Consider the following 57671-nt stretch of genomic DNA (forward strand, 5'->3'; position numbering starts at 1 on the left):
CATGGCCCATCTGGGCCGCCCCAAGGGTGAAGTGAACGAAAAATATTCCCTCGCTCCTGTCGCAGAGGCCCTGTCTGAGGCCCTCGGACAGTACGTCGCTCTAGCAGCGGATGTCGTGGGGGAGGACGCCCACGAGCGCGCTAATGGCCTCAACGATGGAGATGTCCTGCTGCTTGAGAATGTACGCTTCGACCCTCGTGAAACTTCGAAAGACGAAGGCGAGCGTGGCAGCTTCGCCGACCAGCTCGTAGCCCTTGCTGCTGAGAAGGGGGCCTTTGTATCCGATGGATTCGGCGTTGTCCACCGTGCTCAAGCATCGGTTTATGATGTGGCCAAGCGGCTGCCCCACTATGCTGGTCATCTGGTGCAAAAGGAAATCGACGTGCTCCGCAAGATGGTGGACGCTCCCGAGCGCCCGTATACCGTCATCCTGGGGGGCGCCAAAGTCTCCGATAAACTCGGGGTAATCGAAGCACTTGCCAGCAAGGCAGATAAGATCATTATCGGCGGAGGCATGTGCTATACCTTCCTCGCAGCCAAGGGCATCAACGTTCAAGAATCCCTGCTTCAGGAGGAACAGATTGATAACTGCCGTTCTCTGATGGAAACTTTTGGAGACAAGCTCGTTCTTCCTGTTGATCTCGTTTCCGCCTCCCACTTCGCTCAAGACGCAGAAACCAAGATCGTTGAACGCGACAGCATTCCGGAGGGATGGATGTCCTTGGATGTTGGACCTGAAACTGTCAAGAAATACGCCGCTGTGATTAAGGAAGCTAAGACCATCTTCTGGAACGGACCCATGGGCGTCTTCGAATTTGAGGCTTTCTCGAAGGGCACTAAGGGAATCGCTGAAGCAATCATCGATGCTACCTCTGGCGGAGCCTTCTCCGTTGTTGGTGGCGGCGATTCCGCGGCCGCTGTCCGTAGCCTTGGCCTCAAGGAGGAGGGATTTAGCCATATCTCCACTGGTGGTGGCGCCTCCCTAGAATTCCTTGAAGGTAAAGAATTGCCTGGCGTGAAGGTACTGGAAGGCTAGAAGACTTCAACACTAGGCAAGGATACAACCTCCTTGCCTCAATGGATCGACTACCCGGCGAATCCCGTGAGGTTCGCACGGAAAGGAATGTGAAAAATATGGCACGTAAACCACTTATCGCTGGCAACTGGAAGATGAACCTCAATCACCTCGAGGCGACTGCCTGCGTTCAAAAGCTCGCTTTTGCTTTGCCCAAGGAGTACTACGAGAAGGTCGACGTCGCAGTGACTGTACCTTTTACTGATTTACGCTCGGTGCAAACCCTCGTAGAGGGTGACAAGCTACAGATCACCTACGGCGCTCAAGACGTATCCCGTCACGAATCTGGCGCCTATACTGGCGAAATTGCAGCTGGCATGCTCGAGAAACTCGGCTGCTCCTGGGTTGTTATCGGCCACTCTGAGCGTCGCGAATACCACGGGGAAAGTAATGAACTCGTCGCCGCCAAAGCTCAAGTTACGCTCAAGCATGGCATGCACCCCATAGTATGTGTCGGCGAAGAACTGCCCATCCGTGAGGCTGGACAGCACGTAGAGTATGTAGTCGAGCAAACTCGTGCATCGCTGGCCGGACTGAGCGCCGATGATCTCGCCAAGACCGTGATCGCATATGAGCCGGTCTGGGCAATCGGTACCGGCAAAGTTGCTTCCGCTGCGGATGCTCAAGAAGTATGCGCCGCAATCCGCGGTTTGCTCAAGGAACTGGCCGGCGAGGAGATCGCTCATCAGATGCGGATCCTCTATGGCGGTTCGGTAAAGGCTGAGACTGTGGCTGAGTTAGTGTCTCAGCCCGATGTAGATGGAGGCCTCGTGGGCGGTGCCTCCCTCGACGGTGAGGCATTCGCAAAACTGGCAGCTAATGCTGCTGGTGGCGCCCTATAAATAAGAGGTTAACGGTGAGGCTTCGGCGCTTGTGAAGGTCGAAGCCTCTCCTTTTTGTCCACCATCTCAGCGCTGCGTGCACTAACAACTAGGGTAGGTGGCGCATATTCAGCCGGTTGCGTTAACACAGGCGGTTTTAAAGTACTTTTCTATTGTGAGGCTGATCAGCAGTTATGACAATTTCAGTGAAAGAAGATATGCGGTATCTCGGTTCACTCCTCGGCAAGGTTATCGCAGAGCAAGAGGGTGAGGAGGTACTCGAGCGGGTCGAGGCGGCTCGGCAACTGTCCTTCAAGGTAGCCAGAAATGAGGCAGGTATCCAGGAGCTAGTTGCTATGTTCCGTGACCAAACTTCAGAAGCATTCCTGCCTGTGGTTCGCGGCTTCTACCACTTTGCTCTCCTGGCCAACGTTGTGGAGGACCTTCACGACCATTGCGAATTTGTTGCTTCGCGCGAGAAGGGGGAGCCAGCAAAAGACTCCACTTTGGAAGCAACCTGGAAAAAGCTCGTCGACTCCGAAGTAGCTGGGGAAGATATAGCGGATATGCTAGCCAATGCCGAAATCGCGCCGGTACTAACCGCGCACCCCACCGAAACTCGACGTCGCACAGTATTTGATGCCCAGAGTCATATCACTGAGCAGCTCAGACGCCGGCACCGAGTTATTCAAGCTGGAGAAAATGCCCTCACTCAATCCCGGTTGTCCCACATCGAGAATGAGATTAAGCGATGGATGAATACCCTCTGGCAGACTGCTTTGATGCGAGTAGCCCGGCCGACAATCGAAGACGAGATTGAGGTGGGTTTGCGGTACTATAAATTAGCCCTTCTGCAGGCCATCCCTGAGCTTAACCAAAGCGTGAAGCACCAACTTTTTGACCACTATGGCATCCGCGCCCGTGAAGGCGCTGCCATCAAGCCAGGCTCGTGGATCGGTGGTGATCACGACGGAAACCCCTATGTCACAGCAAAAACGCTTCATTATGCCACTACCCGTGCTGCCGAAACTGTCCTGAAATACTATATAGCGCAGCTGCATAAGCTCGAACATGAACTCAGTATCTCAGACCGGATTTCGAGCGTCACCGAAGAGCTACTAGAACTGGCCGCTCAGGGGCACAACGATATACCCGGCCGTGTGGATGAACCCTATCGACGTGCGATTCATGGAATTCGCGGTCGCATGATGGCCACTCTAGCCTCCCTCATCGAATCCGCCGCACCAGAGGACGATTGGTACCAGATCCATGAACCTTATGCCAGCGCCGAGGAAACTGCTCGTGACTTAGAGATCATTGACGCCTCGCTGCGTGCTTCAAATGATGACACAATCGCTGAAGACCGATTAGCGTTAGTGCGCACGGCCCTCATGACCTTCGGTTTCAATCTCTACTCGATGGATTTACGTCAAAATTCTGATAGCTACGAGGACGCTCTGACAGAGATCTTCGCCCACGCTCAGGTGACAGAAGATTATCGTAGCCTCGATGAGCAGTCTAAGAGAGAAATACTCTTGCGCGAATTGCGCTCGCGGCGACCACTCATTTCTAAGAGCGGAGGAGACTTCAGCGAGGCCACCCAACGCGAGCTTGATTTGCTCGAAGAAGCTAAGCGGGCGATAGATAAGTTCGGTCCTCGGATGATTCCTCACTCGATCATATCGATGGCACAATCCGTTTCCGATATCTTAGAGCCGATGGTACTACTCAAAGAGTTCGGCATTATCGAGGCCAACGGAGATCATCCCACAGGCGATATCGATATTATTCCGCTATTTGAGACTATCGATGATTTGGCCGCTGGTTCTACTATCCTCGAGGAGCTATGGGGCATCCCGCTTTACCGTTCCTACCTTCGCCAGCGCGGCGATATGCAGGAGGTCATGCTCGGATATTCAGATTCCAATAAGGACGGAGGATACTTTGCCGCGAATTGGGCGCTCTACGACGCCGAAGTGGATCTCGTTCAACTTAGCCAGCGCCATAATATCAGGCTGCGTTTATTCCATGGCCGCGGAGGTGTTGTGGGTCGAGGAGGCGGACCTTCTTACGACGCGATATTAGCCCAACCGCATGGTGCTGTTCAGGGCGCGGTGCGCATCACCGAACAGGGAGAGGTTATATCTGCCAAATATGGAACGCTGGAGACGGCCCGTCGTAATCTGGAAACACTGCTTGCTGCCACTATAGAGGCGACGCTACTGAAAAAGAAGAATCCCGCGCGAGAAGAAGCACACCAGATTATGCGAGATATCTCGGCCCTAAGCCAGGAAAAGTATGCAGCTTTAGCTCATGAGGACCCAGGTTTCATTGACTATTTCAAAGCATCGACGCCGCTGGCTGAGATTGGGTCACTGAATATAGGGTCACGCCCTGCCTCGCGCAAGCAGACTGAGGCTATCTCAGATCTACGGGCTATTCCATGGGTACTAAGCTGGACCCAATCACGCGTGATGCTGCCCGGATGGTTTGGCGTGGGAACCGCGCTGAAATGCTGGATTGAACAGGGTGAAGATCCTAACGCACGCCTAGAAAAGCTAAGGATGCTCTATAAGGAGTGGCCATTCTTCGATGCGCTGCTGTCCAATATGGCCCAGGTGATGTCGAAGACTGAAATGACTCTAGCCAAGTTGTATTCAGAATTAGTTGAAGATCAAGAAGCCGCTATTCGGATCTATGAAACGATCCAGGCAGAATACGAGCTCACTAAGGAAATGTTCCTCGCTATTTCGGGAGCCAGAGAACTGCTCTACGACAACCCGCAGCTCGCTCGATCAGTGCGTCGCCGGTATCCTTATCTGCTGCCACTCAATGTTATCCAAGCGGAATTGCTGAGACGGTATCGTGCAGATGGATCCGAGGGTGACCGAGAGGCCTCCGTCGGCTACGGGATTCGTTTAACGATGAACGGTTTAGCAACCGCACTGCGGAATTCAGGCTAGTGATAATGTGGTGTATCATGGTGAAGACGAAAAGCTGCTCCATAGGGTAGCTGTGAAAACGAATCAAAGAAGGTTTTATTAAATGGTTCTCGCCCTGCAGATTATTTTGGTGCTTTCCAGTGTTTTGATGACTCTGTTTGTTTTATTGCACCGCGGTAAAGGTGGCGGACTCTCCAGCCTTTTTGGTGGCGGCGTTCAGTCTAACCTTTCGGGATCTACCGTGGTAGAAAAGAACCTCGATCGCTTCACCATTGTTACAGGGCTCATCTGGATGACCTGTATCGTTGCTCTAAATCTCATCCAATCTTATGCAGTATAAGAAAAATCCCCTCTAACGAGGGGATTTTTCTTAACTGAGTACATCCTGAGTCGCGTAGAGAACTGTTTCCTTTCGCCCATACGCACCAGTAGCCGGCCACTGGGTAAAATCCTCGCACCCAACCAACGCAGATGCTGCCCGGGATTTCTCTGACCCAGAGACCAAGAACCACACATAATCTGAGCGGCGAATCGCCGGGTAGGTCAAAGATACGCGCTCCCGCGGTGGCTTAGGTGAATCGAAAACGGGGAGAACTAATCGTCGACTTTCCTTTTGGATAGGAGAGTGAGGGAATATGGAATTGATATGGCCCTCGCCGCCCATTCCCAAGAGGTGAAGATCGAAACCTTGGGGAGCAAAATCGCTCAGGACAGCTTCATAGGAGTGCGCCGCGTCCTCTAAGTCGACTCCACCTAATCCGTACCCATGGATATTCGCCTCAGGAATATCAATGTGGTCTAGGAGCGCCTCCCTCGCCTGTCCTTCGTTAGAATCGCTGTGATCGACGGACACATTACGTTCATCACCGAAGAAGAGATGAACGAGTTCCCAATTGATATCCATGGTCCTCAGTTCTCTGAGGATGCCAATCCCAGCCCCACCGCCTGTCAGCACGATCCGGGCCACACCGTCGGAGTGCGCTCCACCTGTGCTGTTAATCGAGAGTATAAGACGCCTAAGGTCTCTTGCAGCCTGTTCTAGAAGCGGCTCCACGGTGTTAAAGCTGTTTATTTTTACCATTTCTCTTAGTTCCTTCAGAAATTAAACCGATGGGTAATGAACGGCGGTTAGGCCACGCAGAGCCTTGTGGTATGCGGCATCGGGATCGAGATGACGAAGTTCCTCTGCTAAGCAGTCTGCCGTTGAGCGAACATTGACCGCCACCTTGGCCTTCATATCGCCCGATTCAACACAAATTGTCTGATTTTGAGGGTCTGATCGAAGCACCAATATTTCAGATTCTCTTTCGATCTCCACCAATGCCACTGGGATCTCGTCATCGGAGTCCACCTCCAAAATCTTTCTGGTCGTGGGTACCCTTAATCGATCGACCAGCCAACCAGCTGCCAAATCGACAGAAGGTGAGTTCGCAGGACCGAAGACTGTAATTGAGCGAATGTCCTCATGTGGAGGTTGATCCAATGCCGAAGCTAATACGCCGCGCCATGGGGTGAGACGAGCCCATGCGATATCGGTATCACCTGGCGCATAGGAGTTGCGGCGGTGGTACAAAGCATCGACAAGTTTATCAAAGCGTGCATCGGTGATACGACGTTGGGCTATCTTTCCCAGCGGATCCTCGCTAGGAAAAGCGGGGGAGCTAAATGGCCACCAGACTACAATTGGGGTATCTGGAAGCAGCAACGGAGTCACCACATGAACCAGGTGGTCATTGACCTCACCGTGGAGCTTCATGATAATGAGCTCGGAAGCACCCGCATCACCTCCGATCCGCACCTCAGCATCGAGGTGATGGTCAGCGTCGGTATCGCCTTTGACAAGAACGATGACACGAGAAGGATGTTCTCGCGAAGCCATCTTAGTTGCCTCGATGATGCTCTCAAGAGGATCAGTAGCTGCGACGACTACCAGCAAAGTAAGCACTCGGGACGTGGTGCCCTGCATGCCATTATCACGCATTTTTACCAGGGTATTAGCAATCTCGCTGGTACTGGAATTATCTAGGCAAAAAATCATCAGTTTGCTACCTTCATCTATGGACGCCGCCACACACGGTGCGAACCAGCGAGGATACGATCAGCAGAAGCGGGCCCCCACGTACCTGCAGCATATTCATCGGGACGCCCGCGCCTAGCCCAATAATCGAGGATTGGGTCGAGAATCTTCCAAGAGAGTTCAACCTCCTCGTTGGTGGGGAAGAGAGACGCCTCATCGAGGAGGGCATCAAGAATGAGACGTTCGTAGGCTTCAGGAGATTCTTCTGTAAAAGCTTCGCTGTAGGAGAAGTCCATATTCACATCGCGCACTTCCATTCCCGACCCTGGGACCTTAGAGCCAAAGCGCAGCAGCATCCCTTCATCGGGCTGAACCCTAATAACAACTACATTTGGGCCCTGGGCGTGGCGTGATCCCTCGGAGAAAGGTTGATGGGGGGCATCTTTGAATATGAGAGCTATTTCAGTGACGCGACGCCCCAGTCGTTTACCTGTTCGCAAAAAGAAGGGGACCCCGGCCCATCGACGAGAATTAATTTCTAAGGTACAGGCGGCGTATGTTTCGGTTGTGGAATCTGGATCAAATCCATCTTCCTCGCGCAAACCTCGGACAAATTCAGACCCTTGCCAGCCAGCCGTGTATTGGCCTCGAGCAGTAGTTTTACCGTAGGGCTCAACAGGGCGGGTTGCGCGCAGTACTTTAATCTTTTCTGCTTGGAGTTGTTCTGGAGTGAAGTCGATCGGTTCTTCCATGGCAACGAGAGCGAGAAGTTGGATCAAGTGATTTTGAATAACATCGCGGGCAGCCCCGATGCCGTCATAGTAGCCAGCGCGCCCTCCTAGACCGATATCTTCGGCCATAGTAATTTGCACGTGGTCAATATAGTGGGAATTCCAGAGCGGATCGAAAAGCTGATTGGCAAAGCGCAGCGCCATAATATTTTGCACAGTTTCTTTGCCTAGATAGTGATCGATGCGAAAGACCGCGTGCTCTGGGAAGACGGAATTAATGATATTGTTTAGCTCTCTCGCAGTTTTCTGGTCATGCCCGAAGGGCTTTTCCACGATGACCCGTCGCCATGAGCCCTTGGGGCCCTTAGCCATTCCGGAGCGCTCTAGCTGGTGGCAGACATCGGAGAAATAGTCCGGCGGCACCGAAAGGTAAAATGCCCAGTTACCTGCGGTTCCACGGTCGCGATCCAGTTCTTCAAGCTTGGCTGCGAGCGAATCAAATGCCTGGTCATCATCAAAATTGCCTCGAACAAAGTGCATGCCCTCGGCCAATCGGTGCCAAATATTCTCATTGAAGTCAGTGCGGGCTCCAGATTTAACCGCCTTGAGAACATATTCTTCAAAATCCGTTTTTGTCCAGTCGCGGCGACCGTAGCCCACGAGGGAGAATCCAGCTGGTAATAACCCGCGGGAGGCGAGATCGTAAATGGCTGGTAAGAGTTTTTTCCGAGCCAAGTCACCAGTCACTCCGAAGATCACCATGCCAGAGGGGCCAGCTATCTGAGGTAGCCTTTTGTCGCTGGTGCTTCTTAACGGATGAAGCCACTCTTGAGGATCACTATCTATTTTTTGCACGCTTTTACTCACGTCCTCGCATCTTACTCGGCACCAGAATTAACCTCACACTCTGCACATAACCGCGATAGCCCACTGCAATGAGGGCTTCGCTATTACTGCAGCCGAGCTCCCATTGATTCCAGCAGGTCCTCCCACGCTGCCACGAATTTCTCGACCCCTTCAGCTTCCAACTTTTCGAAAACATCTGGCAGATCAATACCTAGATCTTGTAAGGTGCTGAGCACCTTGGCCGCGTCGTTCTCGGCTTCACTGAGGGTATCACCCTTGATATCTTCCGCTTCAAGCGTGGCATCAATTGTGCTCTCAGGCATTGTATTAACGGTTAGTGGGCCCGCCAGCTCGGTTACATACAGGGTGGCGGGGTAGTTGGGATTTTTGACGCCGGTCGAAGCCCACAACGGCCGCTGAATATGCGCACCTGCTGGCATATCTGCACTCTTGAATTGATCAGCGAATAGCGCGTAGGCCACTCGAGCGTTAGCTATGCCCGCTTTACCCCGCATGGCCAGAGCTTCCGGTGTGCCGATATCTTCGAGTCGCGCGTCGATTTCGGTGTCGAGTCGGGAGACAAAAAACGAAGCCACAGAGTGGATTTTTGTCACATCCAGATTGTTTCGGTAGGCGGCATTGATTCCGTCGATATAGGCCTCGATCACCTGGCCGTAGCGTTCGACGGAGAAAATGAGCGTGACATTAACGCTGATTCCTTCAGCAAGTGCTGCTGATATTGCGGGGAGCGAGCCTTCGGTGGCCGGGATCTTGATCATGAGGTTTTCCCGATCAACACGCTCCCATAGGGTCCGCGCCTGAGCTAAAGTTGCGGCCGCATCATCTGAAATGCGCGGATCTACTTCAATCGAGACGCGGCCATCTTTCCCCTGAGTTTCGAGGTAGATATCCCGGAAAATATCGCACGCGTCGCGAACATCTTGGATACTCATTTCATAGACGGCCTCGTCTGCGGGCATTCCCTGCTCTTTAAGCGCTGCAATCTGATCATCATAGGCAGAGCCTTGCGACATTGCATGAGCAAAAATAGCGGGGTTGGTGGTCACTCCCACAACACTTTTGTCGGAGATAACTCGTCGAAGATTTCCAGAGTTAATGCGATCACGGCTGAGGTCATCTAACCAGGTGGACGTTCCAACGGCTTGGAGCTTATCTATTGCATTCATGGTTTCATCCTTGAGGTTTTTAACGAAAGTATTTAAATGCGGGCGAAACTTTCAGATCTCAGTTCCGCCCGCACTACTTCTTTACTGGTTCCTAGGCAGCCAGACTGTCTTTAGCGGCTTTCACGACGTTGTCGACCGTGAAACCAAATTCTTCAAACAGTTTGTCGGCTGGAGCCGAGGCGCCAAAATGTTCGAGCGATATAGCCCGCCCCTGCAATCCTAGGTGGCGATGCCACGGCATGGAGATTCCCGCCTCAACAGCAACGCGGGCGCGTACGTGAGGTGGCAGTACGGACTCTTGGTAGGCCTGGTCTTGCTCCTCGAACCAGTCGAGGCAGGGAACCGAAACAACGCGGGCGGCAATACCCTCCTTCTCCAATTGAGCAGCTGCCTTTACTACCAACTGAACCTCGGATCCGCTGGCCATGAGTAGGACCTCAGGCGTAGCGGCAGAGGCTTCTTTGAGTATATAAGCGCCACGACGAAGTCCCTCGCGAGCCTTCTCTTTAGTGCCGTCTAGGACCGGGAGATTCTGGCGCGAGAGCGCTAAACCCTTTGGGCCTTCCTTGTAGAGTAGCGCTGCGCGCCAAGCCGCTGCAGTCTCGTTAGCGTCGGCGGGGCGAATAAGTGATAGTCCGGGGATAGCACGAAGGCTGGCCAGTTGCTCTACTGGCTGGTGAGTGGGACCATCCTCGCCAAGTCCAATGGAATCGTGGGTCCAGACATAGTAAGCATCAGTTCCCATGAGGGCGGCTAGACGCACAGCGGGGCGCATATAGTCGGAGAAAATTAAGAAGGTTCCGCCGTACGGCCTCGTGCCCCCGTGCAGCGCGATTCCGTTCATAATCGCACTCATGGCGTGCTCGCGAATACCGAAATGGAGGTTACGGCCATCTGGTGCCGCAGTCCAGGTGGAGGTGCTAATAGACTCTGGTCCGAATGATTTTTCACTCTTCATCACGGTGTTATTGGAACCAGCTAGATCGGCGGAGCCGCCCCAAAGCTCAGGCAGGGTTTTCGCCAGTTCCTGAATGACCGACTCTGAGGCCTTGCGGGTAGCCACTGAGTCCCCGGCCTCCCACGTCGGTAGATCAGCATCGAAGTCAGCTGGTAGCTCACGCTTATTAAGACGCTCGAAGAGCTCCCGTTTTTCGGGGTGCTGTTGAGACCATTGCTCGAATTTCTGTGACCATTCGGCATGCTTATTTGCACCGCGCTCGACCAAATTGCGGGTGTGAGCTAATACCTCATCGCTGATAGGGAAGTGGATTTCAGGATCAAAGCCGAGTTCTCGCTTTGTGGCGGCGATTTCCTCTTCGCCCAGGGCAGCGCCATGGACAGCGCCGGTATTCATCATAGTTGGGGCGGGATAACCAATGATGGTACGAACCCGAATAAACGATGGACGCTGGCGGTCAGCCTGGGCCGCAGCAATAGCCTCTTCGATGGCGACGATATCCTCGCCGCTCTCAACTTCTAGTACTTGCCATCCATACGCCCGATAGCGTGCGCAAACATCCTCGTCAAAGGCAATATCGGTTTCCTCTTCGATGGAGATTTTATTATCATCCCAAAAGACGATGAGGTTACCTAGCTTCTGAGTACCCGCGAGCGAACAGGCCTCAGACGTTACCCCTTCCTGCATATCGCCGTCGGAGGCGATGGTGTAGATATAGTGATCGAATGGTGACTCACCTTGGGGCGTATCCGGATCGAATAGCATGCGCTCACGGCGTGCCGCCATAGCCATACCCACCGCGGAGGCTAACCCTTGACCGAGTGGTCCGGTGGTAATTTCCACGCCTTTAGTGTGGCGGTACTCGGGGTGACCTGGGGTCTTTGCGCCCCAGGTACGCAGGGCCTTGAGGTCATCGAGTTCCAGGCCAAAACCTCCGTAAAACAGCTGGATATATTGAGTGAGCGAACTGTGACCACACGAGAGTACAAAACGGTCACGGCCTACCCATTGATCGTCCTGGGGGTCAACATTCATCGTGTGCTGATACAGGGTGTAGGCAAGCGGCGCCAGTGACATTGCGGTGCCGGGGTGCCCTGAGCCGCATTTCTGCACGGCATCTGCAGCGAGGATGCGAGCGGTGTCAATGGCTTGTGTATCCAAATCACTCCAGTGATCTGGATAATTGCGAACCGTATGCTTTTTAAGCTCAGGAGATAAGGTCACAGTGATAGTCCGTCCTTTAATATTTTTTCGTGGTCGAGGCTCGCGCAAGCGAGTTTATGCGCGAACCACATCCCACAGTTTAGCGCCATTTGGCTTCAAGGATGGCAGCGAGCTGGCTGGAGCTGGTATACGGCGAACAAAATGAACGAAGCGAGGGAGTTTTGATAAGCCAAACTCTTCAATGAGGAGTACCTTGGACTAGGTACGATAACGTTTCCCCCGCTCGATGACTGTGGCTCAAATCTTTTCGTTGAGTTTTTCCAGTATGCTGAGAAACGTACTTTCACAGAAATTATGGAGGAGATAATCCTTGGAGACGATCAAGGCCTATATTGCGTTGACGAAGCCCCGGGTCATTGAACTCCTCTTGGTAGCAACCATTCCCGCCATGCTGCAGGCTGAGCGTGGGGAGAATAATATCGCGCTCATCCTGTTGACCGTCATAGGAGGCTGGATGGGGGCAGCAGCTGCTAATACCTTCAATATGGTGGCGGATTCCGATATCGATCAGAAAATGGGGAGGACTCGTTCGCGCCCCCTTGTCAGGCACACGGTTTCCAACCGAAATGCCACCATCTTCGCGTGGGCGCTTACTGTTTTGAGCTTTCTTTTTCTCTGGCTCCTCTGCAATTCGCTTTTAGCGGCCGTATGTGTGATGCTCACCATTGCTTTTTATATCTTTGTTTACACAAAGTTTTTAAAAAGGCGCACCCATATGAATATCGTTTGGGGTGGCGCGGCGGGCTGCATGCCTGTGATAGTGGGGTGGGCCGTAATTAAAGACAATATGCCTGGAACAGACCTGGCTCACTGGTGGCAGGCCATCGTACTCTTCCTGATCATTTTCTTTTGGACGCCCCCGCATACGTGGGCCTTGGCCATGAAGTATAAGGAAGATTACAAGGCCGCTGGAGTGCCCATGCTGCCGGTAGTCCGGGAGGAAGTTGAGGTGACTCGGCAGATTGTTGGCTATACCGTTGCCACGGTTATAACCACCTTCCTTCTTATTCCCGCGGCTGGATGGATTTATGCAGTGGGATCAATCATCTCAGGAGCAGGCTTTCTATTTATGGCGATTCGGCTCCATCAAGGAGTCAAGCGTGGCGTGCCGGTCAAACCACTCAAGCTCTTCATTTTGTCGAATAACTATTTAGCTGTGCTCTTTGTAGCGCTATCGGTCGACGCTATTTTAGGCTTGGAAACTTTCGGTGCGATGCTTGATCCCTTTTTTGTGGCCTAAGAATGAGCCTCGGTCCCCGGGCGCACACTTCCTCAGACTTTCGAGCTCAAGGAAACGTAGCAAAAGCCGAGCGTATCGCTTGAAACTATACGATAGTCACATAGCCTTTCTTAGCTCATCAGCCTCATGGTTGTGGCTGCACTCTCGCCAGTTAAATGCACATCGAGATATTTTGTACACCACAAGAGAACGATTGGAGAAATCGCCAGTGCGGTTTCCGTCATCCTCATGGGGGCATCTCAAGGGTTATTGTCTATCTGCTGCCAGGCTGGAGCAGTGACAGCTGACTAAAGGGGACGTGAAACAATGATCTTTTTCTCAACGCCGAAGCGACGGCTATACACGCGAGAATGCACACCTAATCCTTTAGCCGATGATTCTATGCCTAACCGGGGTTCTCCTAATACGCGTGTGCATATATCAATGAATCAAGGTGCCTCGGGGATAGAGCACGCAGCTCCTCATGACCTACATCAAACAGTACGATGAGTTAACGCAGGGCCCGCTAGGTCGGAACTATCCCAGAATTTGGCAGATACACGACGTATCTCGGCAAATTAGATGGTGTGAATTAGAACAATTTCCAGCTACTTAGCTGAAACTTTTGCCTCGAGAAAGCTCGTGTCCATCCGCTTGATTCTGCGAACCTTATGCCTCGAAGCTTGGTGATCGAGAAAACCTCGCCTGTATACTCCACACTTTCTGACACCACAGCATCTCCCTGCCGTTCTCGTTAGGGAGCAAAAGAGGGACAACCGAACCACAAGCCAAAGTGTGGCGAGTTGCTCAGAACAAAGAATGTCTGACTGCTCAGAAAGCTTAGACAGTTGCCTAAGGCGAGGCAGGGAAAAACCTAGATATATCAGTGGATAGAGACGGTTTGAGCTAGCAATTAGCCCGTTGAACTGGGAAGTATCGTGGTTGTTCGTAGCGGATTGCTGGCCACAGCACACGCGTTAGTATTGAGAAATTTGTCTGCTGCATGAAATCTCGATCCGTGACTGTGGGGTCATATAGGCTGTGCCGCTTTAGTTATCACCGCACACCAGGAAGCCGATGCCGCTGAATTTAATGAACACGCTATGCCCCAAGTTTTATACGACCTGGCGGCATGGTCATAAAAGCCGAACACAACGATATGACGTGTGCGCGATTAACATTTTCTTCTCGTCCCTGTGGTTTTAGGTTTCGGCTGATATTGCACTGCCTATCGTCTATTGAGTTAGCTTGACCCTGCAGGTCTTTTATGGGGGAATTATTCGTAACTGAATATAAACTCGTGGTCAACTAATAGACCGTCGACTGTAGTCACTGCCTTAATTCCTAGCGAAGCTGGCTATCTCTCTTAGCTCGAACACATCCTGATCAACCCCAAGCGGAGCGCAATTACTGCTCAGGGCTGATCTGAGGTCACGATCTATTAATATCTGCACGATATGCATCGATGAGATCTTTTCCTGGGTTAGTCATATGCATTTGATCAGTGAATTTCACCAGTGATCGCGAGGAATCGTCCCAATCGTGATACAACGAACCCCCTAGGATCTGCTAGGGGGTTAAAAATCAGAGTTGATGATATTCCTGTTCAGGCGAGGTGTCTTCTGGGTGACGGCTCCAGCCTTGGGCATAGAGGAAGCCGAGGAGCGCCACGACGACAGAGCTGAAGCCGATATGGACAGGCACCGTCCAGCGAGGCACCCCTAAGCGGTATTGTATGACTCCAATGAGTGCCTGGAGCACTATTGTAGCGATAAGCCACAGGGTCGTTGTCTTGGTTTTGGTTGGAACGCGTTGAAAAGCTAACGATGCGGCGATAAGTGTGACCACTGCGAGCAATAGATACATTGTCCACGCGTGAATATGGGCCATCCATGCAATGTCGACCTCAAGACGCCCCTGCATTCCTGCTTCGGAGTCACCAGCGTGAGGCCCGGCTCCTGTCACCATGGTTCCAGTAGCGAGCACGAGAACTAGCAACCCAGCTGCGAAGGATACGAGGTAGCGCAGTGATTGATCGTAGGTGCGGTGGGGGATACCAGCATCGGGTTCTCCCACTCGAATATAGAAGATGGCAGCTAACCAGACGAGGAGCATGGACGGCAGGAAGTGAATGGCGACGGACCACCACTGAAGATCTAGCAGAACCGAGATTCCGCCGAGAACAGCTTGAATGATGACACCGATTCCCTGGACAATTCCGTGTATCACGAGTTCTTTGCGTCGATGAGCAGCCACAATAGAAATAAAGGCAGCGATGACTATGCCGATGAGAACAAAAGTGAGGAGCCTATTGCCAAACTCGATTGCTTGGTGAATCCACGGTGCAGCCCCCGGAACTGGCACGAGGGAGCCCTCGTGGCATAAAGGCCATGTATTACACCCGAGGCCTGATCCTGTCACCCGGACAATGGAGCCAGTCACAGTAATACCTGCCTGGGCAAGCAGCACAAATAGTACTAATCGCCGCTGATATGGGATAAGGAATTTTGCTCGGCGCTGGATAGATTCTTGCATGCTAGACACGCGATTATTTTACCCCGCAACGCAAGGCGCTGAAAGTTATTAACACCTAACCGATGAATCTGTGAGAAATATCTTATGAATAGTACTCGACTAATCTGTGAAAGAGAAGAAACGGATCGATGCAGCGATGCCCAGGATTGTCCATACTATCAAGCTGAGCACAGCGAAACCTGGAAACTGACCGGCAAATGCTGAACCAATTCCATCAGCCAGAGCTACGGAAGGAATAATGTGGTACAGCGGGTGGATGGACTCGACGTTGAAGGTCAGGTAGCTAGCCGCCCCCACCAAAAGCACCCATATAAGGTTTGCTAAACCCAGCACCATTTCAGAGGAGAGAGTTCCACCAAGGAACATTCCCAAGGCAGTAAAACAGGCAACCCCGACAAAAAAGATGACCACACCAATGACCCCGAAGCCGAAGGTCGTCCTCCACCCGGTTATAAGTGCAACCAGGGTAAGGCACGCTACCTGCAAACTGGAGACTACAAGCAGTCCTACTACTTTTCCCAGAATAATTGTGGAGGCAGGTACACCCGAGGCGCCCGCCCTTTTCAACGCCCCATAGCGACGATCGAAAGCTAGAGAAATTGCTTGACCTGAAAAGCCCGAGCTCATCGCTGCGATAGCAAGAACCGTAGGGAAAATCGGGGAATGGGGGCTATACGTATCGAGCTGAGGGAGAAAATATGCTGCAATGATGATGCCAATCGGGATGACAAAGCTCAGCAGAAATTGCTCTCCATGACGCAAAAATAACAAGGCTTCAATTTTTCCCTGGGACTTCAGCATATGCATCACAGAGGCCCGCTGTGGTTGTGGGCTAAAGATACCTGGGGGGATATGATCAGGCTGCGGTTGAGAAATAGTCATAGAATAGCTCTTTCTAACTTCTTAAAGCGCGTCCAGTGATCTCAAGGAAAATATCCTCGAGACTTCGGGCCTCGGTCGACAATGAAATAATTAGGACGTTTTGTTCGGCAGCCAATCGGGCAAGCTGAGAAATCAAGGCTGGGGTGGGTTCAGTTGGTATCGAGTACACCAAGGGGCGAATCGCTTCAACGCCCAAGGCCGCCCACGGCGCAGCGGTTATGTCAAGGTCTCGATCCGTTTCGAATTTTAAGCCCGGAGAGGCTTCTTTACGCAGTTCGCTAGGACTACCGGCTGCGACCACGCTTCCCTGATCGATAATGACCACCTCGTCAGCTAAAGCCTGGGCTTCGTCCATTAAATGCGTGGTTAAGATGACCGTAACCCCGTCGGCGCGTAGTTGCCTTATTAATCTCCAGACTAGAACACGAGATTGTGCGTCCAATCCGGCTGTGGGTTCATCGAGAAAGACCACCTTCGGGCGCGAAATCAGGGCGAGAGCTAAAGCTAGTCTCTGCTTTTGCCCTCCGGAAAGTCGCCGATAGGTCGTTGACCTGACATTACCCAAGCCCAGCAATTCAATCAGCCAATCGGGATCAAGGGGATTAGCATTATAGGACGCCGACAACTTCAGCATTTCTTCGACCCTAATGCCCGAATAAGATCCAGATTCCTGCAACATAATGCCAATAATTGCGCGCACATCCTGAGGCCTGGTAACCGGATCGATACCGCAAACGCTGACAGCGCCGTGCGTCGGCTTCTGAAAACCTTCGCAGATATCAATCAGCGTCGTCTTACCAGCACCATTGGGGCCTAGGAGAGCCAGAACTTTTCCCTCGGGAACGCTGAAACTAACATCTTTAAGCGCCTGTATATCTCCGAAAACCTTGCTCAATCTTGAGACCCTGAGAGCAGGGGTTTTGGTGGGAGTCATCTTCACAACACCCTAGTCTATGCGACGTTTGAAATTTCTCCGGTAGGAAACGTACATGAGGCTGATAATTACTACCAATCCAACGACTGAGGCGGTATAAATCGAAAGTACCGTTTCTGGAGGCAGTGATAACCCCCGCGGAAGAACGAAAAAGCTCAGTAAGAGCGTATACGCAATGACTGCGGCTCTAAAAACCTCCCTATTAGCCCACGCGGCCAAGGGTAGAATCGCCCACAGCATATACCACGGGTGTACGACGGGAAAGAACGCCACCATTACTAGAGTTGATATCCCAAGCGCACCCACAGGGTGAATGGCGCCCTGATAGGTGCGCAGGAGTAACCGCACCATAGCAAAACCTGCAACCGCCAACCCCGACAGTCGGGTGATGATGAGGATAGCTTCGGTGTGATCACCTAAGTAGAGAAATTTCCCCACGAATCCGAAGATTACTCCGAGGGCAGTTGATATAGACATCCAGCTGCGTACGGCTATGGCCCCGCCTTGGCCAGTGATCCACCCTGAGCCGATCCCACTGACCCACGTGACGGTGAGGATAGCAGCGATCATGCAAAAGGTCTGCAGCGCAACAGCGATCAGCCAAGCTGAGGGTGTGCTGCGGCCGCGCAGGTGAATGACTCTAGCAATAGCCATTCCGATGAAACCGAGTCCGATAAAGCCGGTAACTTTAACCATTCCTGCGAGACTAATGAGAAGGCCACTGGTTGCTAGCAAAATGACTGCTCGCCTCGAGCCCGAGCGTTCCATGTAATCCACTCCGCGTAAGCCGACTTCAATGCCTGCCATGAGTAAACCGAGCAGGATCGACTCGTTATGGATGCCACCAATGAGGTGGAGGATAGTGAGCGGGTTGAGTATCCCTAGCCATAATGCGGCCTGCGGGAGAACACCGCAGCGTTTTGCTAGGTGAGTAAGAGCCCATCCGGCTAGAGCAACCCCAAGGAGAGAGATGATGCGGTGAGCAAGAACCCCAAGCACGATGGAGTCATTGGTGAGGAATGAGATCAAGGCAGCGATTCCTAATGCTACGGGCCCGTAAGGGGAGGGGGAATGGGCCCAGATGAACGGTACCGAACGGGCCAGATCGTTGTCAGTCCCGAGGAGATCTACAGGTCCCGCGCTATATGGATCGAGACCCATCACTACAATCGCACCGTTGGCTAAGTATGAGTAAATATCTTGAGTAAACATAGGTGCGCTTGCGATCAGCGGTAAGCTCCAAGCCACGAAAGTACGCCTGGTCATCGACATGCTAATAAGACCCATACGCGTATGAGCCTCTTTCAAGGCTACCCCGGCAAACGGCGCCATAAATAGCCACGCTAGGACTAAGAGAGCTATGCCAACAAAGCACAGCACTGTTGATGCTTGGAGCATTCTAGCCATGAGAGTGCCACCAGGAAAGACAGTATAAGGTGAGTTCACTACGGGCAGGGCTCCTGCTCCCAGGGCCCCTAGGCTAAGGAGTAGGGATCCTAGTGTGCCCATCCATCTGGTGAAGGCGAAACGTTCGAGATCAATGGCCGTGAGTGGGGTGTGGATACGATCCCTGACTGTGGGTTCCGTTTCCGCCTCGGTAGAATCGCCGATCAGGGTTACGCTGCCATCGCGGAGAGTCTTGATGAGATCGACGCCGCTGGTGGCCTTTACCAGCAGGGAGGTATCGTGATAGCGTTCACCGCTTTCCGTCTGTAGAGAGGGTGGAATTGATTGAATACGCAGCACGGTGCGGAGGGCTCGGTTCCACCACAAGGGTGCATTCTTGCTCACTCACTCAGCTTAACTCAATCTTTTGCAGTAACGGACTTAGGCTCAAGCTGAAACCTCGCATCGCAAGTGTTTCGCAACCGTGGAACGCACTGAGAGGAGTCTGAGAAAAAACGACCACCCTCACCCTGTTTGAGTAGCAAAACCGTTGATAGGGTGCCCTAAATACTAGAGGTGAGAGCGATAGGCACTTTTCGGGGTTGTAACAGTGCCGCCATTTAGGTAACACTAGTGTTGTCTAAAGAAATCTAGACGGTCAGCTCCATAACGATATTAGGGCGATATTAGGGCAGTACAAGGAGGTGAAGCGATGGGCCACATCAATCGCGGAGAATCGCGCTCAACTGATGGTGAAACGCGTCATGCCATCATGAGCGAAATTCTCAAGCATAATCGCATTACCGCCTCCGAATTAGCCGAACATTTGAACCTTTCTACTGCAGGAATTCGCCGCCATCTCGATATATTGGTCGGGGAAGGCCTCGCGGAAATAACATCGGTTTCCGCGCATCAACGATCCACTCGGGGGCGACCCGCCAGGGCATTTAGCCTAACCGACAGAGGTCGAGCACAGTTTGGCCACAATTATGACTCGCTAGCAGTGGCAGCTTTGAAAACATTAAGGCAACACGGCGGGGAGGAGGCTGTTAGGGCCTTCGCTCGCAAACGTGCGCTAGAACTTATCGGAGATTTTAATTGTGAAGGCGACACGATTGAGGAAGCTGTAAGCGAGCTCGTGGACGTCTTTACACAACACGGCTACGCGGCTTCTATGAACAATGCCGGACAAGGCGTTCAGATTTGTCAGCATCACTGCCCGATCTCGGAAGTGGCCGCCGATTTCCCTGAGTTATGCGAGGCCGAGCATGAGGTGATAGCGAAAGTGCTCGGCCGCCATGTTCAACTACTCGCCTCAATCGCTGATGGCCACGGTATCTGCACGACTAATATACCCATCCGCCCCGTTAATAGATCTACATCGGTCTCCTAGTAATTGCTTGAGAGGAACGTATTCAATGACCCAAGCACCCGTAAACCCCCACACTCTCCAACCCCCTACAGACGATGAGATCATCGAGTCCATTGGTCCTTATAACTACGGCTGGCATGATCGTGATGATGCAGGACAACAGGCGCGACGCGGCCTGAATGAGGATGTGGTCCGCGATATCTCTGACAAGAAACAGGAACCAGCGTGGATGCTGGAACAGCGACTCAAAGCTCTCGATCTTTTTGGCAAGAAGCCTATGCCCACCTGGGGTGCGGACCTAAGTGGAATCGATTTTGACAACATCAAATACTTCGTGCGCTCCACTGAGAGCCAAGCCACGAGCTGGGAAGAGCTTCCCGAAGATATCCGCAATACCTACGACCGTCTAGGTATCCCCGAGGCTGAAAAACAACGCCTCGTAGCAGGAGTAGCTGCACAGTATGAATCTGAAGTGGTGTATCACCAGATTCGAGAAGATTTAGAAAAACTCGGGGTCATATTCGTCGATACTGACACCGCACTTAAGGAGCACGAGGAGTTATTCCGCGAGTACTTTGGAACGGTCATTCCAGCTGGCGACAATAAGTTCTCAGCATTGAATACTGCCGTATGGTCAGGTGGTTCTTTTATCTATGTGCCTAAAGGAGTGCACGTTGATATTCCTCTGCAGGCCTATTTCCGCATCAACACTGAGAATATGGGCCAATTCGAGCGCACTCTAATTATCGTTGACGAGGATGCTTACGTGCACTATGTCGAAGGTTGTACCGCTCCGATCTACAAATCTGACTCCCTACACTCAGCTGTGGTGGAAATTATTGTGAAGAAGGGCGGGCGGTGCCGCTATACCACCATCCAAAACTGGTCTAATAACGTCTACAATCTTGTGACCAAACGCACCAAGTGTGAGGAAGGTGCGTCGATGGAGTGGGTCGATGGCAATATCGGCTCCAAGGTCACCATGAAATACCCAGCGGTGTGGATGACCGGTCCCTACGCTAAAGGAGAAGTCCTTTCCGTAGCTTTTGCCGGTGAAGGCCAATTCCAAGACACTGGCGCGAAAATGGTCCACATGGCACCTCATACATCGTCGAATATCGTCTCGAAATCGGTAGCTCGAGGAGGCGGCCGAGCAGCGTATCGTGGGCTTGTACGCATTAATGCTAATGCCAACCATTCAACATCGAATGTTGAATGCGACGCCCTGCTCGTCGACAATATCTCACGTTCGGATACCTATCCTTATAACGATATTCGCAATGACCATGTCTCGCTAGGTCATGAAGCGACTGTCTCTCAGGTATCCCAGGAACAGCTCTTCTACCTTATGTCTCGAGGTATTGCTGAGGACGAGGCTATGGCTATGATTGTGCGCGGATTCGTCGAGCCTATTGCCAAGGAATTGCCCATGGAATACGCCCTCGAACTCAACCGTCTCATCGAATTGCAAATGGAAGGATCGGTGGGCTAACCCACATGGCTAGTACTACAGAAAAAAATTCAACCGTCCATGGTAACAAGGGCGACATATTCTCTTCCACGGATGTTAACGAATTCGAAATCCCACGGGGAAAGGACGAGGTGTGGCGGTTCGTTCCGCTGCGTCGCCTCAAAGGGCTTCACGACGGGAGCTTCGCACCCGTAACGGACACCCTCATCGACATTGCGGTTCCTGAAACGGCAACCCACGTGGAGGTCGAGAAGGTCACCATGGATTCGCCCTTGATTGGACGCGCGGGTAAACCTATCGATCGAATAAGCGCCCAAGCTTTTACCTCGACCTCTCATGCCACCGTGGTTCAGATTGCAGACGCGGCGATAAATCCAGAACCCATCTCCATCACTATTACCGGTGCTGGCCATGACGTGACCACGTTTAGTCATGTGGTCATCGAGGTAGGCGAAGCGGCAGAAGCCACCATTAATCTTCGCTATAAAGGGTCCGGAGTACACGCTGACAATATCGAGTTCATTGTAGGCGACAATGCGAAATTGAATGTTATCGTCGACGACTCATGGGATGACGATGCTGTCCACTGCGGTTCGCAGATGGCTGTAGTTGGTCGCGATGCCACCCTACGCCATTATGCTGCCCTGTTCGGTGGAGATCTCGTGCGCATTGTACCTCGCGTCCGATTCACCGCTCCTGGCGGGGACGCCGAGTTATTGGGCGTCTACTTTGCGGACTCTGGACAATTTTTTGAGCAGCGACTTCTCGTCGATCACGCGCAGCCGAACTGCACGTCAAATGTGTTGTACAAAGGGGCCTTGCAATCCCATTCAGCAGAGAAGAGGGCTGAGGCCCACACCGCATGGGTAGGCGACGTCCTCATCCGCCCGAACGCACAAGGAACCAGCACGTACGAAGCGAACCGGAATCTTGTTCTTACGGAAGGTGGACGAGCCGACTCTGTGCCAAACCTGGAAATCGAAACTGGTGAAATTCAAGGCGCAGGTCACGCAGCTACAGTCGGACGATTTGATGATGAGCAGGAGTTTTACCTACGATCCCGGGGAATACCGGCGGATGAAGCTCGACGGCTCATCGTGCGAGGCTTCTTCTCTGAAGTGATCGGAAAAATTCCGTTTGATCCCATTCGTGAGGACCTCGAAAACAGAATTCTGCAAGAGCTAGAAACCCTGCGCACGCTTAAAAAAGCCACATCTTAAACCCCTCTTAACTCATAAGGAATATTAATGAGCACCCTTGAAATCCGAGATCTCCATGCCCAAGTCATCCCCACAGATGAAAACGCTGGGCCGAAAGAGATCCTCAAAGGAGTAAATCTCACCATCAAATCTGGTGAAACGCACGCTATTATGGGCCCCAACGGCTCCGGTAAATCCACACTTTCCTATACCATAGCGGGGCATCCGCGCTACCACGTCACCCAGGGGGAGGTTCTCCTCGATGGCGTCAATATCTTGGATATGGACGTCGATGAGCGTGCTCGCGCCGGAATGTTTGTGGCGATGCAGTACCCAACCGAAATTCCCGGGGTTTCCATGGCAAATTTCCTGCGAACCGCCGCCACAGCTGTTCGCGGTGAAGCGCCAAAGCTACGGACATGGATCAAAGAGGTAAAAACTGAGCAAGAGAATTTGCTCATCGATAAAAGCTTTAGCGAACGCAGTGTCAATGACGGATTCTCTGGAGGTGAAAAAAAGCGCCATGAGGTTCTTCAGTTAGGTTTGCTCAAGCCCAAATTCGCCATTATGGACGAGACAGACTCAGGCCTCGATGTTGACGCATTGCGAGTTGTTTCCGATGGTATTAACCGCTACCAGCAGGACAACGATGGCGGTATCCTCATGATCACGCACTATAAGCGCATCCTCACCTACGTTAACCCGCAGTTCGTGCACGTTTTTGCCGACGGCAAAATTGTAAAGTCTGGTGGTGCTGAATTAGCAGATGAGCTGGAAGCTAATGGATACGATCAGTTCCTCAACTAACCTTTCCCCAATATTGAAAAAGTAGCGAGGAACTTATGTTTCATACACCGTCGGGCACCCTTGATATCGAGCGTATCCGCCAGGAATTCCCCGTATTTTCCCGATCTGTTCGAGGCGGACACCGCCTGGTTTACCTCGATTCTGGGGCAACCTCGCAGCGCCCGTTGCCGGTGTGGCGCGCGGAGGAGGAGTTTGTCCTCTACACGAACGCCCCAGTACACCGCGGAGCCTATCAGCTTGCTGAAGAAGCTACCGACGCCTATGAGGGTGCACGCGGGCGTATCGCGCAATTTATAGGGGCGCAGCCAAACGAATTGGTATTTACCAAAAACGCGACCGAAGCACTCAACCTCCTTGCCTATACCCTTGGGGATCCCCGCGCAGGGGAGTGGGCCGTTGGTGCCGGCGACACCGTAGTAGTCACCGAGCTGGAGCATCATGCCAACCTCGTGCCATGGCAAGAACTCTGTCGCCGTACGGGGGCCACGCTCGCCTGGCTCGACATGGATGAAACGGGTCGTATCGATCTCGACTCCTTGCGATTCGATGACTCAGTAAAGGTCGTTGCCTGTACCCATCAGTCAAATGTGACAGGCGCTATTTCTGATATTCCCGCCCTGGTCAGCAAGGCTAGAGCGGTAGGTGCACTCATCGTTCTCGATGCGTGTCAATCAGTTCCGCATATGCCAGTTGACGTGGTGGAGCTCGACGTTGATTTTGCGGCCTTTTCCGGCCATAAGATGCTTGGTCCTACGGGAGTCGGAGCACTATATGGTAAAAGTGAGCTGCTCAACCAGTTGCCGCCATTTCTAACTGGGGGTTCCATGATCGAGGTCGTGCACATGGATCATTCCACCTATGCGCCGGCCCCGCAGCGCTTTGAAGCAGGTACGCAAATGGCCTCACAGGTAGTGGGACTAGGTGCGGCGTGTGACTTTCTCAACGCTATTGGGATGGAAGCGATTCATCACCATGAGCAAGAGCTCACCCGCTATGGTTTGGAGCAATTATCCTCCATCCCAGGGTTAGAAATCGCCGGCCCCACTAAGGCTGACAACCGTGGCTCGGTCATTAGTTTCGATGTCGAGGGAATTCATCCCCATGACTTAGGGCAAATTCTCGATGATCAGGGTGTGTGCATCAGAGTTGGACACCACTGCGCATGGCCAGCACATCGAAAGCTGCAGATGCAGTCCACGGCACGCGCCTCCTTCTACCTTTATAATGACAAGGCAGATATAGACGCGTTAGTTGGGGCTATCGCTACAGCTCAGAACTTTTTCGGGACGCGCTAAGAAAAAAAGGAAGCCACAATGAATATGGAATCCATGTATCAAGAAGTTATCCTTGATCATTACAAGAACCCAAAGTTCTCTGGGTTGCGCGAAGGCCACGATGCCGAGGTTCACCATGTAAATCCCTCGTGCGGGGACGAACTGACTCTTCGGCTTGCTCTTGGATCCAACGGCGAAGTAAAAGATATTTCGTACCAAGCGGAAGGATGTTCAATTTCCCAAGCTTCCACCTCAGTAATGGCGGAGGAATTGATGGGATTAACAGTCGAGCAAGCGCGCGCGAAAATAGCCGAATTTGAGAAAATGATTACCTCGCGAGGCACCTATGAGGGCGACGACGACATGATCGGTGACGGTGTGGCCTTCGCAGGAGTCTCCCAATACCCCGCTCGGGTAAAATGCGCACTTCTGGGATGGAAAGCCTTCGAAGCGGCCTTGAGCGAATCTCTCGATCGTAATAATTAACGGAAAGTGACTAATAATGACCGATAACCACGATGTAGAACCACCGCACGCCGACCCACATACCGGAATCATTGACCGCACTCATATCATCCCCGAACAAAGCGAGGCGGATGAAGCCAAAGCATTCGACATCGAAGAGTATATGCGCGACGTTATCGATCCCGAGTTAGGCATCAACGTGGTGGATTTAGGTTTGGTTTATGATATCTGGATCGAAAATGAGAATGAAGCCCATATCAATATGACGCTCACGTCACCAGCCTGCCCGCTGACCGATGTTCTCGAAGACCAAGCGCAGAGTGCGGTAGTCGGTAACGGCGGAATTGAAAAACTGCAGCTCAATTGGGTGTGGAATCCTCCATGGGGTCCGCATATGATCACTGAGGAAGGCCGGGAGCAACTGCGTGCGCTAGGATTCTCGGTGTAGTCCAGGCTTTCCCCAAGGGAGGAATTTCTCCCTTTGCTCTCGGGTGCTAGGATGGCGCTTTGTGATTGTGACCAATGACTTTGAAGTCCGAGTGGGTGCGCGCACCCTGCTTGACGCCACGCGGCAGCATTTACGAGTCCAGCCAGGCGATAGAATTGGCCTAGTAGGCCGTAACGGGGCGGGTAAAACCACCACTATGCGAATCCTAGCGGGAGAAACCGAACCCTATGGAGGATCCGTAGTCAGGTCAGGCACTATTGGTTATCTACCTCAAGACTCACGTGAGGGAAATATTGAGCAGACCGCACGTGAGCGGGTGCTCAGCGCTCGTGGCCTCGATGCTATTAATCGCAATATGGCCAAGCAACAGTCGATTATGGAAACCGCTGGCAGTGATGCTAAACGCGACAAAGCAATTAGGCAGTATACAAAATTAGAGGAACGTTACCATGCCCTCGGAGGCTACGAAGCCAACGCAGAGTGCGCACGCATCTGCGATAATCTGGGCCTAGAGGCGCGGATTCTCGATCAATCCCTTAAAACCCTATCCGGAGGGCAACGCAGACGTGTAGAGCTTGCCCAGATACTGTTCGCAGCTTCGGCTGGAAGCGGTAAATCCGAGACCACCCTTCTTCTCGATGAGCCGACAAACCACCTTGATGCTGATTCGATCCTATGGTTGCGTGGCTTTCTCTCAAAGCACGAGGGTGGTTTGATTATGATTAGCCACGATGTGGAACTCCTCGAGGCCGTATGTAATAAGATCTGGTTTCTCGACGCCGTTCGAGCAGAAGCTGATATTTATAATATGGGCTATAAGAAGTATATCGACGCTCGTGCTACTGATGAAGCTAGGCGCCGCCGCGAGCGCGCAAATGCTGAGAAAAAAGCGTCCGCACTCAAGGACCAGGCAGCTCGCCTGGGTGCCAAAGCCACTAAAGCAGCCGCTGCAAAGCAGATGTTGGCAAGGGCGGAGAAGATGGTCGCACAAACCGATGAGATTAGAGCAGGCGACCGCGTGGCCCATATCAAATTTCCGGCTCCAGCTCCCTGTGGAAAAACTCCTCTCAATGGTCGTGGTCTGACCAAGATGTACGGCTCGCTCGAAGTATTCTCTGGAGTCGATCTCGCAGTTGACAAAGGGAGCCGGGTGGTCGTTCTGGGTTTCAACGGCGCTGGCAAGACCACGCTGTTGAAGTTACTTGCGGGGGTAGAACGTACCGATGGTGAGGGGGGAGTAGTCACTGGCCACGGCCTGAAAATTGGCTACTTTGCCCAAGAACACGACACCATCGATCCGGATCAAACGGTGTGGGAAAACACCATCGCCGCTTGCCCCGAAGCAGGGGAGCAGGATTTGCGTGGACTACTAGGAGCATTCATGTTCTCCGGGGAGCAACTAGACCAGCCAGCCGGGACCCTTTCGGGCGGTGAAAAAACCCGTCTTGCGCTAGCTAGCCTCGTTTCCTCTCGGGCTAATGTACTTCTACTCGATGAACCGACGAATAACTTAGATCCGATCTCCCGCGAACAGGTTCTCGACGCCCTGGCCACCTACGAGGGTGCTGTGGTGTTGGTGACTCACGATCCAGGCGCTGTGCGAGCACTCAATCCAGAGCGCGTTATCGTCCTCCCTGATGGCGATGAAGATCTGTGGAGCGACGAATATATGGAGATCGTGGAGCTATCTTAACCAACCATCACGTACTATGGTGAGATGTCGAAGAAACTCTTGGCGCTCCTTGGAATAGATCTATGTGCTGCCCTCACAGCATGGCACTTTCTCTATTACACTCCGCATGACAGAATCCGCGGATCAAAAAGACGCTGGTTTTTTATTACGCTCATCGACATCATCGGACCCATGCTTTTTCTCAGCCGTGGCCTAAAAAAATGAACCTCCCATGATAAGAAGGAGGTTCATTGCGAGACGGTGAGAACGATCGGTTAGTTTCTTAGTCCGTGCAGCGGGGCAGGAATAAAACCGCCACGTGAAATAAACTGAGAGTTATCTACTTGAGACACTGGAATAACGGGCGCATAGCCTAGCAGCCCGCCGAAATTAACTTCGTCGCCAGGCTTGGTCCCAGGGACCGGTATAACGCGCACAGCGGTGGTTTTGTGGTTCATCACGCCGATAGCTGATTCATCTGCAATCATCCCAGAAATGAGAGATGCTGAAGTTTCGCCCGGGATCGCCACCATATCGAGACCTACCGAACAGATTGAGGTCATCGCCTCTAATTTATCGATACTGATATTCCCGGCCCGAACTGCGTCAATCATGCCCTTATCTTCAGATACTGGGATAAAGGAGCCGGACAGCCCTCCAACGCGTGAGCACGCCATCATACCGCCTTTTTTTACAGCGTCATTGAGTAGAGCAAGCGCAGCTGTTGTGCCGTGAGTCCCCACCTGATCCAGCCCCATATTTTCCATGATGAGAGCCACAGAATCGCCGATCTCAGCGGTAGGGGCTAAGGACAGATCGACAATTCCGAACGGGATACCAAGCCGCTGCGCTGCCATGGTACCTACTAGCTGACCCGTACGAGTAATCTTGAATGCAGCCTTTTTAATGGCTTCAGCCACGTCGTTAAGGCTAGCGCCCTTGAGATCTCCCAGAGCCCGATTAACCACGCCAGGGCCGGATACACCTACGGAGACCACGCAATCTGGTTCTTCGACACCATGGAAAGCGCCAGCCATAAAGGGGTTATCCCCCACAGCATTGGCAAAGACTACGAGCTTGGCGCAGGCGATAGCGGAGCGCTCTTTGGTCAGCTCCGCTGCCTCTTTGATAACTCTGCCCATCAAGGCCACCGCATCCATATTGATCCCGGCACGCGATGAGGCGATATTTACACTCGAACACACCAGATCGGTTTCTGTGAGCGCTTGTGGGATGGACTCGATTAGGCGCCGATCCCCAGCGGTCATGCCTTTTTCTACAAGGGCTGAATAACCACCTACAAAATCCACACCTACCGTCTTGGCTGAGCGATCGAGTGCATGGGCCAGTGGCAGGGGAGATTCTTTGTGGGCTTGAGCAATCAGAGCAATGGGGGTGACAGAGATACGTTTGTTAACTATCGGGATACCAAGTTCGCGCTCGATACCTACGCAGGTCTCTACCAAGTGTGCTGCTTGGGTTGTTATTTTTTCATAAACAGCATCGCAGGTTTCTTGCATGGATCCGCGCACGCAGTCGAGCAGTGAAATTCCCATGGTTACCGTGCGGATATCGAGCCGGTACTGCTCGATCATGGCGATTGTTTCTAGTACAGCATCGGAAGAATGTTGAATAGTCATCTCGATCTTTCTTTAAATGAGATTCATAGCATCGAAGATGGCCTGCGATTGGATTCTGATAACCAGCTTTTCCCGCTTTTCAATCGCTTCCATGCGTTCTTGAATCATTTTGAGATCAATGGAGTCTTCATCGAAGGCAACATGAAGAATCATGGTGAAGTAGTCTTCCATGAGTGTCTGCGACACATTGTGAATATTTACATTGAGTTCAGCTAGGGCTGTCGATACTGCGGCAATAATCCCCGTATGATCTATACCGGTAACGGTCATAATGGCAAACATAGGGAGTATGTTACAGGGTTTTGAGAATATTCATCGACCCCAGAAGAACCCGGCGTTGGGTAGCACAATTAACGGGGGCCTGTAGCGGTGAGGCTGCGCGAGTGGGCGATAAAATTGCACAGGACGTGTCTCGCCCAGCGTGGGTCAAAGTTTTCGACAGACTGGAGAATCTTGTCAAAATCCTGTGGATCAAAATACCCACTGTGCATATAGAAGCTCATGCGAGCCCTGACCCCTTCGTAGTCCATCTCTCCGTGAAACTGGGAGGCCCAAACGTGGTCGCGGAAACGGATCAGCTGGTACGGGCAACTAGGTCCAGAAGCTAGCACCTCAACCTCTGGGCCGACAGTCTCGATGGCTTCCGTATGGCCGGTAAGCGCCTGGAATCTCGCTGGCAGGCCTTGCATGATGGGGTCGGTTTGAGAGGCGGGGACAACAACGGTAATACCGGTTTCTTCGGGGTGCTTACGGGCGACAGTTCCACCAGTGGCGTGCGCCAAGTAGCCAGCGCCAAAGCATATTAAAAAGACAGGTTTATCGCCATAGATCAGCATATCGAGCTGACGGTGCACGTGTTGTTGGTATACAGAATACGGTTCAGGATAGACGTGGAGAGGACTTCCCCCGACTATTATGCCTGCGTACTGCGAGGTGTCCCCAATTGTGTCGCGCTCGGATTCTAAAATTATATGGTCGATGTCAGAGGCTCCCAGGTTGCTCGCCCGCCGAAAGTCAGCAAACTCGGATAAGGCGACTGGGTGTCCACTTTTACCTTGGCGCAAGGATACAAAAAGAAAATCAGCCATAAGAAGTCTTATTGTAGGTTATGAAGAACTACTTCGTACACTACCTTCTACAATTTGTAGGATAGCTTGCAGGTCGGTGGTGTCGGCTCCTGACGATAGCCTCGTTATGAGCCCATCGAATACCGTTTCCAAATATGTATGTAAAACCTCCAAGCTCACGTCAGTACGCAAGCCGCCCTTTTCCAGGTTGAGGCGCAGCCGCTCGCGCAGGGCATCGTCTAGAGTGCGTTGGTGTTCAATCCACCGTTGCCGAAAACTAGAGTCAGTGCGTAGCATAGTTGAAATTTCGAGCCGCGTGGATAACCACGAATAGTCTTTGGGATTCTCCAAAATACTGCGCATCACCTCGACTAATCCGTCTTTGCTTACAACCTCCGCCATCCGTTCGGCATCTTCGCGAGCAAGAGCGAGGAAGAGGTTTTCCTTATCCTTAAAATGATGGAAGATCGCTCCACGTGATTTGCCAATTGATCGCTCCAATCGACGCACGGTGGCCCCTTCGTAGCCGTATTCGGCAAAGCAGCGCCTGGCGCCATCGAGGATATCTTGGCGTCGCGAGATGAGTTCGCTATCGGACACAATAGGCATCGCGAAGTCCTTTATTTTTCAGTGCGTTAAAGCTCGAAATTTATGGGAGGCTGAGGGAAGCCATCTGGCTTCCCTCAGGATTGGGATCGTCCTCAATCCCACAGCGAACTGACTCCTATGACTTAGCCATATTGCGAAGCACGTACTGCAAGATGCCGCCGTTGAGGTAGTATGCGAGCTCCCCTGGAGTGTCGATGCGTACGATCGCGTCGAATTCTGCGACAACCTTGCCATCTAAGCGGGCTGTGACCTTGACGGTATCAGGGGTAACCCCCGAATTCATGGCTGCGATTCCCTCAATGTCAAAAATTTCGTGACCAGTCAGACCGAGACTCTCGTGCGACTCACCCTCCGGGAACTGCAGGGGGATCACGCCCATTCCGATCAAATTGGAGCGATGAATCCTTTCGAAAGATTCTGTGATCACGGCTTTTACGCCAAGAAGACTAGTACCTTTAGCAGCCCAGTCTCGCGACGACCCGGTTCCGTATTCTTTGCCTCCGAGCACAACCAGAGGAATATCTTGAGCCTTATAATTTTGGCAAGCATCGAAGATATACGCTTGAGGGTTACCGTCCTGTGTGAAGTCGAGGGTGTAGCCACCCGCGATGTCGACGAGCTGATTCTGGAGGCGGATATTGGCAAAGGTTCCGCGCATCATGACCTCATGGTTTCCACGGCGTGATCCGAGGGAATTATAGTCCTCTCGGGCGACACCGTGCTCGTCCAAGTACTGGGCTGCGGGAGTGCCTGGCTTGATTGAAGAAGCAGGGGAGATGTGATCTGTGGTCACTGAGTCGCCAAGTTTAGCTAGGACGCGGGCGCCTGCAATATCAGTAACAGGTTCAGGCTCTACAGTCATATTGTCGAAATATGGAGCCTTGCGAATATAGGTGGAGTCGTCGTCCCACTCGAAGGTGGTCCCAGTGGGGATATCGAGTGCTTGCCACTGCTTGTCCCCCTTGAAGACGTCTGCATAATCTGCTTCGTAAAGTTCGCGGCTGATCGATTGCGCGATCGTCTCCTCGATCTCTTCGGTAGAGGGCCAGATATCTTTGAGGAATACCTCGGCTCCGTCCTGATCGACTCCAAGAGGTTGGGTCTCGAAATCAAAGTCCATCGTGCCAGCGATAGCATAGGCAATAACCATGATCGGGGACGTCAGATAGTTCATCTTCACGTCAGGAGAGATGCGGCCCTCGAAGTTGCGGTTTCCAGACAAGACAGCTGTGGCAGCCAAATCGTATTCGTTAATTGCAGCTGAAATCTCTTCCGGTAGGGGGCCCGAATTTCCAATGCAGGTGGTACACCCAAAACCGGATAGATAAAATCCTAAGGCCTCGAGGTCCTTCCAGAGATCTGCTAGCTGGTAATAACCGTCTACAACCTGGGATCCAGGAGCGCAGATGGTCTTTACCCATGGTTTTGCTTTGAGCCCCTTGGCTGCCGCTTTACGGGCGATGAGGCCGGCCCCGATCATCACTGATGGGTTTGAGGTATTGGTGCACGACGTGATGGAGGCGATAGCGACCATGCCGTGGTCAACAGTGAACTCGCCGCCATTTGGTGAGGTAACAACCACGGGTCGAGATGGGCGACCTGTATTCGCTAAAGCGGCGCTCTCTCCGTTGCCGGAACGAGAGGAATTAGCAGTGCGCTCGAACGCGCCCTCAAGGCGGACCGGCTCGAGGGTGTCGGTATCGGCAGTATAGGTCGGTAGGTCTGCGCGGAACTGTTGCTTTGAGTCAGATAGCAGAATTCGGTCCTGAGGGCGTTTCGGACCGGCGAGTGAAGGTACAACGGTACTCAAATCTAGCTCGAGGTACTCGGAATAGAGGGCTTCCGGGGCGTCTTTTTCAAGCCACATCCCTTGAGCTTTTGCATAGGCTTCGACGAGGGCTACCTGCTCTTCGGAGCGGCCTGTTAGATGCAGGTATTTGGTGGTCTCTTCGTCGATAGGAAAAATTGCGCACGTGGAGCCAAACTCTGGCGACATATTGCCAATAGTTGCGCGGTTAGCCAGCGGGATAGATTTGACCCCGTTCCCATAAAATTCTACGAATTTCTGCACAACTCCGTGCTCGCGCAACATCTCGGTGATGGTGAGAACTACGTCGGTAGCGGTTACTCCTGCTGGGATCTCTCCGGTGAGTTTGAAGCCTACAACCTTTGGAATGAGCATGGAGACTGGTTGTCCGAGCATAGCGGCTTCGGCTTCAATACCGCCGACGCCCCAGCCAAGAATGCCCAGACCATTTTCCATGGTGGTATGCGAATCTGTGCCGATACAGGTATCGGGATAGGCGACGTTATTATTGTCAAAAACGACGCGGGCAAGGTATTCAATATTAACTTGGTGCACAATCCCTGTTCCTGGTGGAACAACACGGAAATTGGAGAAATTCTCGGCACCCCAGCGTAGGAACTGGTAGCGCTCCTCATTGCGCTCGTATTCAATGTCAACATTTTTTTGCAACGCGTCGTTGGAACCGAAAGCTTCGACAATAACCGAGTGGTCGATGACCATTTCGGCGGGATTGAGCGGATTTACCTTATCGGGATCGCCCCCGAGAGTCTTGACCGCCTCGCGCATGGTGGCAAGGTCGACCACACAGGGAACGCCCGTGAAATCCTGCATGAGTACACGAGCGGGAGTGAATTGAATCTCTACGCTAGGTTCCGCCTGAGGGTCCCAGTTGGCGAGAGCCTGAATATGTTCAGCCTTAATATTGGCGCCGTCCTCGTGCCGGAGCAAGTTTTCCGCAAGCACTTTGAGTGAGTAGGGCAGCTTGTCCAAACCAGGCACGGAGTCGAGAGAGTAAAAATCATAGGTTTTTTCACCTACTGCGAGAGCCTTGCGGGCATGAAAAGAGTCTTTGCTAACGGTCACTATATAGCTCCAGGGTTGATAGGGATTGGGTTTCGAATATCTTAGTATCAGGTGCGACACTTGAGGCTTTTTCGGCTGGAAAATCTTTGGTCGCGTCGCGTGACGCTCATTATAACAGTACAAGCGTTCTGTTGGCCGGAGTTAGAATGAAATCGAGCAAATAAATTCAGCTCCTCCAAGATAATCGCTACATATACCAATAAAAACCCAGCTCGTGACGCATTCTAGGAGTACCTATACCCCTCCAATTTGTGCACCAGCCAACGCTGTCGATTCTGTTTAATGCGTGGATCTGCTATCGCGTGGATTGTGCTACCCTGTGGCATAAGTTGAGGTACTCACCATGCTCTATGCTGTCTAAGGCACTGGCTTAATCGGAAGGAAAGTTTAGCTCTATGATCCCTTCTACTATTGATATGAATGATCTCGCTCGGCAGCTTGCTGAGGATGATGTGGCCTTAGAAACTCAAGATGACAACCTCCACGGCACTCTTGAAAGTGCCAAGCTCTATCTCGAAGAGCAGACGATGGTCTCGCCGGTTGGAGTCGTGGTAGTAGATCAGACCCCACCACAGCCCGCTGATTTACGGGATATAGGCCAGGTCCTTCTGGATGCGGGAGGATATGAGTTGGTGATTGTCAGAAGCCCCGATAGTAGCGGAGTTGTGAGTACAACGTTGAGCCGCGCGGAAATCGAGTCGGCCAAGTTTAGCTTGGTTCAAAGCACCGACTACGCCGGTGATATTACGGCCTTTGCCGATACTCTCGCTGGGGGTAATCCTATGTTGTCTGCCCCCCTTGTACCCGTCCTAGTTTTTAGCTTAGTTGCTGCTGGAATTATAGGAAGTATCCGTAAAATCAAGGTTTGGGACTAGACAACTGTCAACGTGTGCTTGACAGTTTCTTCTTTATTTTGTGGGGTAGGCGCGCCGATAAACGTCCAAAATGTAATCAATATCACTTTGACCTCAAATTTACATCGTTTTCGCAGCTCAATCATGCATTGTTTCAGAAGAGGTGTGCTGTTGCGTTTGTGACTGGATCGAAGCATGGTGCATGTGGTGAAGGAATTGCCTTATTGTTTGTGTATTGACTCTTGAGTCGATTCCAGAAGCTTGACTATCATTGGTCGTTTTTTTGCACATGTGGGGAAGCACGTCGCAAACAGCCATATTGTCGGGCTTGACAATTTTGAACGAGGAGTTTTCGTGCGCAAATTTGGGCGTATCCTAACCGCGGCCTCGGTAGCTGCCCTACTTATGCCATCACAGTTGATGGCCGTTGCGGTGCCTACCAATCCCTCCGACTCGGCGATAGCAACTGCGCACAGCGAGGTTGGCGATGCCGAGTCAAGCGTGACAGCTTTAGTGGCAGCAATTTCAGATAGTGAAGCCAATCTGTCTCGAGTTGAGTTGGAGATGGGTAAGCTGCGTGAGGGCGTTAATAAGGCCATCGTTGACTATCACCGAGCTAAAGACGAAGCTGACCAAGCACGTGCTAAAGTCGCCCAAGCACGCAGTAACTTAGAGTCGACCCAATCTGATCTCACTCGCGCGCAGCAATCGCTCGATGAGATTTCTCGATCAACCTATCGCAAAGGCGCCACGGGAGTTGTCGGGGGACTCGCGGGAACCACAACGTCTGAGGACGCACTGGCTCGCCAGACTTTCCTTCGCACCCGCGCTGAAAAGCAGAGAACAGTCGTTAATGAACTGGATCGACTTCGCACTCAACAGGCTAATGAGGAATCTCTCCTTCGCGAGGCGCGTAATATCGCTGAGGCCAAGGAGCGGGCCGCTCTCGACGCCAAGGAAAATGCGGAGCGAGCAATACGCGAAAACTCTCAAGAACTCGAGCGTCGACATATGGAACGTCAGAGCCTCGAGGCCGACCGCTCAGCCGCCCAGGTACGTTTGAGTCAGGCGCGCAGCACGGCCGATGCTCTCTACGCCCAACGTGAGGAATACCGAGCATTTGAAAAAGCCGAAACCGAACGCAAGGCCAAAGAGGCTGAGGCAGCGCGGGCCGAGGCTGCGCGAGTAGCTGCACAACAAGAACTGGAGAGAAAAGAAAGGGAACGCCAAGAAGCCGAGGCACAGGCCCAGGCAGCCCGAGAGGCACAAGCACAAGCACAGGAACGCGCCGCACAAAAGGAGGCAGCGGAGCGGCGTGCTGCCGCTGAAGCTGAAGCTGAGGCAGCGCGCAGGGCCCAAGAAACTGCGGCCGAGGTAGCCGCCGAGCAAGCGCGGGAGGCAGCTGCAGCCCAAGCCGCCGAAAAGCAGGCACTCGAGCTGGTTAATCTCGCAGCCGATGAACTCCTAAAAGCCTCCGATACCCCAGACCAGGGAGCCGCACCCCAAGACATCCCTCAAGAGTCGGTTGCGCCAAGCGCTGAGGATATAGCAGAGGATTCTAGTAATTCAAGCCCTAGTTCCCCAGAAGCCTCGGCGGTCGCTGACGACGAATTAGATTCCGCTATCCAGGATCTCCTCGTTAAACTCGATGAGATTGCGGACGAAACTCCAACCGGTAATGACATCATCACCGACGGTTCAAGGAGCGAACGCATCGAAGCCGTGATTGCCAGGGCACAGAGCGTGATCGGGACCCCTTACGCTTGGGGTGGTGGCAACGTGAATGGCCCTACGAAAGGAATCCGTGATGGCGGAACCGCCGATAGCTACGGCGACTTTAATAAGGTTGGTTTCGACTGCTCGGGCCTGGTCATCTACGCCTTCGCCGCCGCCGGCTTCGATCTGCCACACTATACTGGCTACCAATACAAGCACGGCACCAAGATCGACCCCAAAAATATGCAGCGTGGTGACCTCATTTTCTACGGACCCAACGCTGAATACCACGTAGCTATCTATCTCGGTGATGGCACAATGATCGAAGCTCCCCAATCTGGTTCAACCGTCCGTATCTCCGATGTACGCTGGGGTGGTATGAGTCCGTACGCTGTGCGTCTAATTTAACTCGCGCATTTTAAATATTCTCAGCCCGCCACCTCAACGGTAAAGGTGGCGGGCTGAGAATATGGGATGCCGCGGTGGGGCAGAAATGTCGCTTCAGGGTATTAGGATGGGTTAGAGTCATCCCTATGCACCTTTCTATTGATGCTCTTTTGCTGTTAAGTTTTGGTGGCCCAGAGAAGTCCGAAGATGTGATGCCTTTTCTGCGCAATGTTACGCGCGGCCGCGGAATCCCCGACGAGCGTTTGGAAGTTGTGGCAACCCACTACCACCATTTTGACGGATACAGTCCCCTCAACGATTGCAACCGAGAAATAGTAGCAAATATCCAATCGGAATTATCACACAGAGGGCGCAAACTTCCCGTCTACTTCGGAAACCGGAACTGGCACCCCTTTGCCGTTGACACCTCAGAAGAGATCGCTCGCGATGGGCACAAGACTGTAGCAGTTTTCGCGACGAGTGCATGGGGTGGGTACTCGGGATGCCGGCAGTATAACGAGGATATCTCCGCGCTACGCGAGCATCTCGCGGAACGCTCACTACCATCAGTCGACTTTATCAAGCTGCGGCAATTTTATGATCATCCAGAATTTATAGCCGCGAATGCTCATGCGGTGCGCGATACTCTCGCAAAATTTCAAGCCCTAAACATCCCACCATCGGATCTTCGCCTGGTTTTTACGGCCCATTCCATTCCCATGGTGGCCGACGAAAATTCTGGCACATTTGCGGATGGGAATCTGTATTCTCGGCAAATTCACGAAGCGGCCCGCCTTGTCGCTCACGCGGTAGACTTCAAGGACTACGACGTCGTGTGGCAATCAGCCTCCGGTGATGGTCGGATACCGTGGCTTGAACCCGATATACGAGATCACGTTGAGCAGCTTAACGATCAAGGCGTCAACAATATTCTGGTGTGCCCAATCGGCTTCATTTCAGACCATATGGAAGTTGTGTGGGATCTAGATAACGAAGTCCGCGACGATGCGCAGCGGCTGAATATGACGATCTTACGGGCGCCAACCGTCGGGCACACTCAGAAATTTGCGTCAATGGTGGTCGATCTCATCGACGAAAGTCTGGGTAAATGTCCTGCACAGCATTCAGGTACCGTGATATCGAAAGGAGTTACCTTAAATGGAGCTGCCTGTGAGTATCAATGTTGTCCGCCGGCACGGCGCCCCCACTCGACCAAGGAATAACTTATAGCAGCCATCCGAGCGTGTCGGATATATTTTGCCAAGCTAAGGAGTTGAGGATCGAAAGCGTGGTGGTCGTAGCGAATGTGGACTGCCTCCACAATGGCACTTACACGGTCGGCGCGCGCGATTAGTTGACCGGCCCGCGGCGGCAGATCTGCGGGCAGGCCAGGATTTTCATAGAAGTCACTGAGAGTCCCCACTAGAAGGCGGGGCTGGCTCGATTGATGCTGTAGCAGCGAATCTCGGCCTTCGATATAGTCCGCAGACCGGGCGGTGGCTTCCCGCAACAGGGTATCAGCTTCCCCCAGACTAATAGTAGAAAGCGGGCGACCTTGGTATGGGGCGGCCTCCCATTCCACTCCCGTAGCACGCTGATGGGGGATGAGCAGTGTGTGATGCCCGATCAATAAGGCTTCATTGACTCCTAAAGGTGCGGGAATAGGATCACCAGGACCACCAAGGAGGGCCATAAGTACTGGTGGTTTTGCCGAGGTGAGCATCTTTTGTCTAAGGAATTTCAGCAGTTCAAGCAGATTTTCCTCGCCGTCGTACAGCGAGTGTGCGCCTCCGAGGTCGCCTAAGGCATCTTTAAGGCTGTCAAAGGATTCGAATCCATAAAACCAGGCGCCGAGCCACAGGGTTATATTTTGAAGAGGCGAGTAGAAATCTTTCATTCTCCATGAGTTTAGTAGGCTAAGTGATCGTGAGAAATTACGGGGATATTTTTCAGCAAAAAAAGGGACCTCGTTACCCTGAGGTAGAGGTAACCATCGGATCGGTCGTCGAGGTGCTTGCTGATGGCTTTGTGGGCGCAATCATAGGTTTCGAGAAGACCTATGATGGTGATTTCATCCGCCTGGAAGATCGGCGTGGGGTTGAGAAACTCTTCAAACTACGACCGGGCGCCTTTCTCATCGAAGGCCAACGGGCGACCTTGAAACGAAAAATCGCAGCGCAGCAGCCACGTCGCTCAAATTCGGGATCTACGATGGTGGAAAACTTCAGTGCGAAAGTCGCCGCCCCTTCTCGTATTTGGGTCGAAGGTATCCATGACGCTGCAATCGTGGAAAAGATTTGGGGTCATGATCTCCGGGTCGAAGGCGTAGTGGTGGAATATCTCGAGGGGCTGGATAACTTATCCGCCAGGTTGCAAGAATTCCGCCCAGGACCAGGACGACGCATCGGGGTACTAGCCGATCACCTTATAAAAGGATCAAAGGAGATGCGCTTGACCCAGTCCGTGGGCGAGGATGTGCTGGTGACAGGACACCCATATATTGACATCTGGGCAGCGGTCAAACCTGAACGCCTAGGGTTGAGAAACTGGCCCGATATTCCCTTCGGAGAAGACTGGAAGATGGGCGTGTGTGAGCGTCTGCACTGGTCCGATCCGAAAGAAGGGTGGAATAGAGTATACCGAGCGGTGCACAGCTACCGAGATATTGATTCTCATCTCATCGGGGCAGTCGAACGGCTCGTCGATTTTGTCACTAACCCTGAATTGAAAAAGTCGGATCTTCTTTAGAGATATCGCAGTGCCCTTACGGACTCCTGCTATTTTTCAGTTCAACCGAGTAGACTGACCGTGTGGGCTCTTTAATCTGGGTTATTGCAGGGTTAGTTCTCCTCGTCGCCGAATTGGCGGTCGGGGAGCTGACGTTAATGATGCTGGGAAGTGCGGCGCTGTTAACCGGTGTGGTCGCCTTGCTAGGTATTCCAGTAGGCGTAGAGATCATAAGTTTTGGAGTCTTCTCTCTTATGCTTTTGATATTTCTCAAGCCAGCATTAAAGACCCGCTTCCTCAACCAGAATGTCTACCTCGATACCAGTCCCAAAGCGTTAGAGGGCAGTCACGCTCTCGTTGTCGAAGCTATAACAGCGCACAGTGGTCAAATCAAGGTAGATGGATCAATATGGACCGCACGTAGTCTCGACCCTAGTGTCACTTTCTCAGAAGGAGATACCGTGGCAGTGATTTCCATTGAGTCTACGACTGCCGTGGTCTGGAAAGTGTAGAACATAATGGTTACTCTCATACTCTTCGGGGTCCTGATTGTCTTGATCATCGTGACCGTTGCTAAGGCAGTGGTTCTGATACCTCAGGGCGAAGCGGCAGTAATTGAAAGACTGGGACGTTATACGCGTACGGTCTCAGGCGGTATCACTTTACTAATACCGTTTATCGACCGTGTCCGCCAACGCGTGGACACTCGTGAACGAGTGGTGAGCTTCCCTCCGCAAGCTGTTATTACTCAAGACAACTTGACGGTAGCTATTGATACCGTCGTTACCTTTCAAATCAATGATGCCGCCAAGGCTATCTACGGTGTAGATAATTATATTGTTGGTGTTGAGCAAATCTCTGTTGCCACTCTTAGAGATGTCGTAGGCGGTATGACCCTGGAGGAGACTCTCACTAGCCGCGAAGTCATCAACCGTCGGCTGCGAGGCGAGCTTGATGCGGCCACCACCAAGTGGGGCCTGAGAATTTCCCGCGTCGAGCTCAAGGCGATCGATCCCCCTCCATCTATTCAACAGTCTATGGAGATGCAGATGAAGGCAGATCGAGAGAAGCGGGCCATGATCTTAACTGCTGAGGGCCGTCGTGAATCCGATATCCGCACCGCTGAAGGTGAAAAGCAAGCGCGAATCCTCGGCGCTGAGGGTGAGAAGCATGCCGCTATCTTGCGCGCCGAGGCCGAACGCCAGGCAGCCATCCTGAGAGCTGAAGGTACTCGGGCAGCCAAGTTCTTGGAAGCTCAAGGTGAAGCGCGAGCCATCACTCAAATCAATGCCGCAATTAAGCGCTCCGAGCTCACTCCGGAAGTGTTGGCTTATCAGTACTTGGATAAGCTACCGAAGATGGCCAGCAATGAAGGCTCGACGATGTGGATGATCCCAAGTCAGTTCTCTGACGCTCTTGAGCACTTCGCCAAGAGCTTTGGCGATAAAGATCAGGATGGAGTATTCCGCTACGAAGCGCAGAAATCCGAGCCGGTCCAAGAAGAAGACGTGCCTGAGGAATGGTTATCGGCAAGCTCTAATCCCGAGATCGAGGCAGCGTTAGCGGCGGCAAATGCGGTGGCGCAGAAACCTGTGGATGAGGTCAACCCCATCCCGGGTCTTCCCACTCAGACGAGTCAGCTGCCCGAAACTTCCTAGAACTAGAGTTTTAGTTATATAGGCTGCACTGGTGTGCAGCCTATATTTTTTTCTCATCAGCTGCTTGGAGAAAGCGGACTGCCAGACGCCAACCAGCCAATTCCGCTTGCCATCCAGCAGCTTGCAAGCGCTGACTCATCGCCTGCTTTGAAATCCCCAGCTCCATGGCTGCTTCATTCTGAGTATATCCACGTCGCATGAGGCTAGTTGCTTCGCGCCCTTCAGGGGTGCGCTTGTGAAGAAGATAGGCTAAAAGTATAAAGGCTCCCGCAATATCCTCGGCTTTTTCTTTTTGCCGCCTTATCCCAACCTTCACTACACCGGCACGGGCATGGGAGCCAAGAGTGGTACGTGCTAGTCGCCGCGCCTGCTCAGCTTGAGGGGCGATGGCGATAGCTATCGCCCAGTCTCCATGAGACAGAAGTGCAAGCGCAAGATCGCAGCATACTTCGGCAGAGGTTATGCACGTCACGATGTCTTCGACGCTGACTACTTCGAATTCACCAGCCCCCGGAAGGGTTGAAAGTCGTGCTGCCGAGGTGCGTACCAATTCCGCACGACGTCGTTCGCGACCGCGGTAGCGAGCATAGAGAACAAACATAGAAAATCCTTTGACTCTACAAAGACATGGATAGATAACTCTTATTCTAGTCCGAAGACTTGACTTGTGACGCATCCCCAAGTGGCAAGGTGTGATCTAGCCATAACCCAATCAATCCGACGAAGCCGAAAGCGACAGTGATAAGCAATGTAGTGGTATCAAAACTGCGAATAAGAGCGTCGCCAAGAAAAACCACCGCAGCTGTTCCAGGGGCAGAACCGATGAAGGTGGCAATGAGAAAGCCACCTAAGGGAATCCTTGTCATTGCCACCGTATAATTGAGCAGCGAAAAAGGAATCCCCGCGATCATTCTCAAGCTCATCACAGCTAGCCACCCACGTTGCTCGAGGTGAGAGTTAATACGGGAGGCCGCTGGATGATCGAGGCGATCTAAGACAGACTGACCCACAACGTAGCGAACCAACAACAAAGAGAGGCCCGCTGAGCAGGTGGTGGCGCTGAGTGCTATGGCCACTCCTAGCCACGGTGGAAAGAGCAACCCGGAGCTGAGCGTCAATAATGTCCGTGGAATCGGGAATTGCGTGATAGTGACATAGAGCAGGAAGAAAATTGGAATAAAAAAATACCCACTGCGGTGAGAGAGATCCTCCAGGGTTTCAAGCGATGGAATATCGATAAAGAGCACCGCGACCATGCCTATAATCAGCAGGCTCGAGAACGCGATACGGCGTGCGAGGGATAAATCCCGCCACGTTAGTTGGAGGAAGGATGTGAATTTCACAACGATTTTTAATGCTTGCTTCACTTTTTCCACTATATTTCTTCATTTGCGCGCTATATCTAGGCAAAGCAGGGCGCAATTGCTGCCTGCATTAGCTAGACTAATCGTAGTGCTCTGAATTTGCTTATCTCAGCAGCATGCCCAAATTACTAACATCACCTTCAAAGGTCGCGAGTGGGACACTCACGGCCTTTAAGCGTGGAAAAAGAGGGGAGTAGGTCCTTATCGTGACTGACACACGAAGTTCCTTAACTCAAGAGTTTGAAAACCGCCAGCAAGCTTGGTATCGAGCCGTTGCTGGAGTTTTTGCTCGGGTACAGAAAAAGGACGCCGCCGATATTCCTGACGATATCTGGCGAAAATTAATTAAAACTACCGGTGAGGGTATCCACATCAACCCGCTCTATACGCGAGCTGATGAAATTGACGAAGTGGCCCCTCCCGGACAATTTCCATTCCTCCGCGGACCCAAAGGCGCCGGTGAAGGAAATGAAGGGTGGGGAGTAACCGAAACCTTCGATTCCTCCCACAACCAGAGCGACGTGTTGCATGCTTTGGAAAACGGCACCACCAACCTAGTACTCAAAGGATCGGCCGATCTAGCCACCCTGCTCAACGGCGTGTACCTCAGCCTAGCGCCGGTGCGACTAGATTCCGGAACAGACCTAGACAAGCAAGCACAGGCGCTCTTTGAGATTGTCGACTCCCAAGAGGACGATCCCACTGCTATCGAATTAGGCGCAGCCCCTTTGACCAGCCAGATTGATGGTCGTGAAACCTGCACCCTCGACGAAGCTATTTCCTGGGCTAAGAAGAGCTCCCAGCGAGCACATACCCGTGCACTGTTGGTAGACGCGGTGTCTTTCTCTAACCAAGGAGCCACCGATGCTGAAGAAATTGGCCTAGCGCTCGCTGCCGGAGTGGAATATCTTCGCGCCTTAACCGATGCAGGTCTCTCTGTACCGGATGCTCTCGAGCAAATCTCCTTCCGCTACGCAATCACCGACGATCAGTTCTCCCAAATTTCTAAATTGCGTGCTGGCCGCGCTTTGTGGGCTCGAGTTGCGGAGATTTTGGGGGCACCAGAGCACGGTTCGGCTCCGCTTCACGCGGTCACTGCTCCCGTAATGTTCTCCCAGCGCGATCCTTGGGTTAATATGCTGCGTTCCACAGTTGCTGCTTTTGCAGCTGGTGTAGGCGGCGCACAGGATGTTGAGGTTCTGCACTTCGACTGGGCTATTCCAGGTGGTCTACCGAAAACCTCACGCACTTTTGCCAGCCGTATCGCCCGCAATACCAACCTGTTACTGCTCGAAGAATCGCATCTTGGGCATGTCATCGATCCTGCCGGTGGATCCTACTACGTAGAATCCTTCACTAAGCAGCTGTCCGACAAGGCGTGGGATGTATTTACCACCATCGAAAAGGCTGGTGGTTTGCAGCAGGCGGTAGATGCTGGCATCGTTGCGACAATGCTTGCAGAGTCGCATGAGGCAACGCGCAAAGAAATTGCGCTGCGCCGCAAGAAGGTCACTGCAATTAACGAGTTCCCAAATCTGCTTGAGGCGCCCCTGCCCGCACAACTGCGTCAAGAACCCGCAGGTGTTAAGCGGTGGGCGGCTGAATTCGAAGCCTTGCGTAACCGCTCGGACGCCTATCTTGAGGAACATGGGGCACGCCCCGCTATCGCTCTTATCCCGTTGGGGCCGCTAGCGAAGCATAATATTCGTACCGGTTTCATTACGAACTTGTTGGCCGCAGGAGGCATTGAATCCCACAACCCTGGTGAAGTCAAGCCAGGCACTGAGGAATTCACCCAAGCAGCTTCACAGAGCTCGATCGTGGTTATCTGCGGTACCGATCAGGAATACGAAGCCACCGGCGCTGCTGCCTTCGATGCGCTGCGCGAAGCAGGATGCGAAACTATTATGTTAGCCGGCACCAGCGGTCACGGCGTCGATGCCGATGACTATTTAAATCTTAAGATCGATGCGGCTGCAACTCTTGCCACGCTGCTAGATAAGTTGGGAGCATAAGCAATGAGCACGATCCCTAATTTCTCCGATTTTTCAGCACAGCCTGAAAATCCGACCTCCACTCAGGCCGATATGAGCGCCTTGAAAGACCAGCTTTGGGAAACCCCTGAGGGCATTGGGGTACCTCGCGTCTTCAACCGCGACGATCGCAACGATGCAGTCGCCGACGAGCAGCTCGATTCTTTCCCTGGGATGCCGCCATTTATGCGTGGACCCTATCCCACCATGTACACCAACCAGCCGTGGACGATTCGTCAGTATGCGGGATTTTCCACGGCAGCTGAATCAAATGCTTTCTACCGACGCAACCTAGCCGCCGGTCAGAAAGGCCTGTCGGTTGCATTCGACCTTGCTACCCACCGCGGTTATGATTCTGATAACGAACGAGTGCTTGGTGACGTCGGTATGGCGGGCGTGGCCATCGACTCGATTCTGGATATGCGCGAGCTCTTCCAAGGCATCGATCTGTCAAGCGTGTCCGTTTCGATGACCATGAATGGTGCTGTGCTGCCAGTTTTGGCCCTCTATATCGTTGCCGCTGAAGAGCAGGGAGTAGCTCCCGAGCAACTGGCGGGCACCATCCAAAACGATATTCTCAAAGAGTTCATGGTGCGTAATACCTATATTTACCCACCGAAGCCCTCAATGCGAATCATCTCCAATATCTTCGAGTACACCTCGATGAAGATGCCACGCTTCAACTCCATTTCGATCTCTGGTTACCATATCCAGGAAGCGGGAGCGACGGCCGACCTCGAGCTCGCTTATACACTTGCCGACGGTGTGGAGTACATCCGCGCTGGTAAAGAGGTGGGCCTTGATGTCGATAAATTTGCCCCTCGTTTATCCTTCTTCTGGGGCATTTCGATGTACACCTTCATGGAAATCGCTAAGCTTCGCGCCGGACGTTTGCTGTGGAGCGAACTGGTTGCGAAATTCGAAAATAAGAATCCGAAATCGCAATCTCTGCGTACCCACTCCCAGACCTCGGGCTGGTCGCTGACCGCTCAGGACGTGTTCAATAACGTCTCACGCACGTGCATCGAGGCAATGGCAGCAACTCAGGGACACACTCAGTCCCTCCATACCAACGCCCTCGATGAGGCACTCGCTTTGCCCACCGACTTCTCTGCACGTATTGCCCGCAATACGCAGCTCTTGCTGCAGCAGGAATCCGGCACGGTTAGGCCGGTAGACCCATGGGCCGGCTCCTACTATATCGAATGGCTCACTGAGCAACTCGTAGAGCGTGCTCGCAAGCATATCGAAGAGGTTGAGGCAGCTGGCGGTATGGCACAAGCGACGATCGAAGGCATCCCGAAGCTTCGCATTGAAGAATCTGCAGCTCGGACGCAGGCCCGCATTGACTCTGGCCGTCAAGCACTCATTGGTGTGAACAAGTATGTGGTCACCGAGGACGAGCAGATTGAAGTGCTCAAGGTGGATAATACGAGGGTACGCGAAGAGCAGCTGGCTAAGCTGGAGAAGTTGCGCGCCGAGCGCGACGAAGATGCCTGCCAGCGAGCACTGCAGGCGCTCACTGAGGCAGCCGCAAAGACCGATAAGGAACCCGGCGATCTTGAGCACAATCTGCTCAAGCTCTCGGTGGACTGTGCGCGCGCCAAGGCCACCGTGGGCGAGATCTCGGATGCGCTCGAGAAGGTCTTTGGCCGCCACGAGGCTGAGATCCGCACACTCTCAGGCGTATACAAGGATGAGGTTGGAAAGGAGGGCCAGGTGAATAATGTCGCCCGCGCCATCGCTATGGCCGATGCTTTCGAGGCCGAGGAAGGCCGCCGTCCACGTATCTACCTCGCCAAGATGGGCCAGGATGGTCATGATCGCGGTCAGAAGGTTGTAGCTTCCGCCTACGCCGACCTTGGCATGGATGTTGATGTCGGACCCCTTTTCCAGACCCCAGCCGAGGCAGCCCGAGCTGCTGTTGATGCCGACGTGCATGTGGTGGGCGTATCCTCGCTCGCCGCAGGTCACTTGACATTGGTGCCGGCACTTCGCGATGAGCTGGCTAAGCTGGGCCGCGACGACATCATGATCGTCGTTGGTGGTGTGATTCCGCCAGGGGATTTCCAAGAGCTCTACGATGATGGCGCCGTGGCGATCTATCCTCCAGGAACAGTGATTGCAGAGTCGGCTATCGATATGCTCACCAAGCTATCGGCACAACTGGGTTTTGAGCTGGACATACCCGAAGATCTGAAGTAGCAAGTTAGTAACCCTAGGTTCTCCTTGCTGAGAAAGAAAACGCGTGGCCACTCGATGAACGTCTATTGGGTGGCCACGACGTTTACCTAGGAATAGCCTCCATACCTTGTCCTCGGGGTTCTTACAGCCCTGAGGGACCTCAAGAAGGGTGATGACATGCCCCACGATAATGAATATTTAGAGCACCATCTGGGCTCTCTCCTAACCACCGCCGGCACAGATTTGGGGGAGATCACCGCGGTACCCCCTCAAATCGTAGTGCGGGCTCGGCGTCGCATCGACGTCGATGAGCTTTTCCAGGGAGTCAGAGAAAATAACCGAACAATGGTTTCACGCGCGATAACGTTACTTGAATCGACAGCGCCTGCGCACCGCGTTCTTGCCCAAGAGTTGTTAGTCAAACTCCTGCCTTTTTCCGGTAATGCGCTCAGAGTCGGTATCACGGGCGTGCCCGGCGTCGGTAAGTCGACCTTTATCGAATCGCTAGGGCAGAAACTAATTCGCGAAGGTCATAAGGTGGCAGTGCTCGCCATTGATCCTTCATCCACACGTACGCGCGGATCTATTTTGGGTGATAAGACTCGTATGTCGAAGCTCACTCGCGAGGACAATGCGTTTATTAGGCCCTCTCCATCTGCCGGAACTCTTGGTGGAGTTGCCAAAGCCACCAGAGAATCCATGGTAGTTTTTGAAGCTGCTGGATTTGACGTCATACTCGTGGAAACTGTGGGAGTTGGACAGTCCGAAGTAGCTGTCTCTCAGATGGTTGATTGCTTCACTTTCCTTGCTTTAGCGGGTGCAGGAGATCAACTGCAGGGCATCAAAAAAGGTGTTCTAGAGATGGCGGATCTCGTGGCAATTAACAAGGCCGATGGATCCAATCTTAAAAATGCCAAGCGAGCTGCTAGGGAACTGGCAGCCGCACTACATATGGTGCGTCCTGAGAACGCCGAGTGGCATCCGCCCACCTTAACAATGTCGGCTATTGAGCATGAAGGTACAGATAAGTTCTGGGACTATGTTATGGAGCATCACGAGCAGATGCTCGAGTCGGGCCTCTTCGAGAAAAACCGTCGAAATCAACAGGTTCAGTGGATGTGGTCGATGGTGCATGAGACTCTGTTACAGCGCCTTAATTCACATCCGTCGGTCAAACAGGTTAGTGCCCTCGTAGAATCCCAACTGCGTGAGGCACAGATTACGCCTACCCTAGCGGCAGAGAAGATCCTGAACGCCTTCGATACTCAGGTTCCCTGAGAGTTTATGGCCTAAAGGCTATAATGGTAACCGTTCGCGATAATTAAGAGAAAGGTGAGAAATAATGGCTGATTACGGCCCACATCCCTATATCCTCAATATCGAAGAGAAAACTCTCAGCAATCCTCATTTTCGGGACACAGTCTGGACTGGCCAATTCCTTCAAATGACGGTCATGACCATACCCGCTGGGGGAGAGATCGGCGCCGAAGTGCACGACGACCACGATCAATTCTTAAGGATCGAGGCTGGCAAGGGTCGCGTGATGATTGGTGAGAGCGCCGAAGCTTTAGAAATTGACGAAATTATTGAAGACGATTGGGCTATTTTTGTTCCTGCCGGTAAGTACCACAATGTGGTCAATGCGGGTGAAGAACCTTTGAAGGTCTATTCAATCTACGCTGCCCCTGAGCATAAGAAGGGTACCGTGCATCCTACCAAGGATGATGCGGATAACGATCCTCACGAACATTAATTGTCGAAATATCAAAGTGCTCGGGATTTTAAGCCGAGCACTTTTTGCGCACTGTCTCATAGTGCGAGAGTGGGTGAGGGGTAAAGAAATATAAAAAGTCCCAGAAATAATTCTGGGACTCTTTTACTGTCTCAACACAGTGTGCCCGAGGGGGGACTTGAACCCCCACGTCCGTTAGTAGGACACTAGCACCTCAAGCTAGCGCGTCTGCCATTCCGCCACCCGGGCAATGGGTATCGTTTTCAGCCTCGCGGCTGGGCACTCACTAAACTATATTAGAGAGCTCAATCATTAACAAATCCGCTGGCTATGGGCTAAAAAGTGGAATCTATGGCTCATCTTTACCACGTCTTAGTTGAGCCAGCTCTGCGCTCAGGCGTTGGATCTCAGAGTTCATAACCTGCAGAGTTTCCATAAGTTCATCGTGACGCTGAGCTTCACTTATTTCCCCTTCTCTCACCGCATCGTTTTGCACCTGTTCGACCAGCCACGCCGACACCATTGCTGTGACGACACCAGCAACAGCAATTCCGGTGAGCATGAGGAGGGCGGCCACAATACGACCCTGGCTACTGATCGGTGAGATATCCCCGTATCCTACAGTGGTCACGGTGGTCAAGGCCCACCACAGGGCATCGCCGAAGCTGTGCACTGCCGTGCCGGGAGTCGTTACTTCCGCCTCGTAGAGGGAAATAGCTGCAACAATAATGATAAGTAAGGACGCTACTGACGTATAGAGAGCCACGGTCACCCGCGCGTTTGCAGCCGAGTAGCGTTGCAACAAAACCAGGGTGGGCAATACCCTAAGAGCACGTAACGGGCGGAACATAGGCAACACGATCATTGCGGTCTCCCACCAGTGACCAACCATCCACGCTGCCCTATTCTCAGCGAGGTATAGACGCACGAGATAATCAATGAGAAACGCCCCCCAAATGGCCCACATTCCCACCGCAGCCGCCTGGTTAAGGAAGGCCTCGTTATCGCCTAGGGCATTCCATGCATAGAGGAGTAAAAATGCCAGCGAGGCCACGAACATAGGCCCCTCCACCCGCCGTTCCCATTTCATTTGTGCAGAAGCATGATCTGGAATATCCGGAGCAAATAATTCGCGCACGAGCAGCATAACTTTGGCGCGCAGTGAAAGCGATGCGATTGCCTTGGCATGAGAATTCATGGTTTTATTCTTGCACTTTCACGCTATCTTTGATGCAACACTGATATTCCTCGGCGCTCGAGAGCGAGCGTAGTTAGGATGAAGGTATGACTTCATATGCACACGATCCACGTTTTCCAGGACCTGACCCTTATGCGCCGCTCAAGAATCTCCCCAGTTTTCCACTCGTGTCCGAGGATTTTGCGAACGGAGACCGGCTCCCCTCTCACGTGGTGGCTCCCGGCAGCGTAAGCCCACATCTGCGCTGGTCTCAGCTCCCAGAGGGCACCAAGTCACTAGCGATTACATGCTTTGATCCCGATGCCCCTACTGCATCTGGCTACTGGCACTGGGCTGTCTTTAATATTCCAGCGAGCGTAACCGAGATACCAGCTGGTGCCGGGTCCGCAGGTGGGGTTCTCACCACTCATCCTGGCGTGGTCACACTCGCTGGAGATTCTGGCTTGCGATCTCACTATGGCGCTAATCCTCCGTCAGGTCACGGGCCCCACCGCTATCTCTATGCGGTGCACGCTCTCGACGTTGATTCCTTGGAGATTGAACCCACCGCCACCGCGGCTGTGCTGGGATTCCACGTCTACTTCCATTCCCTCGGGCGTGCCATTTATTGGGGTTGGTACGAGAATGAGTAAGGGGGCACCGCCAGTCTCCGCGGCTCTTCGCGTGGGTGGTGCCTTTATTGCAATTGCGGTGGTGTTGCTGATCTTCACAGTGATGGAGATCAGCCAGCATGGGTGGATGGCGCCTTTTGCCGTCACTTTCAGATTTATCAACACTGTTGTAGCCGCTGGATTAGTAGGGGGCTATGCGACCACCCACATCAAGCAACGCCCGCACTTTACACAGCTCATTGCTCTGGTTGGGGCGCTACTACTTATTATCTCGGGCCGCTTATTTCCATCCACTCCGCTCATAGTGTGGGAGCAGTTCTGGATTCCCTCCTATGCAGTACTTGCCCTCATATGCGGCCTGTATATTAGGCGAAAGGCTTAGCATGAGGACGTATTGAGCATAACTCCCTGCATCGATATATCATCGATGCAGGGAGTTATTTCTTTCGTTCTAGTCAAGTGTCCAAGGAAGACCCGAACCCACCGCTTCGGATAATGAAGCGAGGTTATGGGCTCGCAGCTGTTCGGCCAATCCGCGGTGGATTTCACGAATCCAATCGGGGCCCCCATAAATGAGACCGGTGTAGCCCTGAATGAGGGTTGCGCCTGCGGCAATCCGTTCCCACGCCTGCTGAGCACTTTCAATGCCGCCAACACCAATCAATACCATCTCATCGCCTACCTTTTGATGCAGGTGTCGCAGGACGTCGAGAGATCGGGCGGCTACCGGGGGGCCGGATATTCCTCCAGCGCCCATATCCTCGACTATCGACGCATCAGTCGATAAGCCCTCCCTCGAGATCGTGGTATTGGTAGCTACGATGCCATCAAGATCAAGCTCAGAGGCAAGATCCGCAATGGCATCAATATCCGCATCGTTAAGATCGGGTGCGATTTTTACCAGAACTGGAGTCGAAGTTGCAGCCTTAACCGCACTAAGGATAGGTCGCAGCGAATCTACCGCTTGCAAATCGCGTAGTCCTGGGGTGTTAGGGGATGATACATTGACCACGACATAGTCCGCGAGATCCCCGAGCAGGGATGCGGAACGCCGATAATCATCCGCTGCTTCTTCGGGTTCGACAACCTTGGTCTTACCAATATTGATTCCAATAATACTTGCAGCGGAGCGCCTGCGGAGATTTTTGGCCACTTCCGTGGCGCCCGTATTATTGAAGCCCATTCGATTCAATATCGCGTGATCTTTAGGAAGTCTAAAGAGTCGCGGTTGCGGATTTCCTGGCTGCGGTGAGGCTGTCACGGTGCCCAGTTCCGAGAACCCAAAACCCAAGGCCTCCCAGGCATCGGGTGCGAGCCCATCCTTATCGAAGCCGGCAGCTAAACCGAGGGGCAGGGGAAAGACAGTTCCGAAAACCTCTTGCGCCAAAATGGGATCGTTCACTCGCACCATCTTGGCTAAGATCCAGCGTAGGGGAGGGATATTCTGCACGAGGCTAACACCTCGTGAGATAATGCCGTGGATGAGCTCCGGAGAGAGCTTAAACATCAGCGTGAGTGTTTTTTGATAGAGGGCAATCCTCTGGGGCGGAGTTCTATAGCTCATGACCTCATCCTAACCGTAGATACTTATTGTCACTGTTGTGCACGGGAAATAATCTGCAGGCCAGCACCTGATGCGGAGGCCGCTACAATATCGCCGTTGTCGAGGATCTCGATATTGTGAATATCGGAGACTCCTGAATACTGGACAATCTCTTGTCCAACTCCGCTTGAGATTGTATACCCACTAATGCTGGAATCAGCCGTCGTTGCCACCCACACGCTCTCGGTATTCTTATCCCATGCCAGGTCCCAAGGAGATTGCCCATGCGTGGGTGTGGTTTGATGCAGCCGGATCACATCATCGGCCAGATAGACGCCGAACTGATGTCCTATAGCATCTGCTGCCAAAGCCATACCATTGCTACCGGCAGAAATTTCACCCACACCTAGGCCCACCCGCAGAACGGCTCCAGCCTTGAGGGAGTCGGGGTAAATATTTTGAATGGTCGTATTGACCCTATTGGTGCGGTAAACGGAGTCGGGGCCGGCGTCGCGAGCTACGGCTATGAGCTGGTCAACTGGGCCCTCCATGGTAATAGAGTGCTCGTTACCCTCTTTATAGGCTAGAATTTCCTCGCTATCAGCATTACCCACAAAAAGGGTCCCGTCGCTAGTGCGTGCTACTGCTGTCACAGGCTTCGGCGTTGTTTGAATCACCAGCAGTTTCGGGTTCTTCGCGTCAATAGCATTGACCCCATCAGGACAAGCGATCAGAAAATCCGGAGCTGCAGCGGTCATATCGCCACATTTGGGATCCACCTCAAGGACAGCCGCTTGACCGGATCGGAAATCAGCAACCGTACCCACCGCTAGCTTGTCTTTCGAACGCAGCGCCAGGATATCGCCCACCCGTTCCATATCTTCAACATTGTGATATTTGGGGTCAAGATCAATAACGTCTCCATGGGGCACCGTGCCCGACACCCTCGGTTCGGGGAAAGCACTTCCCATACGTACCGGGAGTTTTTCTTCAACCGAAGGGGGATTACAGGCGGTAAGAGTTAGGGCAAGAATTGTCCCGAGAGCTTTATATTTCACAAGGAGAATGTTAGCACCGATCAGTGTCTGTCCACCCCGAAGGTTGGGTTGCTGTGTACTTTCTGGCCTGATGCATGAACGTTCGCCGAGAAACGAGTACGGTATACATCTGTGACTGATACTGCTGCAATTACCGAAGGTGCCCACATTCTGGCATCCGCCACGGATCCGACGGCTATGTCGTGGGTTCAGGTCGTGGTCCTCTCCCTCGTGCAAGGGCTGACAGAATTTTTACCTGTCAGTTCCTCTGGTCATTTAAGGATCGTCAGTTCGCTCTTCTTTGGTGAAGATGCGGGGGCCTCGTTTACTGCCGTTGTGCAGCTGGGTACTGAAGCGGCTGTATTAGTCTATTTTGCCCGAGATATCTACACGATTATAAGGCACTGGATCGTAGGACTGGTTCGACCCTCCCAGCGTGGTTTCCATTACACGATGGGCTGGATGGTCATTGCGGGCACCATACCGGTGGGCGTCATCGGATTCCTAGCTAAGGACTATATACGGGGCAATCTCCGCAATCTGTGGATCACCGCCACCGTCTTGATCCTTTTCTCCTTTGTCTTTATCGCAGCAGAACGGTGGGGGAGGAAAAAGCGCCGCTACGAAGATCTCACTATGACTGACGCTATTGTTATGGGTCTCGCTCAATGTCTTGCGCTTATCCCTGGGGTCTCTCGATCAGGAGGGACGATCTCTGCTGGTCTTTTTCTTGGACTGGAGCGCGAAGTCGCAGCCCGGTTTAGCTTTCTGCTCGCTATACCTGCGGTCTTAGCTTCGGGCTTATTCTCGCTACCCGATGCTTTCGCCCCACAGACGGGCCAGGCTGCCTCTGGCGTTCAGCTCATTGTCGGCTCCCTTATCGCCTTTGGAGTCGGTTACGCTACTATCGCGTGGCTTTTACGCTTTGTTTCCCAGCACTCCTTTAGTTGGTTCGCGGCTTACCGCATCCCGGTGGGGCTGGCCACGATAGCGCTGCTCGCAGCCGGACTCCTAATCCCGTAGCAGCGGCTCGGTAGGGGCCGGTGTTAGCGAATCGGCGCAACGGTGATTTTTCGGTAAACTAGCGCCTATGTTTTCTTGGTCACGGCCCGACATTCCCCACCTCCCTGGCGAACCCATCGCGTTAAGCTTGTACGACACCGCCGATAGGGTAGTCAAACCAGTTGAAGTTCATCAAGGCAAGGCTGGGATTTATGTGTGTGGAATTACTCCGTACGATTCCACGCACTTGGGTCACGCCGCGACATATCTGACTTTTGACCTCATCCACAGAGTTCTCATCGATCAAGGTGCGCAGGTCCATTACGTGCAAAATATCACCGACGTCGACGATCCCCTCTTTGAACGCGCCCAACGAGACGGCCTCGACTGGCAGGCGTTGGGTACCAGCCAGATTGATCTCTTCCGTTCTGATATGACTAACCTGAGGGTTATACCGCCACAGGATTATATCGGGGCTATGGAATCGGTCGATGAGGTTATCACGCTCGTATCGCGACTGCTCGAGACTGGTGCTGCCTATATTGTCGACGATCCCGACTATCCCGATATATATGCCTCTGTTACGGCAACAAAGAACTTTGGCTACGAGTCAAATTATTCTCGGGCACTTATGGAAGAACTCTTCGCTGAGCGCGGGGGAGACCCACAGCGGGAATTTAAGAAAGATCCTCTCGATGCCCTAATTTGGCGAGCTCACCGCGAGGGGGAACCCTCATGGGATTCTCCGTTTGGGCCGGGTCGCCCGGGGTGGCATATCGAGTGCGCGGCTATTGCTGCTCATCGTTTGGGTAACCATTTCGCTATCCAAGGAGGTGGATCAGACCTCATCTTCCCCCACCATGAGTTCTCAGCGGCTCACGTGGAAGCGGCCTGCGATAGCCCGCGTATGGCCGGACATTATGTCCACACCGGCATGATCTCCCTCGATGGAGTCAAGATGTCCAAATCACTTGGCAATCTAGTATTCGTATCCCATCTCACTCGAGCGGGACACGATCCAGCCGCCATCCGTCTCAGTGTCTTTTCGGCGTCGTATCGCGCGTCGCGGGATTTCTCTCAAGATTTACTCGCTGCAGCCGAAGATCGACTCGCGCTATGGCGCAGCGCTATTAGCCGCGAGAGCAACCGTGCTCACGCCGAAGATCTTATCCAGTTTGTGCGTACGAGACTGGCAGATGATCTCGATACCCCTGGTGCTTTGTCAGCGATCGATCGTTGGGCTCATTCGGTAGTGGGGCAACCCCCCAGCCGTCAAACGCTGAGCGAGGCGGGCCAGCTCGTTCAGGTGGGGGTTGATGCACTATTGGGAATAAAGCTATGACGGGTACGTTTATCGAATATTTTGATAAAAAGGTGGAGAATTTTATCGCTGATCTGCGCACATTTTCGACTGGCTCTTATCTTCGAGCATCGGAAAAAGAATTCTGGGATCCACCATATGATAGCGAGCAGTTAGCTGAGCTGGAAAACCTCCTGTACGCCCTGGTCCGAGAGTGCGCCCGGATTGACGATCCCTCCTTGGTGGAATCGGACGAGTTTATTGTAGATACGACTTCCAACTGGCATCGGCGAATTTTAGAGTTCAACTACCGTAACGCTGATGCCATTATCGAGCCCGAAGAAGCAGCGGAACTCGAGGACCTTATCGCCGAGTTGTGGGCTCTCAAAGGAGTAGCTGAAGCACGGGTAACGGAGCTGCCGAGATTAACGGAAGCGGAGTACTGTTCCCACACTGATACCGTTTCCTACCGCGACGCCTCACTGCTTGGCTAGACCATGATCGCGATTTTCCGGCGATCCGAGGATTATTCGCTGACCGAGGGGCTCGAGTGTAGAAGATGGACGGAATAATAGTCGGTGACCACACAGCTCGCGGCGAGTGTATAGGCATCGTGGCTACTGGACTTGCACGATCGTTTCAGCATCGTGCACACGCTTTTTAACTCCTATCCGCCCTGACTGGCTCGCGCACGAGCATAGGGGAGGACTATCAAGAGTAAATATCAGCCACGAACACCCGCTTATGACCGAGGGCTTTTCTGTCTTAGAATCCTAGGAGTGCCGGAAGCTATATAAGCACCCATGAGAAAGAAGTGATAGATATGTCCCTCGATTATCTCCTCAGCCCAGAAGTGGCCTTTCCACTCATTATTGGAGTAGTGGTGCTAGTTGCAATAATTAGTATTGTACGAAGCCTTATCCGGAGGTTCTTCTCTATCATCTTTGCGCTGGTATTCTTCGGCGGCGGTCATCAAGTAGGGTTATTCGAGAATATTGCGCAATTTTTCCGTTAGGAAGGACACTCAAATAGATGGCTGCAAAACTTCGTGCCGTCCTGTGGGATATGGACGGAACTTTAGTGAACTCAGAACCTCTGTGGGAGATTGCTACCTACGAACTCAGTGAAGAGATGGGGCGACGACTCACCCCTGAATTACGGGCTCAGACGGTGGGGGGATCATTTGCTAATACCCTTCAAATTGCCGCGGAACACGCCGGTATTTCCTTAGATAAGCCTGCTTACGAGCATTTTGAACGTTTTATGGTGAAGCGGATGCAAGAATTGCTACCGCAGACTGAAATCTTTGCTGGTGTTATCGAGCTTTTGGGCGATATTCAGCAGCGAGGAATCCCTAATTTTATAGTCACTAATACCTCCAGAGAATTAGCTGAGCCCGTCATCGACACTCTCGGAGCTCACTATTTTGCAGGCTCCTTGTGCGGAGACGAGGTTCACACAGGAAAACCACATCCCCTTATCTACCGTTCATCGTCGGAAAGACTCCGGGTATCCACTCGAGAATGTCTCGTCTTTGAAGATTCCTACACTGGCATGACCGCTGCAACTCGTGCCGGGTGCGTGGTCGTCGCCGCTCCTGGCTCACAAGCTCAGCGCCCACCTGAGGTTCATGAGATCGGCATTAATTCCTATGCTGATATCACCTTTAATCGGCTCGAAGAATGGTTTAATTCCATAAGTCAGTAGCGTACCTGGGTACAGAGCGCTCACCTACCCCCATTGAGCGGTCACTACACAGAGCCGATCTGTACTTTTAGGCTCACAAACCCCCTGTATCGGTGTATGGTGAGTGGTGGTGCCGTCGAGGTAACGTAGCCTTGGTGCGAAACCTTTCAGAGCTAGGTTTCGCCTAGGTTAAAAGTGGCGCGCCCAGCGAAATCCTAGGATTTCGCGCTCCACCGTCTCAGCACCTTCTTACTGTGTAATAATACAATTTTAAGGAGACTTCCACCGACTATGGCTCGCCACAACCCAACTCAGCCCCATAACTCCGATATGCGCACTGAGGTAGACCTCCTCGGTGAAATGCACATTGATAATTCCAAATACTACGGAATCCATACACAGCGAGCCATCGAAAATTTCCAGATTTCGGGAACAACCATCAACCAGATCCCAGACTTTATTCGGGGCATGGTGCAGGTAAAGAAAGCGACAGCACTAGCCAATCGACGCCTACACACACTACCCGCCAACAAAGCAGAGGCAATCGTGTGGGCATGTGATCAGATTTTGGAGCATGGCCGCTGCATGGACCAATTCCCCATCGACGTATTCCAAGGTGGAGCGGGAACGTCGCTGAATATGAATACCAACGAGGTTGTCGCCAATCTAGCCCTCGAGCACTTAGGTGAGCCCAAGGGAGCCTATGATGTCATCAATCCCAACGATGATGTAAATATGTCGCAATCAACAAACGATGCGTACCCCACAGGTTTCCGTTTGGGCCTTTATGCCTCCATGATGCGTTTGATCAAGGAATTTGACCACCTACAGGCAGCATTTGACGTCAAATCGCACGAATTTGTCGATATCTTAAAAATGGGGCGCACCCAGCTGCAAGACGCGGTACCGATGACCCTCGGCGATGAATTTAAAGCCTTCTCCCAGAACCTGAGTGAAGAACGCGCCAT

The 57671-nt window shown here is 52.7% G+C and carries 51 protein-coding genes and 1 tRNA gene (2 of these 52 cut by a window edge); 31 read left to right on the forward strand and 21 right to left on the reverse strand.

What is annotated here, in order from left to right; all coding sequences use genetic code 11:
• From NXT00_RS01595 to secG, 4 genes are all read left to right on the forward strand, one after another.
• Positions 1 to 1036: the 3' portion of a phosphoglycerate kinase gene (locus NXT00_RS01595; RefSeq protein ID WP_259076801.1), read on the forward strand. 179 nt of this gene lie to the left of the window's left edge; only the last 1036 of its 1215 coding nucleotides appear in the window; its start codon lies beyond the left edge, outside the window; its stop codon occupies positions 1034 to 1036.
• 98 nt (positions 1037 to 1134) lie between these two features.
• Positions 1135 to 1917 carry a triose-phosphate isomerase gene (gene tpiA / locus NXT00_RS01600; RefSeq protein ID WP_259076803.1) on the forward strand — a complete coding sequence of 261 codons (783 nt, stop codon included), beginning with the start codon at positions 1135 to 1137 and terminating at the stop codon, positions 1915 to 1917.
• 173 nt (positions 1918 to 2090) lie between these two features.
• Positions 2091 to 4859: a phosphoenolpyruvate carboxylase gene (gene ppc / locus NXT00_RS01605; RefSeq protein WP_259076806.1), complete on the forward strand. Its 2769-nt coding sequence runs from the start codon at positions 2091 to 2093 to the stop codon at positions 4857 to 4859.
• Between the two features lie 82 nt (positions 4860 to 4941).
• A complete protein-coding gene (gene secG, locus NXT00_RS01610; RefSeq protein ID WP_259076808.1) occupies positions 4942 to 5178 on the forward strand; it encodes a preprotein translocase subunit SecG in 237 nt (78 codons plus the stop codon).
• 30 nt (positions 5179 to 5208) lie between these two features.
• Here the strand turns inward: secG and pgl are convergent, their stop codons facing one another.
• From pgl to tkt, 5 genes are all read right to left on the reverse strand, one after another.
• Positions 5209 to 5919: a 6-phosphogluconolactonase gene (gene pgl, locus NXT00_RS01615; RefSeq protein ID WP_259076810.1), complete on the reverse strand. Its 711-nt coding sequence runs from the start codon at positions 5917 to 5919 to the stop codon at positions 5209 to 5211.
• Between the two features lie 21 nt (positions 5920 to 5940).
• Entirely contained in the window at positions 5941 to 6876 is a 936-nt protein-coding gene (locus NXT00_RS01620) for a glucose-6-phosphate dehydrogenase assembly protein OpcA (protein WP_259076812.1), read from the reverse strand.
• A 17-nt stretch (positions 6877 to 6893) separates the two neighbouring features.
• A complete protein-coding gene (gene zwf, locus NXT00_RS01625; RefSeq protein ID WP_259076814.1) occupies positions 6894 to 8453 on the reverse strand; it encodes a glucose-6-phosphate dehydrogenase in 1560 nt (519 codons plus the stop codon).
• 83 nt (positions 8454 to 8536) lie between these two features.
• Positions 8537 to 9619 carry a transaldolase gene (tal, locus tag NXT00_RS01630; protein WP_259076815.1) on the reverse strand — a complete coding sequence of 361 codons (1083 nt, stop codon included), beginning with the start codon at positions 9617 to 9619 and terminating at the stop codon, positions 8537 to 8539.
• Positions 9620 to 9710: 91 nt separating this feature from the next.
• Positions 9711 to 11801, reverse strand: coding sequence for a transketolase (tkt, locus tag NXT00_RS01635; RefSeq protein WP_259076826.1), 2091 nt, complete (start codon positions 11799 to 11801; stop codon positions 9711 to 9713).
• A 310-nt stretch (positions 11802 to 12111) separates the two neighbouring features.
• Here tkt and NXT00_RS01640 point away from each other — a divergent pair, with 310 nt between their 5' ends.
• The gene (locus NXT00_RS01640; protein WP_259076828.1) at positions 12112 to 13041 is read left to right on the forward strand and encodes a heme o synthase; all 930 of its coding nucleotides are present in this window, start codon (positions 12112 to 12114) and stop codon (positions 13039 to 13041) included.
• A 1563-nt stretch (positions 13042 to 14604) separates the two neighbouring features.
• On the opposite strand, the gene NXT00_RS01645 is transcribed toward NXT00_RS01640, so the two are convergent.
• From NXT00_RS01645 to mptB, 4 genes are all read right to left on the reverse strand, one after another.
• On the reverse strand, positions 14605 to 15555 hold the full coding sequence (locus tag NXT00_RS01645; protein ID WP_259077101.1) for a heme A synthase: 951 nt from the start codon (positions 15553 to 15555) through the stop codon (positions 14605 to 14607).
• A gap of 99 nt (positions 15556 to 15654) precedes the next feature.
• The gene (locus NXT00_RS01650; RefSeq protein WP_259076831.1) at positions 15655 to 16437 is read right to left on the reverse strand and encodes an ABC transporter permease; all 783 of its coding nucleotides are present in this window, start codon (positions 16435 to 16437) and stop codon (positions 15655 to 15657) included.
• A gap of 13 nt (positions 16438 to 16450) precedes the next feature.
• On the reverse strand, positions 16451 to 17371 hold the full coding sequence (locus NXT00_RS01655) for an ABC transporter ATP-binding protein (protein WP_259077102.1): 921 nt from the start codon (positions 17369 to 17371) through the stop codon (positions 16451 to 16453).
• 12 nt (positions 17372 to 17383) lie between these two features.
• The gene (gene mptB, locus NXT00_RS01660; protein WP_396124896.1) at positions 17384 to 19117 is read right to left on the reverse strand and encodes a polyprenol phosphomannose-dependent alpha 1,6 mannosyltransferase MptB; all 1734 of its coding nucleotides are present in this window, start codon (positions 19115 to 19117) and stop codon (positions 17384 to 17386) included.
• A gap of 352 nt (positions 19118 to 19469) precedes the next feature.
• Between mptB and NXT00_RS01665 the strand changes: the two genes are divergently transcribed.
• The 8 genes from NXT00_RS01665 to NXT00_RS01700 all read left to right on the forward strand — a co-directional run bounded on the left by NXT00_RS01665 (position 19470) and on the right by NXT00_RS01700 (position 27486).
• Positions 19470 to 20150, forward strand: a complete 681-nt coding sequence (locus NXT00_RS01665; RefSeq protein WP_259157779.1) for a metalloregulator ArsR/SmtB family transcription factor — start codon at positions 19470 to 19472, stop codon at positions 20148 to 20150.
• A 25-nt stretch (positions 20151 to 20175) separates the two neighbouring features.
• Entirely contained in the window at positions 20176 to 21621 is a 1446-nt protein-coding gene (gene sufB / locus NXT00_RS01670) for a Fe-S cluster assembly protein SufB (protein ID WP_259076835.1), read from the forward strand.
• A gap of 5 nt (positions 21622 to 21626) precedes the next feature.
• Positions 21627 to 22820, forward strand: coding sequence for a Fe-S cluster assembly protein SufD (gene sufD / locus NXT00_RS01675; RefSeq protein ID WP_259076843.1), 1194 nt, complete (start codon positions 21627 to 21629; stop codon positions 22818 to 22820).
• Between the two features lie 27 nt (positions 22821 to 22847).
• The gene (sufC, locus tag NXT00_RS01680) at positions 22848 to 23606 is read left to right on the forward strand and encodes a Fe-S cluster assembly ATPase SufC (RefSeq protein WP_259076846.1); all 759 of its coding nucleotides are present in this window, start codon (positions 22848 to 22850) and stop codon (positions 23604 to 23606) included.
• A gap of 35 nt (positions 23607 to 23641) precedes the next feature.
• Positions 23642 to 24901, forward strand: coding sequence for a cysteine desulfurase (locus NXT00_RS01685; RefSeq protein ID WP_259076848.1), 1260 nt, complete (start codon positions 23642 to 23644; stop codon positions 24899 to 24901).
• A gap of 18 nt (positions 24902 to 24919) precedes the next feature.
• Complete coding sequence (gene sufU / locus NXT00_RS01690; protein ID WP_259157780.1) at positions 24920 to 25366, forward strand: Fe-S cluster assembly sulfur transfer protein SufU; 447 nt, start codon at positions 24920 to 24922, stop codon at positions 25364 to 25366.
• A 16-nt stretch (positions 25367 to 25382) separates the two neighbouring features.
• Positions 25383 to 25793, forward strand: coding sequence for a metal-sulfur cluster assembly factor (locus NXT00_RS01695; protein ID WP_259076854.1), 411 nt, complete (start codon positions 25383 to 25385; stop codon positions 25791 to 25793).
• A gap of 61 nt (positions 25794 to 25854) precedes the next feature.
• A complete protein-coding gene (locus NXT00_RS01700; RefSeq protein ID WP_259076856.1) occupies positions 25855 to 27486 on the forward strand; it encodes an ABC-F family ATP-binding cassette domain-containing protein in 1632 nt (543 codons plus the stop codon).
• A gap of 254 nt (positions 27487 to 27740) precedes the next feature.
• On the opposite strand, the gene NXT00_RS01705 is transcribed toward NXT00_RS01700, so the two are convergent.
• The 5 genes from NXT00_RS01705 to acnA form a co-directional block, all read right to left on the reverse strand.
• Complete coding sequence (locus NXT00_RS01705; RefSeq protein ID WP_259076858.1) at positions 27741 to 29105, reverse strand: PFL family protein; 1365 nt, start codon at positions 29103 to 29105, stop codon at positions 27741 to 27743.
• A 12-nt stretch (positions 29106 to 29117) separates the two neighbouring features.
• A complete protein-coding gene (locus NXT00_RS01710) occupies positions 29118 to 29387 on the reverse strand; it encodes an ACT domain-containing protein (RefSeq protein ID WP_259076869.1) in 270 nt (89 codons plus the stop codon).
• A 68-nt stretch (positions 29388 to 29455) separates the two neighbouring features.
• Complete coding sequence (locus tag NXT00_RS01715) at positions 29456 to 30193, reverse strand: glutamine amidotransferase-related protein (RefSeq protein ID WP_259157781.1); 738 nt, start codon at positions 30191 to 30193, stop codon at positions 29456 to 29458.
• 18 nt (positions 30194 to 30211) lie between these two features.
• A complete protein-coding gene (locus NXT00_RS01720; RefSeq protein WP_259076874.1) occupies positions 30212 to 30781 on the reverse strand; it encodes a TetR/AcrR family transcriptional regulator in 570 nt (189 codons plus the stop codon).
• 115 nt (positions 30782 to 30896) lie between these two features.
• Positions 30897 to 33671 carry an aconitate hydratase AcnA gene (acnA, locus tag NXT00_RS01725; RefSeq protein ID WP_259157782.1) on the reverse strand — a complete coding sequence of 925 codons (2775 nt, stop codon included), beginning with the start codon at positions 33669 to 33671 and terminating at the stop codon, positions 30897 to 30899.
• Between the two features lie 395 nt (positions 33672 to 34066).
• Between acnA and NXT00_RS01730 the strand changes: the two genes are divergently transcribed.
• From NXT00_RS01730 to NXT00_RS01740, 3 genes are all read left to right on the forward strand, one after another.
• A complete protein-coding gene (locus NXT00_RS01730; RefSeq protein WP_259157783.1) occupies positions 34067 to 34546 on the forward strand; it encodes a DUF6676 family protein in 480 nt (159 codons plus the stop codon).
• A 384-nt stretch (positions 34547 to 34930) separates the two neighbouring features.
• A complete protein-coding gene (locus NXT00_RS01735) occupies positions 34931 to 36649 on the forward strand; it encodes a DIP1281 family NlpC/P60 protein (RefSeq protein ID WP_396124702.1) in 1719 nt (572 codons plus the stop codon).
• Positions 36650 to 36774: 125 nt separating this feature from the next.
• Positions 36775 to 37851: a ferrochelatase gene (locus NXT00_RS01740; protein ID WP_259076883.1), complete on the forward strand. Its 1077-nt coding sequence runs from the start codon at positions 36775 to 36777 to the stop codon at positions 37849 to 37851.
• Here the strand turns inward: NXT00_RS01740 and NXT00_RS01745 are convergent.
• Positions 37806 to 38525, reverse strand: a complete 720-nt coding sequence (locus NXT00_RS01745) for a hypothetical protein (RefSeq protein ID WP_259157784.1) — start codon at positions 38523 to 38525, stop codon at positions 37806 to 37808. The two genes, NXT00_RS01740 and NXT00_RS01745, sit on opposite strands and share 46 nt — an antisense overlap.
• Before the next feature lie 47 nt (positions 38526 to 38572).
• On the opposite strand from NXT00_RS01745, the gene NXT00_RS01750 reads away from it, so the two are divergent.
• From NXT00_RS01750 to NXT00_RS01760, 3 genes are all read left to right on the forward strand, one after another.
• Positions 38573 to 39376, forward strand: coding sequence for a DUF3097 domain-containing protein (locus NXT00_RS01750; protein ID WP_396124703.1), 804 nt, complete (start codon positions 38573 to 38575; stop codon positions 39374 to 39376).
• Positions 39377 to 39438: 62 nt separating this feature from the next.
• Positions 39439 to 39867, forward strand: a complete 429-nt coding sequence (locus tag NXT00_RS01755; protein ID WP_259076891.1) for an NfeD family protein — start codon at positions 39439 to 39441, stop codon at positions 39865 to 39867.
• Positions 39868 to 39873: 6 nt separating this feature from the next.
• Positions 39874 to 41013, forward strand: a complete 1140-nt coding sequence (locus tag NXT00_RS01760) for an SPFH domain-containing protein (RefSeq protein ID WP_259076893.1) — start codon at positions 39874 to 39876, stop codon at positions 41011 to 41013.
• A 40-nt stretch (positions 41014 to 41053) separates the two neighbouring features.
• On the opposite strand, the gene NXT00_RS01765 is transcribed toward NXT00_RS01760, so the two are convergent.
• Positions 41054 to 41614 carry a MarR family transcriptional regulator gene (locus NXT00_RS01765; protein ID WP_259076895.1) on the reverse strand — a complete coding sequence of 187 codons (561 nt, stop codon included), beginning with the start codon at positions 41612 to 41614 and terminating at the stop codon, positions 41054 to 41056.
• A 46-nt stretch (positions 41615 to 41660) separates the two neighbouring features.
• Positions 41661 to 42380, reverse strand: coding sequence for a TVP38/TMEM64 family protein (locus NXT00_RS01770; protein ID WP_259157786.1), 720 nt, complete (start codon positions 42378 to 42380; stop codon positions 41661 to 41663).
• Positions 42381 to 42583: 203 nt separating this feature from the next.
• Between NXT00_RS01770 and NXT00_RS01775 the strand changes: the two genes are divergently transcribed.
• The 4 genes from NXT00_RS01775 to NXT00_RS01790 all read left to right on the forward strand — a co-directional run bounded on the left by NXT00_RS01775 (position 42584) and on the right by NXT00_RS01790 (position 48347).
• Positions 42584 to 44392, forward strand: coding sequence for a methylmalonyl-CoA mutase family protein (locus NXT00_RS01775; protein ID WP_259157787.1), 1809 nt, complete (start codon positions 42584 to 42586; stop codon positions 44390 to 44392).
• Between the two features lie 3 nt (positions 44393 to 44395).
• Positions 44396 to 46615 (forward strand): methylmalonyl-CoA mutase, encoded by a 2220-nt coding sequence (scpA, locus tag NXT00_RS01780; RefSeq protein WP_259076903.1) that lies wholly within the window; start codon positions 44396 to 44398, stop codon positions 46613 to 46615.
• Between the two features lie 156 nt (positions 46616 to 46771).
• On the forward strand, positions 46772 to 47872 hold the full coding sequence (gene meaB, locus NXT00_RS01785) for a methylmalonyl Co-A mutase-associated GTPase MeaB (protein ID WP_259076904.1): 1101 nt from the start codon (positions 46772 to 46774) through the stop codon (positions 47870 to 47872).
• A 64-nt stretch (positions 47873 to 47936) separates the two neighbouring features.
• Entirely contained in the window at positions 47937 to 48347 is a 411-nt protein-coding gene (locus tag NXT00_RS01790; RefSeq protein ID WP_259076906.1) for a cupin domain-containing protein, read from the forward strand.
• A 142-nt stretch (positions 48348 to 48489) separates the two neighbouring features.
• Here the strand turns inward: NXT00_RS01790 and NXT00_RS01795 are convergent.
• Together NXT00_RS01795 and NXT00_RS01800 are read right to left on the reverse strand one after the other, a co-directional pair.
• A tRNA-Leu gene (locus NXT00_RS01795) sits at positions 48490 to 48575 on the reverse strand.
• A gap of 100 nt (positions 48576 to 48675) precedes the next feature.
• Positions 48676 to 49524 (reverse strand): potassium channel family protein, encoded by an 849-nt coding sequence (locus NXT00_RS01800; RefSeq protein WP_259076908.1) that lies wholly within the window; start codon positions 49522 to 49524, stop codon positions 48676 to 48678.
• Between the two features lie 86 nt (positions 49525 to 49610).
• On the opposite strand from NXT00_RS01800, the gene NXT00_RS01805 reads away from it, so the two are divergent.
• Both NXT00_RS01805 and NXT00_RS01810 read left to right on the forward strand, forming a co-directional pair.
• Positions 49611 to 50156: a YbhB/YbcL family Raf kinase inhibitor-like protein gene (locus tag NXT00_RS01805; protein ID WP_259076910.1), complete on the forward strand. Its 546-nt coding sequence runs from the start codon at positions 49611 to 49613 to the stop codon at positions 50154 to 50156.
• Positions 50149 to 50517: a hypothetical protein gene (locus NXT00_RS01810; protein ID WP_259076917.1), complete on the forward strand. Its 369-nt coding sequence runs from the start codon at positions 50149 to 50151 to the stop codon at positions 50515 to 50517. Before NXT00_RS01805 ends, NXT00_RS01810 begins: the two co-directional genes overlap by 8 nt.
• A 69-nt stretch (positions 50518 to 50586) precedes the next feature.
• On the opposite strand, the gene NXT00_RS01815 is transcribed toward NXT00_RS01810, so the two are convergent.
• Both NXT00_RS01815 and NXT00_RS01820 read right to left on the reverse strand, forming a co-directional pair.
• Positions 50587 to 51699 (reverse strand): quinone-dependent dihydroorotate dehydrogenase, encoded by a 1113-nt coding sequence (locus tag NXT00_RS01815; RefSeq protein WP_259157788.1) that lies wholly within the window; start codon positions 51697 to 51699, stop codon positions 50587 to 50589.
• Between the two features lie 29 nt (positions 51700 to 51728).
• Complete coding sequence (locus tag NXT00_RS01820; protein WP_259157789.1) at positions 51729 to 52736, reverse strand: hypothetical protein; 1008 nt, start codon at positions 52734 to 52736, stop codon at positions 51729 to 51731.
• 177 nt (positions 52737 to 52913) lie between these two features.
• Between NXT00_RS01820 and NXT00_RS01825 the strand changes: the two genes are divergently transcribed.
• The 6 genes from NXT00_RS01825 to aspA form a co-directional block, all read left to right on the forward strand.
• Positions 52914 to 53738: an undecaprenyl-diphosphate phosphatase gene (locus tag NXT00_RS01825; RefSeq protein WP_259077104.1), complete on the forward strand. Its 825-nt coding sequence runs from the start codon at positions 52914 to 52916 to the stop codon at positions 53736 to 53738.
• Between the two features lie 67 nt (positions 53739 to 53805).
• Positions 53806 to 55059 (forward strand): cysteine--1-D-myo-inosityl 2-amino-2-deoxy-alpha-D-glucopyranoside ligase, encoded by a 1254-nt coding sequence (gene mshC, locus NXT00_RS01830; protein ID WP_259157790.1) that lies wholly within the window; start codon positions 53806 to 53808, stop codon positions 55057 to 55059.
• Positions 55056 to 55511, forward strand: a complete 456-nt coding sequence (locus NXT00_RS01835; RefSeq protein WP_259157791.1) for a hypothetical protein — start codon at positions 55056 to 55058, stop codon at positions 55509 to 55511. Before mshC ends, NXT00_RS01835 begins: the two co-directional genes overlap by 4 nt.
• A 329-nt stretch (positions 55512 to 55840) precedes the next feature.
• Positions 55841 to 56032, forward strand: coding sequence for a hypothetical protein (locus tag NXT00_RS01840; protein WP_259076926.1), 192 nt, complete (start codon positions 55841 to 55843; stop codon positions 56030 to 56032).
• A 17-nt stretch (positions 56033 to 56049) separates the two neighbouring features.
• The gene (locus tag NXT00_RS01845) at positions 56050 to 56724 is read left to right on the forward strand and encodes an HAD family phosphatase (RefSeq protein WP_259157792.1); all 675 of its coding nucleotides are present in this window, start codon (positions 56050 to 56052) and stop codon (positions 56722 to 56724) included.
• A 270-nt stretch (positions 56725 to 56994) separates the two neighbouring features.
• On the forward strand, positions 56995 to 57671 hold the 5' portion of the coding sequence (gene aspA, locus NXT00_RS01850; protein WP_259076930.1) for an aspartate ammonia-lyase. It continues 778 nt past the right edge of the window; 677 of the gene's 1455 nt are visible here — the first part of the coding sequence; the start codon lies at positions 56995 to 56997; its stop codon lies beyond the right edge, outside the window.

It is taken from the genome of Corynebacterium sp. ES2715-CONJ3, assembly GCF_024814365.1.
Classification (GTDB): Bacteria; Actinomycetota; Actinomycetes; order Mycobacteriales; family Mycobacteriaceae; genus Corynebacterium.

Excerpts from the sequence above, each read along its gene's own strand:
- tpiA (WP_259076803.1), top strand. The coding sequence starts at position 1,135 with ATGGCACGTAAACCACTTATCGCTGGCAACTGGAAGATGAACCTCAAT.
- ppc (WP_259076806.1), top strand. The coding sequence starts at position 2,091 with ATGACAATTTCAGTGAAAGAAGATATGCGGTATCTCGGTTCACTCCTC.
- secG (WP_259076808.1), top strand. The coding sequence starts at position 4,942 with ATGGTTCTCGCCCTGCAGATTATTTTGGTGCTTTCCAGTGTTTTGATG.
- pgl (WP_259076810.1), bottom strand. The coding sequence starts at position 5,919 with ATGGTAAAAATAAACAGCTTTAACACCGTGGAGCCGCTTCTAGAACAG.
- NXT00_RS01620 (WP_259076812.1), bottom strand. The coding sequence starts at position 6,876 with ATGATTTTTTGCCTAGATAATTCCAGTACCAGCGAGATTGCTAATACC.
- tal (WP_259076815.1), bottom strand. The coding sequence starts at position 9,619 with ATGAATGCAATAGATAAGCTCCAAGCCGTTGGAACGTCCACCTGGTTA.
- NXT00_RS01645 (WP_259077101.1), bottom strand. The coding sequence starts at position 15,555 with ATGCAAGAATCTATCCAGCGCCGAGCAAAATTCCTTATCCCATATCAG.
- NXT00_RS01650 (WP_259076831.1), bottom strand. The coding sequence starts at position 16,437 with ATGACTATTTCTCAACCGCAGCCTGATCATATCCCCCCAGGTATCTTT.
- NXT00_RS01655 (WP_259077102.1), bottom strand. The coding sequence starts at position 17,371 with ATGACTCCCACCAAAACCCCTGCTCTCAGGGTCTCAAGATTGAGCAAG.
- NXT00_RS01665 (WP_259157779.1), top strand. The coding sequence starts at position 19,470 with ATGGGCCACATCAATCGCGGAGAATCGCGCTCAACTGATGGTGAAACG.
- sufB (WP_259076835.1), top strand. The coding sequence starts at position 20,176 with ATGACCCAAGCACCCGTAAACCCCCACACTCTCCAACCCCCTACAGAC.
- sufD (WP_259076843.1), top strand. The coding sequence starts at position 21,627 with ATGGCTAGTACTACAGAAAAAAATTCAACCGTCCATGGTAACAAGGGC.
- sufC (WP_259076846.1), top strand. The coding sequence starts at position 22,848 with ATGAGCACCCTTGAAATCCGAGATCTCCATGCCCAAGTCATCCCCACA.
- NXT00_RS01685 (WP_259076848.1), top strand. The coding sequence starts at position 23,642 with ATGTTTCATACACCGTCGGGCACCCTTGATATCGAGCGTATCCGCCAG.
- sufU (WP_259157780.1), top strand. The coding sequence starts at position 24,920 with ATGAATATGGAATCCATGTATCAAGAAGTTATCCTTGATCATTACAAG.
- NXT00_RS01695 (WP_259076854.1), top strand. The coding sequence starts at position 25,383 with ATGACCGATAACCACGATGTAGAACCACCGCACGCCGACCCACATACC.
- NXT00_RS01705 (WP_259076858.1), bottom strand. The coding sequence starts at position 29,105 with ATGACTATTCAACATTCTTCCGATGCTGTACTAGAAACAATCGCCATG.
- NXT00_RS01710 (WP_259076869.1), bottom strand. The coding sequence starts at position 29,387 with ATGTTTGCCATTATGACCGTTACCGGTATAGATCATACGGGGATTATT.
- NXT00_RS01715 (WP_259157781.1), bottom strand. The coding sequence starts at position 30,193 with ATGGCTGATTTTCTTTTTGTATCCTTGCGCCAAGGTAAAAGTGGACAC.
- NXT00_RS01720 (WP_259076874.1), bottom strand. The coding sequence starts at position 30,781 with ATGCCTATTGTGTCCGATAGCGAACTCATCTCGCGACGCCAAGATATC.
- NXT00_RS01730 (WP_259157783.1), top strand. The coding sequence starts at position 34,067 with ATGATCCCTTCTACTATTGATATGAATGATCTCGCTCGGCAGCTTGCT.
- NXT00_RS01735 (WP_396124702.1), top strand. The coding sequence starts at position 34,931 with ATGCCATCACAGTTGATGGCCGTTGCGGTGCCTACCAATCCCTCCGAC.
- NXT00_RS01740 (WP_259076883.1), top strand. The coding sequence starts at position 36,775 with ATGCACCTTTCTATTGATGCTCTTTTGCTGTTAAGTTTTGGTGGCCCA.
- NXT00_RS01745 (WP_259157784.1), bottom strand. The coding sequence starts at position 38,525 with ATGAAAGATTTCTACTCGCCTCTTCAAAATATAACCCTGTGGCTCGGC.
- NXT00_RS01760 (WP_259076893.1), top strand. The coding sequence starts at position 39,874 with ATGGTTACTCTCATACTCTTCGGGGTCCTGATTGTCTTGATCATCGTG.
- NXT00_RS01765 (WP_259076895.1), bottom strand. The coding sequence starts at position 41,614 with ATGTTTGTTCTCTATGCTCGCTACCGCGGTCGCGAACGACGTCGTGCG.
- scpA (WP_259076903.1), top strand. The coding sequence starts at position 44,396 with ATGAGCACGATCCCTAATTTCTCCGATTTTTCAGCACAGCCTGAAAAT.
- meaB (WP_259076904.1), top strand. The coding sequence starts at position 46,772 with ATGCCCCACGATAATGAATATTTAGAGCACCATCTGGGCTCTCTCCTA.
- NXT00_RS01790 (WP_259076906.1), top strand. The coding sequence starts at position 47,937 with ATGGCTGATTACGGCCCACATCCCTATATCCTCAATATCGAAGAGAAA.
- NXT00_RS01800 (WP_259076908.1), bottom strand. The coding sequence starts at position 49,524 with ATGAATTCTCATGCCAAGGCAATCGCATCGCTTTCACTGCGCGCCAAA.
- NXT00_RS01805 (WP_259076910.1), top strand. The coding sequence starts at position 49,611 with ATGACTTCATATGCACACGATCCACGTTTTCCAGGACCTGACCCTTAT.
- NXT00_RS01810 (WP_259076917.1), top strand. The coding sequence starts at position 50,149 with ATGAGTAAGGGGGCACCGCCAGTCTCCGCGGCTCTTCGCGTGGGTGGT.
- NXT00_RS01815 (WP_259157788.1), bottom strand. The coding sequence starts at position 51,699 with ATGAGCTATAGAACTCCGCCCCAGAGGATTGCCCTCTATCAAAAAACA.
- NXT00_RS01825 (WP_259077104.1), top strand. The coding sequence starts at position 52,914 with ATGTCGTGGGTTCAGGTCGTGGTCCTCTCCCTCGTGCAAGGGCTGACA.
- mshC (WP_259157790.1), top strand. The coding sequence starts at position 53,806 with ATGTTTTCTTGGTCACGGCCCGACATTCCCCACCTCCCTGGCGAACCC.
- NXT00_RS01835 (WP_259157791.1), top strand. The coding sequence starts at position 55,056 with ATGACGGGTACGTTTATCGAATATTTTGATAAAAAGGTGGAGAATTTT.
- NXT00_RS01840 (WP_259076926.1), top strand. The coding sequence starts at position 55,841 with ATGTCCCTCGATTATCTCCTCAGCCCAGAAGTGGCCTTTCCACTCATT.
- NXT00_RS01845 (WP_259157792.1), top strand. The coding sequence starts at position 56,050 with ATGGCTGCAAAACTTCGTGCCGTCCTGTGGGATATGGACGGAACTTTA.